The sequence below is a fragment of the Flavobacterium tiangeerense genome, assembly GCF_007830355.1.
GTDB lineage: Bacteria > Bacteroidota > Bacteroidia > Flavobacteriales > Flavobacteriaceae > Flavobacterium > Flavobacterium tiangeerense.
Window position 1 is genome coordinate 288,357 of record NZ_VLKO01000004.1, and the last position, 47,752, is coordinate 336,108.

The window sequence follows — 47,752 nt, forward strand, 5'->3', positions numbered from 1 at the left end:
TACGAATCGAGCTTTAATACAACCGCCACTATTAACAAGTGAAAAATCTTTAAAAACATTAGTAGAAAACAGAACTGTTTACTCACTAAATCACTGTGAATTAAATATTTTTGAAACCTATGAAACATCAACTTCAGTACCATTACAATTTAATGATTTTGTAGTTACTAGCATGTTGAGAGGTAAAAAAGTAATGCACCTTTTTGATGATCCAGGTTTTGTGTATTTACCAGGCGAAACTGTTGTTATTCCATCAAATGTGGCTATGAAAATTGATTTTCCAGAAGCTTCAAAAAACAACCCTACCCAATGTTTAGCATTGGCCATAGACCCAAAAAAAATAACAGATACTTTACATTTTTTAAACGAAAGGTATCCTAAAGAAGGTGATAATCAATTCTGGCAATTGAATTACCAAAATTATTTTTTTTACAACAATATTGAATTAGCCACAACAATCAACAAACTGATCAAAGAATGTATGAGTGTCTCTATAACCAAAGATGCACTTGCCGACCTAACTTTGCAAGAATTATTAATTAGGATTATACAAACTCAAACAGCAACAGCAGTTAGTGAAGGCTCGTTTTCACAGACTAATAATCCTATGAATCCTGTTATTGAATTTATAAGACAAAATTTAAAGGAGAAATTTAGCATGAAGCTACTTAGCGAAAAAGCGTGTATGAGTACAACGTCTTTTTATCGTTTTTTCAAAAGAGAATTAGGCATGACACCCGTTGAATTTATAATAAACGAAAAGATAAAATGTGCCAAACAACTTTTAAAAAACCCGAGTATGCAAATCAACGAAATATGCTATCTATCCGGTTTTGAAGACTGTAATTATTTTATAAGACTCTTTAAAAAACATGAAGGCATTACCCCAAAACAATACCAATTGTTGTATGTCAATTAATTCATTCGATATAAAATACCGGTTCTAAAGAAGCAGTTTCCTCGGGTGTAAAGAGTCGATATATAATTTTAAATGTTTTTTTCATAGGAGTTTCTAGTGAAAAACCACCTACACCAAAAGCATCAATAACATCTAAAGTAAAGTGGGCATGTTTCCAATATTCGAATAAATCTTTATCCACCCAAAATTCTGTATTTTCAATCGTACCAATGCATACATCCCCCATTCTTTGATAAAAACCTCCTTTTTCAAAACATTGTGGCTGTGTACCCTCGCAACATCCTCCTGCTTGATAAAACATCAAATCACCGTGTTTTTCTTTTAAAATTTTAATTAATTCAATTGCTTTTTCTGTGGCATCTATTCTTTTTTGCATCTTTATTATATTAATTTAAAAACCTGACAGAGAGAACTGCCAGGTTTGTTAATGAAATGAGGTTTATTAAAAATTTAAATTATTAAAAGAAACCCAACTTCTTTTTATCATAAGAAATAAGCATATTTTTAGTTTGACGGTAGTGACCTAACATCATTTTGTGGTTTTCTCTACCAATTCCAGATTGTTTGTAGCCTCCAAAAGGCGCACCAGCTGGATAAGAATGGTATTGGTTAATCCAAACTCTACCTGCTTGAATTGCCCTTGGAACCTGATAAATTTCATGCGCATCGCGAGTCCATAAACCAGCACCTAGACCATACATGGTATCATTTGCGATGGCAATAGCCTCCTCGGTAGTCTTAAATGTGGTAATTGCAAGTACAGGTCCAAAAATTTCTTCCTGAAAGATGCGCATTTTATTGTGTCCTTTAAATAAAGTAGGCTTGATATAATACCCTTCAGATAAATCATCACCCATTTCATTTGCCTCGCCACCTGCTAATAGTACGGCACCTTCCTCAATACCTAGTCTAATGTAAGCCATAATTTTCTCTTGTTGAACTAATGAAGTTTGTGCGCCCATCATAGTGTTTGTATCAAGAGGGTTACCTAATTTTATAGCATTGGTTCGCTCAATAACTCTTGCTATAAATTGATCATAAATATCTTCATGTACCAATAATCTGGATGGACAAGTACATATTTCACCTTGATTTAAAGCAAACATTACGGCACCTTCAACAGCTTTGTCAAAGAAATCATCATCGGCATCAGCCACAGACTTCATAAAAATATTAGGTGACTTCCCTCCTAGTTCTAATGTTACTGGTATAATATTTTCTGTAGCATATTGCATGACTAATCTTCCCGTAGGTGTTGACCCTGTAAATGCTGCTTTTGATACTTTTTTATTGGTTACCAAGGCACGACCTAATTCAGATCCAAAACCGTTTACAATGTTTACAACTCCAGCTGGTAATAAATCACCAATAAGTTCCATAAGGATTAGTATTGAAATTGGCGTACTTTCGGCTGGTTTCAAAACTACAGTATTTCCTGCGGCAAGTGCAGGAGCGAGTTTCCAAACAGCCATAAGAATAGGGAAATTCCATGGGATAATTTGTGCAATAACTCCAAGAGGTTCACTTAGTGCAATAGAAACCGTTTGAGAATCAAGCTCTGTAATAGTGCTTTCTTCAGCTCTAATTACACTTGCAAAATAACGAAAATGATCTATGGCAAGAGGTAAATCTGCTGCCATAGTTTCACGAATGGCTTTTCCGTTATCAATAGTTTCAACAATAGCAAGATATTCAAGATTGTCTTCAATAACTTGTGCTATTTTATTCAATAAATTACTTCGTTCTGTAACCGATGTTTTACCCCAATTTTGAAAGGCGTTATATGCATGATCTACAGCAAGTTCTAAATCTTCTTTACTGGAGTGTGCTGCTTGTGTATACACTTTACCATCTACAGGTGAAACAACATCAAAGTAGTTCCCATTTACAGGAGCAATAAATTTTCCTCCAATATAATTATCATATTTAGCCTTAAATTCAGGTCTTTGAAGTAATGTACTCATTTTATACTTTTTTTTAGTTTATCCAAAAATATTTAACTTTTAAGAAACTAAATAGCATAATTCATTCAATTTATAGCATAAAATTTTCAAATACATTTTTTTAAATATAATTTTATACGAATTAAATAATTTTATTTTTTTTTCAAAAGTTTTAAAAATCAGTAATTTAAAATGAATACAATTATAACTTAAAAAACAAAAAAAATAGTTTCTTACTACAAACTGCAATCCTTATATTTGTACGCGTCTTTGAAAACGGGACTTGTAAAGCAATATCATTAAAAAATACAAATGAAAATATCATACAACTGGTTAAAACAATTTATAAAAATAGACTGGAAATCCGAAGAAACAGCTGCATTGCTTACAGACTTAGGGCTTGAGGTAGAAGTGGTTGAAAAGTACCAATCTATTAAAGGAGGATTAGAAGGAGTAGTTATAGGTCATGTATTAACATGTGTACAACATCCAGATGCTGACAGACTGAAAATAACAACTGTTGATATAGGAACCGGCACACCAATACAAGTAGTTTGTGGTGTTAGTAATGTAGGTGCAGGACAAAAAGTTCCTGTTGCTACTATTGGGACTGAATTGTATGATAAAGAGGGCAATGCTTTTACGATCAAGAAAGGAAAAATTAGAGGTCAAGAAAGCCACGGTATGATTTGTGCAGAAGACGAATTAGGTCTTGGTGAAAGCCACGATGGAATTATGATCTTAGACGACTCATTGGTACCTGGAACAGCCGCTGCAACTGTGTTTAAAATAGAAAATGATGAAGTTTTTGAAATAGGATTAACACCAAATCGTGCTGATGCTATGAGCCATCTAGGTACAGCTAGAGATTTGAGAGCAGGACTTTTACAAAATGGAGTTAGCGTAGAGCTTATTACACCTTCAGTTAGTAATTTTAGAGTAGATAAAAGAACTTTAAAGATTGATATTGATGTTAAAGAACCAAAATTAGCACCTAGATATTGTGGCGTTACAATCTCTGGTATTGAAGTAAAACCTTCTCCTGCTTGGTTACAAAACAGATTAAAATCTATTGGGTTAAACCCAAAAAATAACATTGTTGATGTTACGAATTACGTTTTACACGAATTGGGTCAGCCCCTTCATGCCTTTGATGCTGCTAAAATAAACGGAAAAGTAGTCGTTCAAACTCTTGCGACGGGGACAAAATTTACCACTCTTGATGATGTTGAAAGAGAATTGCATGAGGAAGACTTAATGATTTGTGATGAAAAAGGACCACTTTGTATTGCTGGTGTTTTTGGCGGAAAAAAATCAGGAGTTTCAGAAAGTACTAGTACTATTTTCTTGGAAAGTGCCTATTTCAATCCTGTAAGTATTAGAAAAACAGCGAAGAGACACCAACTTAATACCGATGCCTCTTTTAGATTTGAAAGAGGAATTGACCCTAACATCACTGAATATGCCTTAAAGCGTGCCGCATTATTAATTCAAGAAGTTGCCGGTGGTGAAATTACATCAGATGTAGTGAATGTCTATCCAAAGAAAATTGAAGATTTTAATGTTTTTCTGAACTTTAAAAATGTTAATAAAATAATTGGACAGGAAATTCCAAAAGATACTATTAAAAAAATACTGGTTTCATTAGACATTAAGGTAAATAGTGTATCGGATGCTGGACTTGGATTGACTATTCCTGCGTACCGTGTAGATGTTCAAAGAGAAATTGATGTTATTGAAGAACTTTTAAGAGTTTACGGTTATAACAATATTGCTTTTTCGAATAAATTGAATGCTACGGTTTTCAACGCTCCAAGAAACGAAGATTATAAAATTCAAAATGTTATTTCCTCTCAATTGAACTCTCAAGGATTTCATGAAATGATGGCTAACTCATTGACAACGGCAAACTACGTTACACTTTCTGATCAACTAAATCCTACGAATAATGTAACCATGTTAAATCCTTTGAGTGCTGATTTATCAACCATGAGACAATCATTACTATTCTCTGGACTTGAAGCAGTATCGTATAACATTAATCGTAAAAACGCTGATTTAAAATTATTTGAGTTTGGTAAAACTTACCACAATTACCTTGCTGGTTATGAAGAAAAAAAACATTTAAGTTTATTACTTACTGGTAATAGAAACCAAGAAAACTGGACTGGAACACTAAAAACTTCAGATTTCTTTTTGTTTAAAGGATATGTTTTAGGAATTTTATCTCGATTGGGTATTGATAAATTACAAACTAAACCAGTTGAACTAGATGTTTTTGCTGAAGGAATTTCACTAGTTGTTGGGAATGACACAATCGTTTCATTAGGAGTAGTTAAAAAAGTAATATTAAAACATTTTGGAATCAAACAAGAAGTGTTTTATGCAGACTTTAATTGGGATTTAATCCTTAAAAAAATAAGTACTAAAATTAAATATACAGAGATTCCAAAATATCCTGAGGTACGCAGAGACTTAGCTTTATTGCTAGATCAAACAGTTAGTTATGAAAGCTTATACAACTTGGCTAGACAAACTGAAAAAGGACTTTTGAAAAACATTGATCTATTTGATGTTTACGAAGGTCAAAACTTACCCGAAGGCAAAAAATCATATGCCTTGAGTTTTACCATTCAAGACAATGCAAAAACACTTACTGATGCTCAAATCGATAAAATTATGAGTAAGTTGCAAAAGAACTTTGAAACAGAAGTTGGTGCCGTTTTAAGATAATACATATTGTGGAAATTAAAAAAGCGGTTGCTTTAAATTGTAGTCGACCGCTTTTTTTAATATTTTGAAACACTAAAAATAATTTACAGTTTTCTTTTTAGCAATAATCTTCTAAGTTTATTTCTTCGGCAATAAGCATTTGGATATCAGACATAATCAACATTGTTTTCAATTTGATTGCTCCAGCTTGTAATTGTTCATTTGACGTCGTAAATTTCCAGATAGCATCTACAAAATTTTCAAACGGCAAATCAGGATCATACTTTACAACTTTTGCCTGGCTAATGATCAATAAGATTTGCTTTACCAGTTCTCTACACTCTTCAACTTTTAATTCAAAGGGTTTCAAAACTGTCAATATCAAGCTTTGTAAATCATTTAATATCTCCGAGGCAGCTTTTAATTGTGCTTTCTTTAAAGAGATACTTTTATTATCAGAAAACCTTGGAATCAATAATTTACTTTGTAAACCGGACAATTCAGCTACTTCACTGATAGTATATGTGCTTAAAATTTCTTCATTTTTAGCAATCCAAGCTGTTAATTTTTCGATAAACAAAGGATCTTTTGTTTGAAGACTTCTCGTTATTTTTGGAAATTCTAACAAGTTATTTTTCAAAACGCTAACTAGGTTTAATGTTGATTTTCTCATCTTTATTCAGGTAATAATTTTGATTCTATTTCTCCTTTAGCATTTTCAGATCTACTCCACTCCATTCCGTTTTCAGAAATTTTTAATTTAATGAAGATTAAATTTTCAGACTTAAGTTCTCTTAATTTATTAGCTTCAACAACTATATTAAGATTAGCTAAAGCCTCCACCTCTTTACTAATTGTAATTTCTCGCATTAAAACTGTTATTAAATCTCTAACAATCAAATCAATGTTCATTTTGGCTAATACCTCCTTGTTTACCAAAGCATATTTTTCAATTATCTTTAAATAATACACTACGATTTCTTTTGAAAAACCCAAAATAGAATCATGACTGTTAGTTATTTTAATTTGTTTTTCCAAAATACTTACTTGTCTGGCTGTCTCCGTTTGTAGCAATTTAGTAGGTTCTTTTGTAATTTTTAAGACTCCAAATTTTTCTAATAGGAAACTATAAACTAAAGTGTTAATCTTGATACTATCAAAACCAATTACTGGAGGTTTTGAGATGTTTTCAATTTCATCTAAAGCAATGGGAATTGTCATTTCAACATCATCAATACGCATTCTTGGAATTGAAAAATGTTTCAAATAATCATGTTTTGCATATTCTTCGGCCAATTTTACAGTTTGAAGGTCAGACATTATTTTAGCATTGGTAAAACTAGCCACAATACTTCCTAGGTAATCATTCAATTTTATCATAGTTTCTTATTTTTTAAATAGATTGGCCACCCCAACAAGACAGCCAATCTATTTTAATATTATTACGCGTTTACACTAGCTATACTGTCTTCTAGCATTGTTAATATACGATCTAATCCAGCTGGTAATTCATCATTAACAGCACGAACGTGTACGCCTAGATTATAGGTTTTCTCAACATTTGAACCCGTAACTGAAGTCCTCTTGTACGAAGCAGAAGCTTTGAAATTGACAATTTTGTAATTAATACCAAGTTCAGCACTTGCGACAAACTCACTAGAAACACTTTTGGTCTCTGTAGAAGTAAGCTTTGCATTGAAATCAATGGTCATTTCTTCTATTCTGATACTTGGAATAGACAACATCGTTAAGAATGGAACTCTAATTTCCACCTCTTTATCATCAAATTTTGTATTTCCTGGAACGGATGCTTTTGTAGGATCTGGATCATAATTTGGATTAGGAATAGATTTTTTGTAGTTGAAATCTACATAACGTAACTTTTTTGGATCAGTAGCAGAAGCTCCATCTTCAAAACCAACTGATTGTATAAAATTAACTTGTGCCATAGAGGCTGCATTTTGAGCTTGAACAGCTGCTTGTAATGGTCCACCGATGTAAACACTAAAATCTAAACTATTTAATTCTGCGACTAAATTTGACATAACTATTATTATTAAAATTTAATTCTTACTCTCTTATTAAGGTTTTTCAGATTCCACCTCTCCATTTTGTGCACCAAATGGATTGATACAAAGTTGTGACATAACTAGTTTTCACAAAAGAGTAAAGACACCCTATTTTATTTTTAGATATACCCTAAAAAAAAGGGGATATTTCCCCTTGTGGTATCTGCTGAATTGAAATATTTTTGTCCTGTTACCTTTTAATAATATAACCTTAACTAAAAAACATTATGGAACAAAAACCAATTAAGCCAAAACAACTTATTACTAAAGAATTTGCTAAATTGCTAAATGAAAATTATAATAAAACCAGATATCCTTTGATCAAGGAAGCTATAAAAAAAGAAGATGCTAATGCGATTTGGTTTTCTATTGTGGAATTAGAAAATTATATTGCTTACATAAAAGCTGAAGCAAAAAGGCAAAAAGGTGAAATTGATGGTATTCGCTTTCATTTTGGCGCATATCCTGAAGATAAAGCATATGCCGAAAAAGCCGGTTTAACAACTATTTTTTTAGCTCCAACAGGGACAAAGAAAATTAAAAAAACTACAGAAGTGTCCAAAATGGAAAAATCTATAGAAAATGATGATTCCTTGAATATTGCACCATTAAACTATGGCTCTATTGGTAATCCACCTCCAATCCCTTATATTTATTAAATGTTTGAAGATTTAAGATTTTATATAATTTATTTAGCTTTATTATCAAGCATAATAGGATTTCGATTCTATTATAAATTGCCTAATAATAAAGCTAAATTTATATTGTTTATAATAGTATTTTCTTTTTTGACAGAATTTGTAGGCAAATATTTTACATTATGGACTGGATTAATTAATTTTTCAGTCTATAATTTTTATATGTTAGCTAGTTTCAGTGCCTATATCGTATTGCTGTATGCGCTCTTTCTTAAATTAGAATTTAAAAGAATTGCAATTTGCTTCTTAATAATATTCTATTTATTTTACTTTTGTAACCTTTATTACTTTCAATATCATAACGATACCGTATTCACCAATAGTTTTGCACTTGGAGTAGTTTTTGTATTACTCCTATCATGTTGCTATTTCATAGAAATTTTTAATTCTAAAAAAATACTTAATTTCAAGAAATCAATTTACTTTTGGTTTATACTTGGAATTTTGCTTTTTCACGTACCTTTTTTACCTTTTATGTTGGCTATAAAATGGTTTTTAATAAAAAATGATGAATCAATATTTAGTTTAGTGCTTTTTATATTGAATCTATTAATGAACGGCTGTTTTATCATCGGATTTTTATGGAGCGAAAAGAGATACAACTATTAATAATTTCACTTAGTATAATTTTCTTTACACTAATTGTAATACTACTGACTTTGTTCTTTTATTTTTCAAAGAAAAAGAATTCTTTTTTAATTGAACAAATGAAATCCAAGCACTACTTTCAATCTGAACTAGTAAAAACAAGGATAGAAATAAAAGATCAAACCTTATCCGAAATTAGTAAAGAACTTCATGATAATATTGGCCAAATACTATCTGTGGCCATAATGCAATTGAACTTATTCCTGCAGGATGAAAATAAAATTGTTAAACCCAAAGAACTTAATAATCTAAAAGATATCATTGCAAACGCGCTGGATGAAATTAGAATTTTATCGCGAATAATTAATAAAGAAAATACCTTGCAATGCAATTTCATTGAAGCTATACAGATAGACTTAGATAAAATTAAAAAATTAAAGAAAATCAAATGTATTTTAAATTGGGATGGCATTTCACCACAAATACATTTTGAACATGAATTGTTTATTTACCGAATTTTTCAAGAAGCCATTCACAATAGTTTAAAACATTCCCATAGTGAAACCTTTGAAATCACAATTCAAACTTCAAAAGATCATTTCCTATTAACTTTAACTGATTTCGGAATTGGATACAATACCAATGAATTATCTACCGGTTCTGGATTGAACAACATGAAACTAAGAGCTCAACTTATTGGAGCATCAGTAGATATACATTCTAACAATAATGGCACCTCAATTAAGTTAATTTATCCTTTAACCACAAATCATGAAGACTATCAATAAAATAATTATTGTAGATGATCATCTACTCTTTTCACAATCCTTAAAACTCTTAATAAATAGTTTTGATGATTTTGAAGTGGTTAATAGCTTCGAGAATGGCAAAGAATTTATCAATCATCTTCAAGAAAACCCTGACACCATTGTTGATCTTGTACTTTTGGATGTTAATATGCCCATTTTAGATGGACTAAGCACCATTAAATGGATAAAGGAAAACCAACCCAACTTGAACGTTATAGCCCTCTCAGTAAACAATGACGATGAAACCATCATAAAAATGATTACTAATGGCGCCAAAGGATATTTACTAAAAGATACTAGTCCAAAAATTTTTCAAGAAGCAATTATTGCGGTAATTGAAAAAGACTATTATTTTACTGAGTTAGTTTCATCTATTTTGATTAATCGAATTGATAGTGATAGTAAAAAAATTATTTTAAAAGAAAAAGAACTCATTTTTCTAAAACTAGCCTGTACCGAAAAAACATACAAGGAAATTGCAGATGAAATGTGTCTAAGTCCAAAAACAATCGATGGTTATAGAGAAGTCCTATTTGAAAAACTTGAAATTAAAACTAGAATTGGTCTTGTACTTTATGCTATAAAAAACAAAATCGTTATTATTTAAAATTCTATTTTTACACAATAAATTTCATAAAAAATGCCCCAAAAAGCGAATCACTTTTTGGGGCATTTTCATATGTATACTTTTTTTATAAACTCTTAATCACAAATTCACTTCTTCTGTTGAGCTCGTGCTCTTCTTCGGTACAGCTCTCTTCAGGAATACATTTTATAATTTGAACTGATTCACCATATCCTTTTGCAAAAATTTGTTTGGGTGAAATTCCTTGCTCTAAAAAGTAATCTCTTGTAGCCTGTGCTCTTTTTTGAGATAAGTCTTTATTAAATTTTTCATTTCCTCTATTATCCGTGTGGGAACCTATTTCTAAGATCATTTCTGGATATTTTTTCATTAAAGCAACAACTTTATTCAAGATAGTTTTTGAGTCTTTTCTAATGTACCATAAATTATAATCAAAATAAATAGGATCGGTCTTGATAATTAAGCGGTCTTTGTCTTTTACAACATCTTTTTCATTTGCTAAAATAGTAGCAACTTTTTCAATTTTTTTGGCTTCAGCTAATTCTTGATTTCTTTTTGCAGTTATTGCAATGCTTTTAATTTTCTCAGCCTGAGCTACTTTTTCTTTTTCTTGTTGCAAAGCTAGAGCAGTGAGCTTATTTCTCTCTTCTTCCTCTAAAACAAGTTGCTGCTCTCGTTTAATTGCCTCATTTGATTTAATTTGCATGGAAGCATCATTATTTTTTTTGCGCTCAGCATTAACTACTATTGTTTTGAATGCTGAAGTATAATTGTCTTTTTCTGCCGTAATTTTATAGGTGGATTTACATAATACTTCAAAAATTAATTTACCTTCGGTAGTTGTTATGCTACTTTGTACTATTTCACCATCAGCGTTTTGTAATTGTACCAAAACATTATCTAATGGTAATTTAGTATCAATATCTGTAATAATTCCAGTTATATATTGCTTACAATCTTCAATAATCAATGGTTTCTCTTCTGTGAACGAATAAATATCATCACTGCCTTTACCTCCTGAGCGGTTTGAAGAGAAAAAACCCTCCTTTGTATCGGAATTAATAAAAAAAGCAAAGTCATCATATCCTGAGTTTATGGGTAACCCAACATTTTCAGCTTGCGTAGGAACTCCATTTTGTAAATTCGAAACAAATACGTCTAATGCACCATACCCTTCATGTCCATTTGATGAAAAATACAATTTGTTGTCTTTTGAAACAAATGGAAATTGCTCTTTTCTAGCAGTATTAATTGTATTGCCAAGATTAACAGGTACTCCAAAAGTATCTCCGTAAATTTCTACTGAAAAAATATCAAATGAACCCAATGTTCCTGGCATATCCGAAGCAAAATACAATGTTTTTTCATCCATGCTTAATGCTGGATGTTCTGTTGAATAATTATCATTGTTAAAAGGTAACGAAATGATATTTGTCCATTTTCCGTTATGCCATGAAGCTCTAAACAACTGTAAATTGGAAACTTTATCTTTATTTTTTCCGCGTCTGCCTTTTTTATAATTATTTCTGGTGAAAAACATGGTTTTGCCATCTTTTGTAAACACTGCATTAGATTCATGCATAGCTGTGTTTATTTTGTTGTCAAAACCAGTGGCTACTGAGTCAACTGCATTTACATTGCTTAACGGAATTGCCATCAAATCAAGATAAGATTCGCCATTCCATTTAAAACGTTTATCAAACATACCCATTTTAGATTTGACACCTGCAAATACAAAAGAATTACCTGTAATAAAGCCTCCAAAATCCGTATTGGGTGTATTTATTTTCAAATTTTTAATTTGGTATCTATCCCCAATAGCAGTAACGTTTTCAAGAACTTGAAGGCCTTTTTGATACTTTATCAAAACATCTTTATCTGATAAGGAAGCATAATATTTTTGTAAAACAGTATAAGCTTCATCATATTTTCCAGATGCTTTTAAAGTTTGTGAATATTTAAAATAATATTCTTCTCCAACTTCATTTCCAAAATTTGTAATTAAAAGTTTGTAGTAATACTGAGAAGTATTAAAATCATTGGTATAATAGTAGCAGTCAGCAAGGTTTTGAATTACAATTTGCGAATTATTATCTTGTATTATTGATTTATACAATGGAATTGCTTTATTGTAAAAAGTGCGTTCAAAAAGTTGGTTAGCTCTTTTTAGATTGTCGTCTTGTGCATGAAGTAATTGGATAGAAAATACCAATAGTAGCAAGTATATTTTTTTCATAATTTATGTCTTAGAAAAATCGTGGTGATTTATCATATCCTCTGCTGGATAAATCTAAATTAAACAATACAAAAATTTCATGTGTTCCAGAGTTAAATTGACCTAAATTAGAAGTATTGTAATCATAGGCGTATCCAACACGAATGCTCGGTGTTACTTTCACATTTGTCATTGCACTTATAGCATCTCCAAAACGATATGCCGCTCCAAACTCAAACTTTTCATTGTACAAAACATTTGCAGTTACATCAAGAGATATTGGTGCACCCGAAACGTATTTTGACATAACAGCTGGCTTAAATTTGAATTGTTCAGATACTTGAAATACATATCCAGCTGTTAGGAAAACATGGGTATTTTCTCTGCTAAATGAATTGGTTCCTGACCTATTTTCAAATTGTTTTGTTGCTAATAAATTTGGGGCAGATAAACCTACATAATAGTTGTCTGTAAAATAGAAGGCACCAACACCTACATTTGGCATGATGTCATTTCTGTTTTCTGAAAAAGCATCATCTGTTCCTGGATTACCACTTTCAAATACAAAACCATCAAAATTTGTTTGCAAATTTGTAAATCCAGCTTTTACACCAAAGGATACTTTATGATTGTTATTAAACTCTAGTAAATAAGCAAAATCTGCAAAAAAATTATTTTCTTTTTTTGCTCCGCCGCCTATATCATCTGATATTAATGAAAACCCTACTTCTATTTTTTCATTTACAGGCATGTGTGCAAATAATGTCAATGTTTTTGGTGCACCCACAGCACCCACCCACTGGGATCTATATAAGGCACCCAAATTCAAATTAGATTCTATACCTGTGGCATATGCAGGATTTAAAACACTCATATTATACATATATTGGGTATATTGAGGGTCTTGTTGTGCCGTTAATTTTGTTATTATCAAGAAAAGACTTGATAGTATTATAAACTTTTTCATGTTTTATTTTTTAAAAAATAAAGATTGTTATCTGTTTAAATAAAGACGTCCTTGTTTAGGGGAAATGCCTCCTTTATTGAAGTGAATAACATAAAAATAAACTCCTTCAGGCGCTTTTCCGTTGCTACTTGTTTTAGAGTCTGATGAAGTACCATCCCATTTTGACTTGTTTTTATTAGCTGTATACAAGAGACTTCCGTATCTGTTGAATATTTCTAATACATAATTAGGATAGATAAAATCAATATCCGGAATAGAAAAAGTATCATTTACACCATCACCATTGGGTGAAAATCCATCTGGAATAAAAAATTCAGGAGTTGCATCACAATTGGTAAGCGAAACTATAACTTGTAAAGGAGTTGTTGATAAACAATTGTTTGTATTTATTGAATCAAAACCATAATATATTCCATTATCTATCAGTAATGCTGTGTTAGGTAATAAATTTCCTCCTATAGCAGCATTATACCACACCACAGTTCCATTTGAAGTTACATTACTGGATAAACTTTGAATAGTAGGCAAATCTAAACCACAAAATTTTTCTCCATTTTGAAGTAGTACAGGAGTTTGCAATTCATTTATGACAACTTGAGCAAGAGCTAAACCAGATTCACACCCTGTAGTTGCGTTAACCTCCTTTACGTAATAATTCGCTGATTGCAATACCGTTGCCGCAGGTAAGGCAGTTGTACTTGTGAGCGAATTAAACCATCTATACTGAAGGCCATTAGGTACTAGACTAGCTACGGTAGCATTTTGGACTTTACAAAATTCTTGATTGCTTGTAATGGGTGTATTAGGTAAGGCGTTAATCACAAAATCTTTGCTAATAGTATTCATTAAAGCAAGACAGCTCGTATTTGAATCTGTAAGAGATTGTAAATTAAATAATGTTGTTCCAGTATTAGTTAATAATGAATTAGGAATGGTATAAGTGGCTCTACCAGCATTTACAAGCAAAGGAACCATTTGAACTCCGCTAGTATTAGCACCAGACAAAGAGTAACTAATTGTTATAGCGGTTAAATTCCCTAATCCAGAAAGTTCAACAACTATGGGCTGATCTTTACAAACCGCTCTAATAGCAACTGATAAATTGCGCGCATCTGGTAGCGCTTTTATCAAAAACGAGCTAACTATTGATGCGGTATTGGTACAATTAGTAGCCAAGTTTGTAATTCTGCTAATAATAAAATTAGTATTTCCCACATTAGGAATTTGCGAAGCAGGAATCTGGAATGATGCAACTCCTGCACGAACCGTAATGCTCATGCTTTGATTAGCAAGACTATTACTTCCAGATAAAGAATACACAATACTATAATCCCCATCTGTTAGATTACTAATTCCTGATAAAGTAACTTCTGCATTTGTTGATTGACAAATAGAATTTATAAGTAAGGAGGCATTATTTGTTTGTGGAATTGGGTTTATTACAATATTAGCGGCAATAGCAGGAATTATATTAGTACAAATTCCTAGAGTGGTTGCGCTTTCTATATTTAGTATAGTTATGGTATAATTTCCAACAGCATTAAAATTACTAGATGGCAAAGGAAAAGTAAAAACGTTATTGGTAAAATTTTGCGTTGTCGAAAAAACAGTAGAATTACCAGAAATGGTATATGTAACCGTATATACTCCATTGGGAATAGCAACTACATTTCTTATCGAAGCCGAAAAATCTGTTGTAACGCGCTCATTTTCACAAATTGGTGCATTTACCTGCAAAGTGGCACCTGTATAATCCAGCTGTTTTTCTAAAGTAATAAACAATACTGATGTTTGGTCTACACACACGTTGTTATCTGATAAAACAGTATACGTAAAACGGTAAAATCCGGGTCCGCGTGTGTTGTATATATTTTGAATGTTTACAACAGAGTCTGTATCATCAGTATCATCTAACTCGTTAGTGCCACTTTCTCGCCATACACCTCCAGCATCCTCGCCTACTAAACCATCAAATAGATTATAGTTAGTATAAGAGTTTAACTCATTAGAACATAATTTGACTTCGTCAGGTGTTCCAGCACGAGGCGAACGATATATGGTTACAAATATTTTTACGTCTGGTGGAGCAGGACAAGAACCTATAGCAGGAATTGAATAGGTGTATTCATATGTACTACCGGGATTTAGATTGATGGTATTAAGAGTATTATTGTTCAAACCAAGACTAGTGGTATTTCCTACCCAAGTACCGCCTATTTGTGGAGGAAGAAAATCTCCATTAAAGGCTTCAAATAAATTATATGCAGATTCTGTATTACAAATAGAGGTATTCGCACCAGGAACTCCTGTATATCCTCCTACTCTAACCGTAACTATAGCAGTATCAATGCATCCTGAACTTGTTGTAACGGTATAAGAATAATGATATGTTCCGCTACGACGAATTAATTGAGCATTTAAAATTCCTGTGGTTCTATTGAGACCGCCTGATCTATCTTCATCTCTCCACGTACCACCAGCAGAATGCGAACCAAGTTGCGTTTTAAGATCTATGTTTCTACTGGAAATGTTTGTTATATCACAAATATCAAGCGCTACGTTATCAGTACCAGCAATTCCTTCACATTGACTGTAAGCAGAATGCGAAAGAAAAGCGAAAGAAAAAACAACAAAACAAACAACCTTAGTCGAAAAAAAAGGTGATTTTATAGTCATAGTATTAAAATTTAAACAAAACTACACTTTTTTTTAACATTTATTTAAAAATCGTTTATTTATAAGAAAAATAAGTAAAGAAAAGTTTCCGTATTTACGATGTTACAAATTGATTATAATAAAATAGCCCCACACAAAAAGTGTAGGGCTACAAAAACTAACCAAAAATCAACCTCATTCTTACATTTATTTTTTAGGTAACACAACAGTATCTACAACATGAATGACACCATTTGATTGGTTAACATCAGCAATCGTTACTTTTGATTGGCCACCATTTTCATCTGTAATGTAAAGATCTTTACCTTTCATCCAAGCTGTTAATGTTCCGCCACTTACTGTTTTTAGTATAGCTTTTCCATTTCCTGCTTTAATTGCTTTTGCAATATCTACAGCATTCATTTTCCCTGCAACTACGTGATAAGTTAAGATAGTTTGCAATGTTTTTAAATTTTCTGGTTTTAATAAAGTATCAACTGTACCTGCTGGCAACTTATCAAACGCTGCATTTGTTGGGGCAAAAACGGTGAATGGTCCTTTACTTTGTAATGTTTCTACTAGTCCAGCTGCTTGTACTGCTGCAACTAGTGTGGTGTGATCTTTTGAGTTTACAGCATTTTCAACAATGTTTTTTGAAGGATACATGGCAGCTCCACCAACCATTACTGTTTTTTGTGCAAAAGAGGTTGCTCCAAATACTAATGCCATAAAAGCAACTGATAAAATTTTTCTAGTTTTCATAAAATTTAATTGTTTAAGTTATATAAAGTCATTTACGCTCCTTTTATGAATATGGTTTTACTTAAAAAATAAAGAAAAGTAAATTAAAATCATAAATATCTATATATCAACATATTGACAAATAAACATATAAATAAATTAGCACTTTTTTAACAACCGTAAACTATTTTTACTACCTTAGAATATAAACTTTAAGCTATGAAAAACCTACCTGAAAAAATTAGAAGCAAAAAATTAGAGTCTAGAGTTGATTTAACCGCTATGGTTAGTGTGTCTTTTCTTTTGATCGTGTTTTTCATGGTCACTATTGATTTGGCAAAGCCGAAAATGATCGAATATTATTCTGGAGAAAGAGATGGTTGTGGTCCTGAACCAATATGCAATATGCAAGATGAAATTCGAACTTATACAATTTTACTCGATGATAATGATAAACTCATAACATATCATGGTTTGTTATTTGCACCACTGCAAGGTCCAAAAGTATCGCTCTATGGTAAAGAAGGTATTCGAAGCGAACTTTCAGTAATAAATTCTAAAGTGCATGCGTACACATCGGCAATAGGTAAACCTAACAGAGGACCAGTTGTAATCATAAAACCAAGTAAAAAATGCAACTATAAAAATCTAGTTGATATTTTAGATGAAATGGCTATTGCCAAAATTGATAGCTACGCGATCGTTAATGAGTTTACTCCAGAAGAATCTCAATTATTGGCAGCTAATTAAAAAAAGTTGAAAGTCAATCTATGATCCAGGATTGCTATATGTATTAAACACGAATTACACAGATTTACACGAATGTAAATTGCTAAATATCTGAGTAAATTAAAGTTGAATCAAATATAAAATAGGCTGAAATTAATTAAAAATTTACCTACTGCAAAAAAACTCCCTAGCCCTGATAGCAGCGTAAATCCTTTTTTATAGGATACAGCCATTTAAGGGCTGTTTCCTATAAAAAAGATTGAAGCGAATAGCAGGAAAAAGCTCCTATAAATTAGAACTACAAAAAAAGTCCCACATTGCTGTGGGACTTTCTATTTATAAAAAACGGAGAATTATTTTTTCTCTGATTTTTCCATTTTAGCTTTCAATGCAGCTAACATATCATTGTTATCTCCTAAAGTTGCAGCTGGTGCATTTGTAGAAGAGTTAGATGATGTGTTTTCTGAAGCTGATTTCACATTTTTCTCTTCTTCTTCACGGAAGATAGCAGTGTGAGAGGCAACTACTCTTTTGAATTCTTTGTTGAATTCGATTACTTTGAAATCAGCAGTATCGCCTTTTTTCAATTTCTTTCCGTCTTCTTTTTCAAGGTGACGAGTTGGAATGAAAGCAACGATATCATCTCCGAATTCTACAGTAGCTCCTTTGTCAACAATCTCAGAAATTTCACCATTGTGGATAGTTCCTACAGCGAATGAATCTTCGTACTGATCCCAAGGATTAGCAGTTGTTTGTTTGTGACCTAAAGATAATTTACGTCCGTCAACATCCAATTCTAATACTACAACGTCAAGTTTTTCACCAACGTTTACGAATTCAGATGGGTGTTTGATTTTCTTAGTCCAAGATAAGTCAGAGATGTAGATTAACCCATCAATTCCTTCTTCAAGTTCTACGAAAATTCCAAAGTTTGTAAAGTTTCTAACAATACCTGTATGCTTAGAACCTACTGGGTATTTAGCAGTGATATCAGTCCAAGGATCTTGAGACAATTGTTTGATACCTAATGACATTTTACGGTCATCTCTATCTAAAGTTAAGATAACAGCTTCAACAACATCACCAACTTTTACGAAATCTTGAGCAGAACGCAAGTGCGTAGACCAAGACATTTCAGAAACGTGGATTAAACCTTCAACACCTTCAGCAACTTCGATAAATGCACCGTAATCAGCGATTACAACTACTTTACCGTTTACTTTATCACCAATTTTTAAATCAGCATTTAAAGCGTCCCATGGGTGAGCGTTTAATTGTTTCAATCCTAATTGAATTCTTGTTTTCTCATCATCGAAATCAAGGATTACAACGTTCAATTTTTGATCTAATTCAAGAACTTCAGATGGGTGGTTGATTCTAGACCAAGAAAGGTCAGTAATGTGAATCAATCCATCAACTCCACCTAAGTCAATAAACACACCATAAGAAGTAATGTTTTTAACAACACCTTCTAATACTTGTCCTTTTTGTAATTGACCGATAATTTCTTTTTTCTGGATTTCAATATCCGCTTCGATAAGCGCTTTGTGAGAAACAACTACGTTTTTAAATTCGTGGTTAATTTTCACAACTTTGAACTCCATCATTTTGTTTACGTATACATCGTAATCTCTAATTGGCTTAACATCAATTTGAGATCCTGGTAAGAACGCTTCAATTCCGAAAACGTCAACGATCATACCACCTTTAGTTCTGCATTTAACAAAACCATTAACGATTTCACCTGTTTCGTTAGCCGAAATAACTCTATCCCAAGATTTGATAGTACGTGCTTTACGGTGAGATAATACTAACTGACCTGTTTTATCCTCACGGATGTCAATTAATACCTCAACAGTATCACCTACTTTTAATGCTGGGTTGTAACGGAATTCATTCAATGAAATTACACCTTCAGATTTAGCGTTGATATCAACGATAACGTCTCTATCTGTAATTCTTACAACTGTTCCTTCTACAACTTCCTCTTGATCAGTTGCAATAAAAGTTTTAGAAACTAATTCCTCAAACTCTAATAAGTTTTTTTCATCAACAGCATCAATACCTTCTTCGAAATTGTGCCAGTTAAAATTTGCTAAAAACTCTTCTTGTGATTTTACTTGTTCAGACATGCTGATTAAAAATTTGTATTCTGTATTTTCTCGAGTTTCATGATGTGATCGAAAACAGCAGAAGTTGTTTGTATAAATGATTGAACCCCAAAGGAAACTCTAATTCACCTTAAGGACTGCAAAAGTAATACATTAATTTTGATTACCAAAATTTTAAACTCTAGATAATCAATTGATAATTAGGAGCAGAAGATACAGTCTTTTTCAAGAAGCCCGTTCCCGCTTTTCGCTGTATCTTTTATAAGGCTTCTAGTTCGTCGCGGCGAACTAGAAGCCTTATAAAAGGATGCCGCTTCACTCGGGGCTATTTTACTAGAATTCGTACTTTCAAGAACAAAAAAAAACCCGATCATGCAGTTGCTATCGGGTTCAATCTATTTTTATGTTTCTCTTTAATGACTAATTTGCTCTACATCCAAAGGATTGTGTTTGTGCTTGAATAAAACAGCAAATGCAACTGCTATTATCAACGCATAAATGGCAAAAGCAAGCCAGATGGTATGCCAATCTTTCATCAATATAACCGAATCGAAAAGTCCGTCTGCTCCTATTTTTTTACCTTGACTGGTCACAAAATCAGTCATTTTAGCATTAGTAGGCTCTGTTTGCAAGAAACCTGCTAAATCGGTAGTGCCAGTAAATGACTTTGTGAAATATTTATCTATTGCCCAACCTGAGGTGAAACTACCCAAAACAGCTCCAAAACCATTGGTCATCATCATAAACAATCCTTGCGCTGAAGATCTGTTTTTAGCATCTGTATTCGTTTCAACAAATAAGGATCCCGAGATATTAAAGAAGTCAAACGCCATTCCGTACACTATACATGACATAATAATCATCCATAAACCGCTTGTAGGGTTTCCATAAGCAAACAACCCAAAACGTAATACCCACGCTAACATACTTATTAACATGACTTGCTTAATTCCAAAACGTTTCAAGAAAAACGGAATTGCCAAAATAAACAAGGTCTCTGAAATTTGGGAAATCGACATGATAATTGTAGAATATTCTACTACAAATGAATCGGCGTATTTAGGAAAATGCTTGAACTCATCCAAGAAAACATCTCCATAAGCATTTGTTAATTGCAGTGCTCCTCCTAAAAACATGGAGAAAACAAAGAACAATGCCATTTTATAATCAGCAAACAATTTAAAGGACTCCAATCCTAAAGTCTCCATCAAAGAAGCATTTTCTTTTGACAATCGTTGCGGTTTACACGGTGGCAATGTAAAGGCATACAAACCAAGTGCTACAGCTGCCAATCCCGCAATATAAAATTGATATTCAGTTGCTTTATTACCTGTTAAATTAGTTATCCACATAGCTGCAATAAAGCCAACTGTTCCCCAAACTCTAATAGGTGGAAAATTTTTGATGACATCTTTATTGTTTAATTTTAACGCATTATAGGAAATTGAATTACTCAATGCAATAGTTGGCATATAAAAACACATAGCCAAAAGCATAATGTAAATAAAATTTTCAGGTGTTGTAACTTGAGGAATGTAAAACAATACTCCTGCATACAACACATGTAGCGCTCCATACAACTTTTCAGCATTGATCCATCGGTCTGCCATAATACCAGTTAGGGTTGGCATAAACAATGACGCTATCCCCATGGTACTAAAAACCAATCCAAACTGGGTTCCTTCCCAACTTTTTGTACCAAACCAATAATTTGCAATTGTAATCAACCAAGCTCCCCACACAAAAAACTGGAGAAAACTCATTATGATCAATCTATTTTTAATTCCCATGAGATGAATTGTTTTTTTTTACTTTAAAAAATTTACAAGGCGTAAATCTACCATTAAAAATGATATCTGCAAATATTTATATCGTTTTAGTGATATCGTTGACCATTTCTAAAACTTGAGCAAATTGTTCCTCACGATTCAAATGTGAATTATCAATTTCAATTGCATCTACTGCCATCACTAAGGGTGAATCTTCGCGATGGGTATCTATGTAATCTCTTTCTTCTACATTTTTGAGGACTTCCTCATAGGTTACCGCATCACCTTTAGCTACTAACTCATCATATCGCCTTTGTGCTCTGGTGCTAGCACTTGCCGTCATGAATATTTTAAGCTCGGCATCAGGAAATACCACAGTACCAATGTCTCGTCCATCCATAACAATAGCCTTGTTCTTGCCCATTTCTTTTTGTTGTTCCACTAATTTAGCCCGAACCTGAGAAACCTCAGCAACCTTGCTCACAAAACGCGATACTTCAATGGTTCGAATTTCAGTTTCAACATTGACATCGTTCAAAAAAACCTCTGCAAATCCTAACTCTGCATTAAATTCAAAATGCAGTCTAATTGAAGGCAAACTTGCAATTAAAGTTGTACTATCAAAAGCATCTGCATTGATGTACCCTTGTTTCATAGCAAAAAAAGTTACGGCACGATACATTGCTCCTGTGTCTACATAAATATATCCTAAATGTTTTGCTAATTGTTTTGCTAGCGTACTTTTTCCAGTTGATGAAAATCCATCTATTGCAATTGTAATTTTTTTTGTCAAAATATAAAATTTAAGGTAATTAAAATGAATAAACTATTCTTGAAAATTTATGGTTAGCCCAAAGAGACTTGTGTTTCCAGCAAGCGTATATCTGGAATAGGAATAATTGAACTTAAGTTTGTTTAATTTGAGTCCAAAGCCAAAAGAAAGTCCAGAAAAATTACGTTGTTCCAGAATGCGTAATTCCTCGGCTCGCCTAAAATTGTATCCCAAACGCAAGTTAAATCCTCTTTTTGGGAACAACTCTACTCCTGCAATTACATGCCTCAAAGCATTATTTACAAAAGATACTTTTTCAGGAGTTGCTGCTCCATTAAAAGATTGTTCTGATCGTGCTGGATTAGCAAAAGCAATATTCCATTGTTGTAAATTCTCCAAAGTTAAATACCATCGAATGGGAACATTTTCTAACTCTTGCGAAACTCCTACTAAAACCTCCAGAGGTAACTTTTCTCGAACACCATTGTAAGTTGAAAATTGAGTCCCTAGATTTCGTATGGCCAACGCCCAATTGACATCGTTCCGTTCATCAATATACAAAGCACCAATGTCTAATGCTCCTCCAAAAGAATGATAGGTTTCTAGACTAGACGAAATCAACTTAGCACTAGCACCAACATGTAAATCGGTATAAGGAACATTGTACGCATACCCCATAGATAAGGCTACTTCGCTTCCTGAAAAGGCAGTTGTGGCTTGACCATTTTCGTCATAGCCCTCAAAACTACCATAATTGATGTAATTTACACCTGCTTGAAACGTTTGCAGGTGTCTGTCATAGGTGTACGCATAAGAAGCGGTTCCGTAGGTAAGCGCACCATAGTAATTTCCATAATTCAGTGCTAAATGATTGTCCATCTCTGCATTGATTGTGGCCGGATTAAAATGAGCTTGATTCACATCATCATCATATATAGTCAACACTTTTCCTCCTAAAGCCGCTTGTCTTGGAGAGGCAACGAGATTTAAAAATTGATATATTGTTTTACCGCCTATCTGACCGATTGATGCGGTACCGTAGAGTAACAAACTGAATATTACTATTTTTTTAAACATGTTGCAAAAGCGCCAAAAGTATACAATGATAACGCCAGTGCGAAGATATTATTTTTTAGAAAAAGAAAAGTTTAAAAAGGGACAATTCAGTCCTTAAAATCAACAGTTCAGTATAAAACCTTTTTGAAACGTTTGGTTTACACCTAGTTTTGACAAAGAATTCAAAACTAAAACTAAAAACTATGAAAAATTTACTTTTTACTACGCTTCTATTATTATGTTTATGCAATGTTCAAGCTCAGATGGACGATAAATTTTATTATCCAAAAAAAGCAAAAACCATCACAATAGATTCTTTACAATTCAAAGAGCACAATTATTATATTGAAAAAGATACTATCAATAGTGTGGTATTATCACCAAAACAAAAACAACCCAAGGCAACTATACTTTATTTTCATGGTGCCGGTGGTAATTGTATGAGTTATGTACCTTTTGTAAAACCTTTGGTTAAAAATGGTTACGAAGTAATTATGATTGACATGAGAGGCTACGGAAAATCAAGTGGTAAACCCACTCACCTCAACATTGCAGCTGACGCTCAAACTGTTTTTAATGAAATTCAAAAAAATCCCGACTTTAAAAACAAAAAAATCATCATTTACGGGGCATCAATGGGAACACAAGTTGCGGTTAATTTAACCAAAAACAATCAAGATAAAATAAGCGGATTAATTGTAGACGGCGTTATTAGTTCCTTTACAGAAATAGCAGTTAGTAAAACTCCCGAAGCGCAACATCAAATGATTCGTATGTATGTCACTTCGCCTTATTCTGCTGCAGAAGATATCAAAAACATTCAATCAGTACCTGTTTTATTCATTCATTCTAAAACCGACAAAGACGTGCCTTTTAGCCAATGTGAAACGGTGTATAACAATACCAAAACTAAAAAAGAACTTTGGATATATGAAGGCGACCACTTGAAAGCGCCACAATTATTCCCAGCAATTTTCATACAAAAAGTCAACGCACTATTGCAATAACAATACCTTTTTTATAAAAAAAAAATCCAAATTCTTGAACTGAAAAAACAGTTTAGGAATTTGGATTTTTATTGATTTCGAAAACGACTTATTTACAAAGTTTTTGCATTTTTAACTTTTTGATCAGTAAGTGCAAATTGCAATACTTCGCTCATTTCCTTTACATAATGAAAAGTAAGTCCTTCTAAATATTCTGGTTTAATCTCGTCGATATCATTTTTATTTTCGTGACACAAGATAATTTCTTTAATATTTGCTCGCTTAGCAGCAAGAATTTTTTCTTTGATTCCGCCTACAGGCAATACTTTACCACGCAAAGTAATCTCACCAGTCATGGCAAGGTTTTTCTTAACACGTTTTTGAGTAAACAAAGAAACTAATGACGTCAACATAGCAATACCTGCACTTGGTCCATCCTTTGGCGTTGCTCCTTCAGGAACGTGCAAATGAATGTTGTATTTAGAAAGCATATCCGATTCTAATCCTAAAAGCTTGGTATTGGCCTTGATGTATTCCAAAGCAATTGTAGCCGATTCTTTCATTACAGTACCTAGATTACCCGTAATACTCATGGTGCCTTTCCCTGGAGAAAGCAGCGATTCGATAAACAAAATATCACCACCAACTGAAGTCCACGCTAATCCAGTAACTACTCCCGCTACATCATTATTTTCGTATTTATCACGCTCTAAACGCGCAACACCAAGTGTTTTTACAAGATCTTCATCTGTTACTTTTTTATTATACTCTTCCTCCATTGCAACTGACTTGGCTGCGTTTCGAATCACTTGCGCAATTTTACCCTCAAGTCCACGTACGCCTGATTCTCTGGTATAGCCTTCCACAATTTTTTCCAATTGTTTTTTACCAATAGTCAAATCCTTAGTCGTTAAACCATGCTCTTTTAATTGTCTAGGAAACAAATGCTGACGCGCAATTTCGACTTTTTCTTCAATGGTATAGCCTGACATTTTGATGATTTCCATACGGTCACGCAATGCGGGTTGAATGGCTGCCATATTATTTGAAGTTGCAATAAACATTACTTTTGAAAGATCATATCCCATTTCTAGGAAATTATCATAAAAAGAATTGTTTTGCTCCGGGTCTAAAACTTCTAGCAATGCTGATGATGGATCCCCTTGATGGCTATTTGACAATTTATCAATCTCATCTAAAACAAAAACCGGATTTGATGTACCTGCTTTTTTCAAACTTTGAATAATTCGACCTGGCATAGCGCCAATATACGTTTTTCTGTGACCACGAATTTCAGATTCATCACGCAAACCACCCAATGAAATTCGCACATACTCTCTACCCAACGCTTCAGCTATAGAACGGCCAATAGAGGTTTTACCAACACCTGGAGGTCCTGTCAAGCAAATGATTGGCGATTTCATATCGTTACGCAATTTTAAAACAGCTAGATGTTCTATCATTCGTTTTTTAACTTCTTCTAAACCAAAATGGTCTCTATCTAAGATTTTTTGAGCGCGTTTTAAATCAAAAATATCTTTGGAGTATTCGTTCCAAGGCAAATCAAGAAACAACTCTAAGTAATTTCTTTGAATACCAAAATCAGGTGCCTGCGGATTCATTCGGCGCATTTTAGAAAGTTCTTTTTCAAAATGCTTTTTGGTTTTATCGTCCCACTTTTTGGTTAAGGATTTTTGCAACATCTCGTCCATTTCTTCCTCTTGCGAAACGCCACCCAATTCTTCTTGAATGGTTTTCATTTGTTGGTGCAAGAAATATTCTCGTTGTTGCTGATCTAAATCAAAACGAACTTTAGACTGGATGTCATTTTTTAATTCAAGTTTTTGCAACTCGATATTCATATAACGCAAAGTCTCTAATGCTCTTCCTTTCAGTTCATTGATAGCCAATAAATCTTGCTTTTCTTTAACCAATAAATTCATGTTTGAAGTCACGAAATTGATTAAAAAAGATTGACTTTCAATGTTCTTTATTGCAAAAGTTGCTTCGCTAGGAATGTTAGGACTTTCTTTGATAATTTGAATTGCTAGTTCTTTTATAGAATCAAGAATAGCTAAGAATTCCGTGTCATTTTTCTTCGGACGTTTTTCTGGAACTTCTTTTATTTTTGCAGTAAGATAGGGATCCTCAGAGACTACAGAGTCAATTTCGAAACGTTTTTTACCCTGAAGAATTACCGTTACATTGCCATCTGGCATTTTTAAAACGCGTAAAATACGAGCAACAGTACCTATTTTATGAATATCTTCTTTGGTTGGATCTTCGTCTTCTTCATTTATTTGAGCCACTACTCCTATTGTTTTCCCTGCTGCATTGGCATCATTTATCAATTTTATAGATTTATCTCTACCGGCTGTAATGGGAATTACAACTCCTGGAAATAAAACCATGTTTCGCAAAGGTAAAATGGCAAGCAATTCAGGTAAAGCTTCATTATTCATTTCTTCTTCGTCCTCTGGAGTCAATAATGGAATTAAATCTGCTTCTGAATCAAATTCTTGAAGTGACAAATTGTCAATGGTAAGTATTTTATGATTTGACATATATTTAATTAAGTCTTTTTGTCATTAAAAAAAGTTTTTGGATCACAAATATAGGATTTCAGAATCGTCTTTATTGAAAAAAACAAGGATTAATCTTTATTAAATGACCATCAAGTAAAAGTCTCAATCTTTATGCCAAAAGAAATGAATCAAATGCTAATTATCTTATAAATAAGATTCATAAAAACAAATGATTTGCAGTAAATCAATATCTTTAAAACTTATTTTTACATAAAGTGTAACATTAATTCCGAACCCAAGTCTTTATTAAAACGAAACCACTACTTGAACATTAACCAATGTAATATCGAAGAGCTGATTGTATTGTGTAAGCAAAACAATCAAAAAGCACAATACGAAGTATACAACCGTTATGCTTCCGCTATGTATAATGTTGCTTTTAGAATTGTAAAAGACAGCCATTATGCTGAGGATGTAATGCAAGAAAGTTTTTTGAAAGCATTTTCAAAACTAGAACATTACAAACAAGAAGTTTCATTTGGCGCTTGGTTAAAAAGAATTGTGGTCAACCAAAGCATTGATTTTTATAAAAAAAACAATCAGTTTAAGCGGGAAGATTTTGAGATGACTTTGCATAAAATTGAAGATATAGATTCGGATTTATCAATGAATAGTGACTTTACTAATTTGAAAGTCAAACAAATTTTAGAAACCATAGCAACTTTAAAATATAACTATCAGATGGTTTTGACATTATTTTACATTGAAGGATATGACCAAGAAGAGATCAGTGAAATTTTAAATATAAGTTATGCCAATTGCAGAACAACCTTGAGCAGAGCCAAAGACAGTTTGAGAAAAAAATTAGAAGAAATATGAAAAGGAACGAAGACCCAATAGACGAACTCTTTATTAAACACCAATTTCAATGGGACATTGAGAATTTAGAAGCAAATCATGAAGTGCGTTTTAAAGAAAAATTAAATCAAAAGAAATTTAATTGGAAACTCTTTACAAGTATCGGTATAGCTGCGTCAATTATAATATTCATGGGGATTACACTATGCAAACCTTCTTATGAAAAACCTTCTGAACTGCAATACGCATCAAGAGAAACCATACAAACCGATTCTATTTTTACAGTTTTAATTGAAAGAGAATTAGAAAAAATTGAAGAAAAGAAATCACCCGAAAACAAGAAAATTATAACTGATGCTCTAAAACAAATGAATCAGCTAGATGCTGACTATGAAAAAATAATTCAGGAATTAGAGGTTAATGGCGAAAGTAAACAGATTATTTATGCCATGATTAGTAACTTACAAACACGCATTTCTTTTTTGCAAAAGGTACTCGAACACCTTGAAAACAACGAAAACAAAAACGTATTTCCAGATGAAAAAACAATATAACTATATACTATTATTGCTTTTAGTACCATTTTTAGTGCAGGCAGCTACAAATGATTTTATTCATTCTAAACAAAAAAACATCAAAAAAGCATACTATGTTAATTCAAACGCTATTCTAGCGGTAGATAATTCATACGGATTTCTTGTAGTAACTACATGGGACGAAGATAAAATAGAACTAGATGTTCAAATAAGAGTTAGCGGTGACAACGAAAATTGGGTCAATCAAAAAATAGACGCTATAACAATTGATATCCAAGCTCTAAAAGGATTAGTAACCGCAAAAACAATATTTGAAAATTCGAATATTAAAAGTTCTGGAAAAAAAAATAGTTTTGAAATAAATTATATTCTCAAAATACCTAGAAATGGAAGTATTAAATTGAACAACAAATATGGTAATATTACCACTACTGATATTGTATCAAATGCTGAAATAAAATGCAAATACGGTAAGATTACCACTGGAAAATTGCAAGGAATTAGCGACATCAATATAGAATATTGCAACAATTCCAGCATAGAGCTTATCAAAAACGGACAAATAAACGCCCGATATTCAAGTATTAAGATTGAGGAGACCTCCAAACTTCAATTAACATCTGATTATACAGATATAGAAATCTTAAATAGTGATTCTGTTGCTTACACTAGCGATTATGGTAAAATTAAAATCTCAAAAATAAGAAACCTAGAAGCTAGTGGAGACTATCTTACTATTCAAATCGGAGAAATTACAGGAAGCTTATCTCTTCAAACAAAATATAGTTCACTTGCTATTCAATCTGTTCATGCTAAAGCTAAGTCTCAAATGATATCAGCAGCTTATACAGGAATAACTATTGGGTTTCAACCCAATTATTATTTTGACTTGAATGCCATTTTAAAATATGCAAATCTAAAATACGATAGCGCTCTTGAAATGGACAGTAAAGAAGAAACCTCACAAACAAAAAAATACACAGGCTTTCATAAAAGAAAAGGAATAAATAGCATGACTATTACATCTAATTATGGGAACGTAGTGCTCACACAAAACCAATAACCTAAACTAAATTAATTATGAAAAAATCACTTTTATTACTTGCAGGTTGCGCTTTATTATCCACTAATTTAACCTTTGCTCAGTGGTCTAGCAAAAATAAAATTCAAGGAAATGGAAACATAGTTTCTGAAAAAAGAACTACAACAGATTATGATGCTATTGCTGTATCTGGTTTCTTTGATGTAGAACTGGTTTCAGGAAAAGAAGGAGACATTACTGTTAAAGGAGAGGGAAATTTAATTCCTTTCATAAAAATTGAAGTTATAAACAATATACTTAAAATTAGTTCTGAAAAAAATAAGTACTTGAGCACGAGTAAAGGCAAGCAAATTTTAATTTCGGTTCCCTTCGAGGAAATCAACAAATTAAGTTTGACTGGATCAGGAGATATTAATACAAAAAAAACAATCAATAGCAATTCATTCTTAGTTCAGTTAACTGGTTCTGGTGATATTAATTTAGAAGTAGCATCAAATTCAGTTGCAATAGATGTAACAGGATCCGGAGATGTCACTATTTCAGGAACTACAGACGAATTAAATACAGCTCTAAACGGTTCTGGAGATATCGATACTTCAAAACTGAAGGCTAAAAACGTTCATGCTGCCGTATCAGGTTCAGGAGATACTACTGTTTTTTGTTCTGATAACTTACACGCTAGAGTTTCGGGTTCGGGTGACATTCAATACAAAGGTGATCCAAAGAAAAAAGACACCAAAGTAAGTGGATCAGGAAGTATATCGAAATCCTAAAAAAACTATTTTAAAAGATATTGAAAAGGTGTTTTACGATTGTAAAACACCTTTTTTTGGTACTTTATTCAACAGAATTACAGCAATTATAAAGAAAAGGGCTAATATAGCAATAGCTAATCTAGGACTTCCAGTAATTTGATCTACGATTCCATAAACCACCATTCCTATTACAATACCTATTTTTTCGGCTACGTCATAAAAACTAAAAAACGATGCCGTATCCGTAGTTTGAGGCAACAACTTTGAATAAGTTGACCTTGATAACGACTGAATGCCCCCCATAACAAGTCCTACACAACTCGCCATTATATAAAACTCTAAAGGTTGAGTAATGAAGTATGCCGCAACACAAAGTAAAACCCAAAAGCAATTGATAAAAATTAACGTTGGAATATTACCAAATTTACTAGAAGCTCTTGACGTTAAGAAAGCGCCTAAAACTGCGACTAATTGAATGAGCAAAATACAAATTATCAAACCTACTGTTCCTTCTTCTTTAGTAGGCCATTGAATTTCTTGTGCACCAAAATAAGTAGCTACCAGCATCACGGTTTGTACAGCCATACTCGACACAAAAAAACTTCTTAAATATGCTTTTAAAGCTTTATTTTCTTGCAATAAAAGCCATACTTTTTTAAGTTCATTAAAACCATTAAACACTACTTGACGGGTAACTTTGTGACCGCTATTTTTGTTGCCGTTGGGTAAATAATAATATGAATATTGGCTAAAAAGAATCCACCAAACACCTACCATAACAAAAGAGTAGCGCATTGCTTTCATGGCTGCTTCTCCATCTGTTCCTGAAATTCCAAAAAGCTTAGGTTTCATAATCATCAATAAATTAATAATTAATAAAATTACACTCCCTATATATCCCATGGAATAGCCCTTAGCACTTATTTGATCTTGCTGCTCTTCATGTGCAATATCTGGTAAATAAGAGTTATAAAAAACCAAACTCCCCCAATACCCTATTAATCCTAATAAATAAAATAATAAACCAACATATATATTTTCAAGGTCAAACCAATACAAACCCATACAGGATAAGGCCCCTAAATAACAAAAGAATTTCATAAACGCCTTTTTATTTCCAACATAATCAGCTATTCCAGATAATAATGGAGATAAGAATGAAACTATTAAGAAAGCAAAAGCAGTAATAAAACTTATTAACGCTGAATTCTTAAGGTGCATCCCAAAAACATCAATATAATGACTGCGGTCTGAAAATAAAGCATCATAAAAAATAGGAAAAACAGCTGATGCAATAGTTAAAGTATAGACAGAGTTTGCCCAATCATAAAAAGCCCACGCATTTAATAATTTTTTACTTCCTTTTTCTAATTCAGCCATGTGATTTTTTTTGGTTACGAATGTATTTATTTTTTTTCAAGAACAATGCAAAACCTTATTTTTTTACACATTAAGAAATCATTATTCATAAAATCATCTTATGTAAACAAAAAAAGCTATCCATAACGGATAGCTTTCTACATAATAAAAAACAATATTATCTTATCAATCCTACTTTAGCAGCAATTGCTTTTGCTTCGGGTATGTACGCTTGTAAATTAGCAATTCGGGTAGCATCAGATGGGTGTGTACTCATAAATTCTGGTGGTGCTTGACCATTAGATTGAGCCGACATGCGCTGCCAAAAAGCAATAGACGTTTCAGGATTATATCCTGCAATGGTCATTAAAACCAATCCTATTTTATCAGCTTCTGTTTCGTGAGCTCTACTAAATGGAAGTATTCCTAAACCTTGAGAGCCTAATCCATAAACTTGACTCCATACTTGTTGTGTTTTTTCACTTTTACCTCCAGTCGCAACTGCTACTCCTACGGCTCCTAATTGTTGCAATTGAGAGGCACTCATACGTTGCGCACCATGATCTGCAAGAGCGTGCGAAACCTCATGTCCCATAACTGTTGCTAGGCCTGCGTCATCTTTAGTAATTGGTAAAATCCCAGAATACACTACGATTTTTCCACCTGGCATACACCATGCGTTAACTTCTTTGTTGTCGACTAATTTATATTCCCATCGATAATCTACTAAATACTGTCCTTGACCTAAATATGTTAAATATTTCTCAGCAGCAGCCTTAATTCGGAAACCTATAGCCTCCACTTTCTTTGCATCGGCAGTTCCTGTAATTACTTTATTCTCTTTCAAAAACGTATCGTATTGTTGAAAGGCTGTTGGAAATAACTGATTATTTGGCACAAAATTGAGTGTTTTTTTTCCTGTAATGGGATTGGTAGCGCAAGAATAAACAATTCCTAATGTAACCAAACTAACTAATACATATTTTTTCATAACTGTAATTTTATAAGAATCAAAAATACAAAAAATGTGTCTGCATTACTTATATAATTAATGTAAATAGTTTCAATATTAATCCAAGTTACCCATAATATGAAAAGATATAAATCCTTTTTCAACAAGAATATATCCTTCTTTTTCTAAGGTATCACTATCAAATACAACTGCTACATTGTCAATTTCTAAAGTTTCAACCTTAAAAGGCAACCCTATTAAATTCATCTTATATTTAGAATAATTAGTTACGTACTTCCCCTCTTGATGAGCCTGGATAATTAATTCGTTTTCTTTACCAGTAGCTTGAAAAGACATAAAACTATAGCGTCCTTTTTTGTAATCATAACCATCTTGAGCATCCTCATAGACTACAGATAATTCTTTACCGTCTTTGTAATAAACATCTAGTATCAACTCATCAAACTCGAGTTCGCCTACATATTGTTGAACTGGATATTTAGGAATAATAGATCCTGCTTTTATAAAAATTGGAATTTGATCAAACTTGGTATCCACCCAAAGTTCTTTTCCACCTTTACACAACTCGTTTGTCCAGTAATTATACCATTCGCCACGAGGTAAATACATTCTTCTACCTAAAGCATTAGGTTCTAATATGGGACAGACTACTATTTGATTTCCAAAAACAAATTCGTCATTACGATAGTGGGTTTGAGTATCTTCTTGGTCAAAATATACTAATGGTTTCAACATTGGTACACCTTCTTCGATGTACTGCCAAAACATGGTATACAAGTAAGGCAACAATTGGTATCTTAAATTTACAAACTTTCTTGTAATATCAATCACTTCGTCATCAAAAGCCCAAGGTTCTTGATCGCCATGATCTCCAGAAGAATGCGTTCTACAAAAGGGGTGAAACACTCCTAATTGTATCCATCTAGCATACAATTCCCCTGAAGGCTGCTCTGCAAAACCACCAATATCTGAGCCCGTAAAACCCATTCCTGAAATGGACATGCGCTGTACTTGAATATTTGCAATCCACAAATGCTCCCACGTAGCTACATTGTCACCTGTCCATGAAGAAGTGTAACGTTGTGCACCAGCATAAGCTGATCGTGTAATAACAAATGGCCTCTTAGGGTAGGCAAAACGCTTTACACCATGATAGGTAGCTCTAGCCATTTGGGTACCATAAATATTGTGTGCTTTCCTGTGGCTACATGGATTTCCATCGTAATGATGACGCACGTCCATTGGAAATGTTTTATTAGGAACCTCCATAACGGCAGGCTCGTTCATATCATTCCAAACTCCTTTTACACCTATATCCGATATTAATTCTTTAAATAAGCCCGCCCACCATTCTCTTACTGTGGGATTTGTAAAATCAGGAAAATTACATTCTCCTGGCCAAACTTTTCCTTTCATGTAAGGACCATCGGCACGTTTACAAAAATAATCGTTTGCCAATGCTTCTTTATAAACCGAATATTCTTTATCAATTTTTATCCCAGGATCAATTATAACAACCGTTTTAAAACCATCTTCGGCTAACTCGGCTACCATTCGTTTAGGATCTGGAAAATAGTTTTTATTCCATGTAAAACATCTAAAACCGTCCATGTAATCAATGTCAAGATACAAAGCATCACAAGGTATTTTTAACGCTCTAAACTTTGCAGCAATTTCTTTTAAATTACTTTCAGGGTAATAACTCCATTTGCATTGGTGATAGCCTAATGCCCACAAAGGTGGTAACTCTGGTTTTCCTGTTAAATCTGTGTAAGTTGTTACCACATCTTGCATTTGCGGACCGTAAATAAAATAATAATTCATCTCTCCACCTTCGGCCCAATAACTTGTTACGTTGCGGCGTTCATGGCAAAAATCAAAAAATGTTCTAAAAGTATTATCAAAGAAAATTCCGTATGATTTTTTGTTGTGTAAACCAATGTAAAATGGAACTACTTTATACAGTGGTTCTTGATCTTTTTGAAAAGCATATTGATCTGTTGCAAAATTTTCAATACGTTTTCCTTTAAGATTCATTTGAGTGGCTTTATCACCTAAACCGTAAAAACATTCCCCGTCTTTTGAGGACTTACTCATTTTTACAATGTTCCCACCATATTCATAACTTTCTTCCCAGTGAAATCCTAGTTCATCCTCTAATATAATGGTATCTTCTAAGTCATAAATAGAAAGTCTCATGTCTGATTTTTGAATCTTACACTTAACTTTACTTGTTTTTATTTGGTAAAATACTTCGTGCTCACTTACCTCAAGAAAATTATACCCATGCGAATGGCTTTTATCTACTGCATACGAAAAATCATTGCTAAAATACCCTTTGGTAGTAAATCTAAAACGTATTAAACTATCTCTTAATACCGTTACTTTTAAAATAACACTGTTGTCTGTGTGAAAATAAACAGAATCAACATCATGTTCAAACGATACTATTTTTGTAGGATACAAGTCTCCTTTATATTCTAGTTCTGTATTTGTAATCATGTGGTATGGTATTTATTTGGACTGGTTTTCAAAAATCAAACATACAAAAAACGAACGTAATCTCTTTAAAACATGCTATTTATTAACGAAAACGTTATATATAATTATTGATATGCACCATCCATTTTTTTAAATAAAAATTAAAGTTTGAACACAAATTTTATACAATCTGGAAAGCAATTACACTCAATGGAGGAAGAATCAAAGCAACCGAATAATCTCTACCATCGTAAGGAATACTTTGAATTAACATTCTCTTAGAGTTTTGAACACCGCTTCCTCCATAAATAGTCTCGTCACTATTAAATATAGATTGTAAATTACCCGATCTTGGAATACCAATGGTATAGTTTTCTCTAACCACTGGCGTGAAATTACACACAACAACTAAATCATCTTCTTGATTATTTCCTTTTCTGATAAATGAAAAAACTGCATTTTGATGATCCGAATAATTAATCCATTCAAAACCATCAGGAGTAAATTGTTTTTCATACAATGCAGGTTGCGATTTATACAATGTATTCAAATCTGTAATGATCTTTTTAATTCCTTTGTGAAAAGAAAATTCTAATAAATACCAATCTAAGCTTTTTTCAAAATTCCATTCGCTACTTTGACCAAATTCTCCGCCCATAAACAAAAGCTTGGTACCTGGATGCATGAACATATAGGCATATAAAAGTCTAAGATTTGCAAATTGTTGCCACTCATCACCGGGCATTCTTCCTAAAATAGATTTTTTGCCATAAACCACTTCATCATGTGATAGTGGTAACATAAAATTTTCTGTAAAGGCATATGTCATGGAGAATGTTAACTCATTTTGATGGTATTTTCTATAAATAGTATCTTTTTTAAAATAATCCAAAGTATCATGCATCCAACCCATCATCCATTTCATCCCAAAACCTAAACCACCTATAAAGGTAGGTCTTGAAACCATTGGGAATGATGTACTTTCCTCTGCAATGGTTTGAACACCCTCGTAATTAAGATAAACTGCTTCATTAAACTCTTTAAGAAAACTGATTGTATCCAGATTTTCTCGACCTCCGTAAATGTTGGGCTCCCACTCTCCTTTTTTTCGAGAATAATCTAAATACAACATGGAAGCGACTGCATCTACACGCAATCCATCTGCATGGTAATGCTGTAACCAAAACAAGGCATTACTGATCAAAAAAGAACGAACTTCATTGCGTCCATAATTAAATACCAAACTTTTCCAATCTGGATGGTATCCTTTTCTTCGATCTGGATGTTCAAAAAGATTAGAACCATCAAAAAATCCTAAACCATGTGCATCATCTGGAAAATGAGATGGCACCCAATCCAGAATCACTCCTATTCCCTCTTGATGTAATTTATCTATCAAATACATGAGATCTTGAGGATTTCCAAATCTAGATGTTGGCGCAAAATATCCTACTAATTGATATCCCCAAGATGGATCGTATGGATACTCCATTATAGGCATAAACTCTACATGAGTAAACCCCGTTTCTTTGAGATATTGAACTAAATCAAGTGCTAATTCTTGATACGACAGAAAACTATTATCCTCAACATGACGTTTCCACGACCCCAAGTGCATCTCATAAACAGAAAAAGGTTTGTCTAAAGCATTATTTTCTTTTCTGTTTTGCATCCATTTTGCGTCGTTCCAATCGTAATCAAGATCCCATACAACAGAGGCTGTTTTTGGCGGTTGCTCACAAAAAAAAGCAAATGGATCTGCTTTTTCAGTGACAACTCCATCAATGCTAGATTGAATTTTGTACTTGTAAATAGCTCCTTTTTCAATATTTGGAATAAAACCTTCCCAAATTCCTGATGAATCCCACCGTACGTTTAATGAATGCGAATGTTGCTGCCAAAAATTAAAATCCCCTACAACAGATACTGAATGAGCCGATGGTGCCCAAACTGCAAAGTAAACCCCTTGCACTCCATTCAAAGACATCATGTGCGCTCCTAATTTTTCATAAAGACGAAAATGCTTGCCAGCTTTAAACAAATCAATATCAAAATCAGTAAAAATGGAGTGTGTGATAACAGTATTCATATAGGTATTGTATACATGTAAATGATGTGGAATTTAAACTATTTAATACTAAAATTATCTGGTATTACAGCTCCTTTTTTTATAACAACAATACCGTCTTTAATAGCATATAAATCCGTAGAAAAATCAGAGAGATGGTTGCCACCGTTTATGTGGACATCATTTCCTATTCGGCAATTTTTATCTACTAATGCATTATTGATATAACACCTTTCACCAATTCCTACTAATAGTTTGCCATTAGTAACATCAGCATCCATCTCATCAATGTTTTGATAAAAATCATTTCCCATAATGTAACAATTCTGAATAACTGTTCCAGTGCCTAATCTTGAACGAATTCCTATCACAGAATTGTTTATTTCTTTGGCATTCAAAATACAGCCTTCAGATATCAAAGAACGTTCAACCATGGTCTTTTGAAATTTAGAAGGTGGTAAAAGTCTCGGTCTAGTATAAATTTTATTGGTATCATCAAACAAATTAAACTTTGGTAAATCTTCTGTAAGACCAATGTTAGCTTTAAAGAAAGAATCTATGTTTCCAATATCGGTCCAGTATCCTTCATATTGATAACTTAGTATTTTTTTATGACCCACTGCTTGGGGAATAATTTCTTTTCCAAAGTCTTTTGTTTCCTTATTTGACATGATGTCTACTAACAAATCTTTGTTAAAGATGTAAATCCCCATTGAAGCGAGGTAATGCTTACCCTCTTCTTTCATTTGGTCACTCACATCAGATTCCCAATCTGGCAATAATTCTTTAGCCGGTTTTTCAATAAAAGATTCAATACAACTTTCGGCATTCGTTTTTAAAATCCCAAATTCAGGTGCATCTTTTGCATTAACGGGTAAAGTTGCAATGGTAATATCGGCTTGTCGCTTGATATGTTCTTCAACCATCTCATTAAAGTCCATTTGATACAATTGATCCCCAGATAAAATCAATGCATAATCAAACTCATGGTTTAAAAAATGGGGCATACATTGTCTTACAGCATCTGCAGTGCCTTGAAACCAAGTTGGGTTATCTGGAGTTTGCTCCGCAGCCAATATATCAACAAAAGAATGACTAAAAATACTAAAGTTATAGGTGTTTTTTATGTGAGCATTTAAGGAAGCCGAATTGAATTGAGTCAATACAAATATTCTATAAATATCTGAATTCATACAATTTGAAATAGGAATATCTACCAATCTATACTTCCCTCCAATGGGCACAGCAGGTTTAGATCTCGACTCTGTTAAAGGATATAATCTGGAACCTTGTCCACCACCTAAAATAATTGCAATAACATTTTTCTTTTTAGCGTTCATTTTTTGTCAATTATAGTATTGTACATTTCTAAATATTCTTGACAGACACGTTCCCATGAATTGTCTGTGTTCATTCCTCTCTCAATAACTTCATTAATTGCTTCTTTGTTTTCAAAAAGCTGTTTTGCACGCCTTATCGAATAACAAATATCCACAACAGATGCCTGATCATGACAAATACCGTTTCCATCATCACCAAAATCAATTACAGTATCTCTTAATCCTCCTGTTCTTCTCACAATTGGAATTGTCCCGTAACGCATAGCATACATTTGATTTAGTCCACAAGGCTCCACTCTTGATGGCATTAACATAAAATCAGAACCTGCATAAACTAAATGCGCTAAAGCTTCATTGTAACCAATACTGGCATTAAAATTACCTTTAAATTCCGGAATAAGATTTTTTAATCTGTCCTCAATGGTTGCATTTCCAGACCCTAAAACAAAAATGTTGATTTCATTGGCATGTTCTTTCAAGGCAAAGAATGCTGCGTCTGGTAGCAAATCACCTCCTTTTTCATCAAATAATCTTCCTATAAAACTAAAAAGTGGTTTTGTTGCATCTAGATTAAAAAGTGAACAAAGCTTTTCTTTATTGGCCTTTTTTCCAGTTTCAAAGTCAGCTATAGAATAATTTTTCTCCAGCATAGCATCCGTCATCGAATTCCAAATCTCTACATCTATTCCGTTCAAAATACCTTTAGATTTGTATCTAACATTTTGAAAAAGTGATTCTAAACCATTAGCAAAACCATTTATTTCGTCTAAATAACTAGGAGAAACAGTAGTAACTCCACCTGCACATTTTACGGCTACAGCCAATGAATTAATGCAATGATCCCATTCCAAAACATTTTTATGAATTAAATCAAACTCTGGAATGTAATTCATTTTTTCAAACCCAAATTGTCCTTGGTACAAACCATTATGAATTGTAATCACGGTGGGAACTGCTCGGAGTTTTTCATATTTAAAGCTGTACAACATCATAAACGGAATTAAACCTGTATGATGGTCATGGCAATTGATAATATCTGGAATTGTATCTCTATTTGAAATAAAATCTAAAGCAGCGATCTGAAAAGCCAAAAAGCGTTCTATATCATCCGGAAACCCGTACACTTGCTTCCTATCAAATAATTCAGGGATAGCAACCAAATACAATTCAAATCCTAATTTATTTGTTGACTCTTTATGAACACTAAAAGGAAAATTTAAATTCCCTAAAGATACATTGCCTTTAAAAACAGTTTCAAATGCATTTTCATTCATAAAAACCACATCATATTCTGGAATAATAACCCGAACTTCATGACCTGCTTTAGTTTGATATTTTGGTAAGGCTCCTACAACATCGGCAAGACCACCAACTTTTGCAACGGGAAAACATTCAGCGCTAATATGAAATAACTCCATGAATAAAATTTGTGTTAAAAATACTTTATGTTAAAAAAACATTTAATTTTCATTTAAAAATTGAAAAAAAAGTACTTTTATGTTTTACTAAATTTAGTAAAAAAATTACAAAAAAATAATCCTATCGAAAATTTAGTATAATGACAAAAAAGAGTACCGTTCATACACAATCCTTAAAAATTCCCACGATAATTTTACACACTTGCAAATTAATCGCTTTTTTTTCTCCAAAACTAGTTACACTATTTGCTGCAAAATTGTTCACTACACCTACAAAATATAAAGTTCCCAAAAGAGAACTCACAATGGAAAGTAAAAGTTTAAAAAGTAGTTTACACATTCCTGCAATCAACAAAGAAATTGTGCTCTATGAATATGGAAAAAGTGATAGGAAAATACTACTAGTTCACGGTTGGTCAGGTCGTGGCACGCAATTATTTAAAATAGCAGATGCCCTTTTGCAAAAAAATTATAAAACAATAAGTTTTGATGCGCCTGCACATGGAAAATCTAACGGCTCATCTGGTGTTATGACTGATTTTATAGCTTCTATACTTGAAATTGATAAAATACATGGTCCGTTTGATGGTATTGTTGGTCATTCATTAGGAGGAATGTCAGTATTAAATGCTATAAAAAATGGAATCAAAGTCAACAAAGGAATTATTATAGGTAGCGGAGATGTTGTCTCTGACATAATAAATGATTTTATAGCAAAACTAAAACTAGACCCAAAAATAGGTCTGTCTTTACGAGCTCACTTCGAAGAAAAATACAAGGATGATATGAATAATTATTCGGCATCTCATGCAGCAAAGGAAGTACATATCCCTGTTCTAGTCATTCATGATGAAGATGATCCTGAAGTTCCAGTAAGCGCTGCCCATAATATTCACAATCATTTAAAAAAAGGGGAATTATTAATAACAAACGGACTTGGTCATCGAAAAATATTAGGGAATTCGAAAGTAATTGAAGTAACAATAGCATTTTTAGAAAAATAAGAACATTAAAATATATCATTATGAAATATCCAATAGAAAAAACAGAAGAAGAATGGAAAGCACTTTTAGGAGAAGAAAGATACAGAATTTTACGTCTCAAAGGCACCGAATATCCACATACAGGAACGTTCAATTTGCACTTTGAAAAAGGAACCTATACCTGTGGAGCTTGCAATGAAAGTTTATTTGAAAGCAATGCAAAATTTGATGCGCATTGCGGATGGCCTTCTTTTGACGAATCAATACCCGGAAAAGTACAGTATATTGATGATGTATCTCACGGAATGAAACGTACTGAAATTTTATGTGCCACTTGCGGTAGCCATTTAGGACATGTTTTTAATGATGGCCCTACAAAAACAGGTCAAAGATATTGTGTAAATTCGCTCTCTATCAACTTTAAGTAAATGATAAAAAGGGATTAAGTACGAATGACTTAATCCCTTTTTCAATTTAACTCAAGAAAGAGGCCTTGTATTTTGGTACTGCTCTTTTTTTGGTGGCTTGCTCATACGCATATCCTAAAGAAATTAACAAGCCTTCGGTATACGGTTTACCAAAAAAGGAAAGCCCAACAGGTAATTCATATACCTGCCCACAGGGAACTGTGATATGAGGATAACCGCTCATTGCAGCTGGTGAAGTTAAGGAATAAGTTCCCCAACGGTCACCATAAATAGTGTCAATACTGCATGAAGGCCCCATTGTAATTCCGCAAATGGCATCAAGACTATTTTGAGCCATGACTTCATTCAATATTTTTTTACTTCTATTAAAACTCTTTTCTAGACTATCTTTATATTCAGAAGCATTTAAATCTTTTTTCAAATTAGAACTCAATAAAGTTTCTTGCTTAAAATAAGGCATCGCTTTATCTTCGTTTGCACTATTAAAATCAATGACGTCTTTTAAAGTTTTTATTTTAGCATTTGCGGTAGCTAAATACTGATTGAGTCCATCCTTGAATTCATATTGCAAAACTTCAAACTCAGCTTGTCCTAATGCATTAATTTTATCTATATAATCAATTTTTACAACCGTAGCCCCTTGCTTCTCTAATAATTTAATAGCGTCATCAAAAAGAGCATTTATATATTGATTCTCTCCTTGCGGTTTATTTTCAATACCAATTCTCTTTCCTTTTAATCCGTCTAATTTTAAGAAAGAACTATAATCAGTTACAGATTTTCCTTTACTTTCAAGAGTTACAAGATCTTTTTGATCTAAAGAAGCTAATACACCTAATAAGATAGCAGCATCAGATACTGTTCTAGCCATAGGTCCAGCTGTATCTTGCGTTTTAGAAATAGGAATAATCCCAGAACGACTCACTAAACCTACAGTGGGCTTAATACCTACAATTCCATTAACCGAAGCCGGACAAACAATAGAGCCATCTGTTTCTGTACCTACCGCCACTACACACAAATTTGCCGAAACTGCTGTTCCTGAACCCGCACTTGAACCGCAAGGGTTATGATCCAGAAAATAAGGATTTTTAGTTTGACCGCCTCTACTACTCCATCCTGATGAAGATTGTGTTGATCTAAAGTTGGCCCATTCACTTAAATTGGTTTTACCAATGATTACTGCGCCTGCATCTCTTAACTTTTTCACAACAGTTGCATCGTTAGAAGCTATGTTCCCAGCCATTGCCAAAGATCCAGCCGTTGTTTGCATTTTATCAGCCGTGTCAATATTGTCTTTAATCAAAACGGGGATTCCATGCATTGCACCACGGCTTTTTCCAGCTTTATGTTCTTCGTCAAGTTGTTTTGCAATGGTTAAAGCATCTGGATTAACCTCTATTACTGAATTGAGTTTAGGACCCTTTTTATCTATTTCTTCAATTCGATTCAAATACAAACGCACCAATTGCTCCGATGTAAATGTCCCTGATTTCAATTTAGATTGCAAAGAAGTAATTGATTCTTCATCAAGATCAAAACTCAAATTAAACTCCTCTCCAGAAGCTGATGTATTTTTATCATTAGATTTAGACTCGCAACCAGTAACCAAAAAAGTATTTATTCCAATGGCAGCAATAGCCGATGAAGCCAAAAAAGATCTTCTTTTCATAAAAATATATATTTTTTATTTTTTATCTAATGTAGTAAAATATTAATCAAGAGCGTAAACAATTTAAAATGATTTTATGACACTAAAAAAACTAAACTATTAGTATTTTAAAGATTAGTTGTACTAATACATAACAATATTATAATTTTACATCAAAAAAGTAATATATTCGATATTCTAATAATTCGTTTTATAATACAATTCAAAATATAAAAAAATAGAATAGCAAACACCTCGTTTAATTTATTTAAAATTTAATATTTCTTCATGAAAAAAATAGGTATCCTTTTCATCTTTCTTAATTTTTTAAATGTTGTAACGGCACAGTATAAGATTGAATATGATTATGTAATTACCAATCAATTACCCGGTAATGTCAGTATTGTAAGAGCCAATACTTTTTTAGTTACTGATGGTATCTATTCAAGATTTGTAAAAAACCGTGTTTTTAATGGCGTAGTAGATGTGAAATTTGAAAATTCAATGACTGATTTAGAGGAAAGTGCTAATAAAAGTAATAAATATGCAAAAGGAGATAGTTTAGGGTACGTGATTGCCAAAAACTTTAGTAAAGATTCTATCTATATGAGACTTTTAAATGACAAGTCTGAATATGTAAAAATACCACGAAAAATGGTGAAATTTCAATATGAGATAATAGAGGAATATAAATCAATTTGCAATTATAAATGTCAAAAAGCATTAGTGAATTTTGAAAATAGGCAATTTGAACTTTGGTTTACAAATGAAATTCCTATCAGTGACGGCCCATGGCTATTTCAAGGATTACCAGGGCTTATATTAGAAATTAAATCTACCGATAACCTTCATTTATATCTTGCCAGAAGTATCAACAAAACAAAACCTTTAGACAGTTCTACTACAACTTTTCCATTCAAGAAAAAGATTGACTTAGAAACCTATCAAAAAAGGTATTTAGAAATTGAAGAAAATAAATTTAAGTTTAATAAGGCGCAAGGGGATCCCAATGTAAAATTTACAGTTACTCTAAACAACCTTGATATTCCTAGAACGGTATTTGAATAAAAAATGAAAAAACTACTGATACTATTATTATTAACTTGTAATTGTTACAGCCAATATAAAATTGAATACGATTACACAAGTGAAACAAATGACAGTTTTGGCAATGCTAAAACCATTTCTAAATGTTATTTATATACAGACAATTCTAGATCTAAATTTATCAAGGACAGAGTAATAAATGGTGGTTATGAACAAGAGTTGCAATATCCTAATAAAGATTTAGAAGAAAAATTTAAATCAGAGGATAAAGGGATGGTATATGGTGACAGCATAGGATATGTGGTTACAAAATTCATGGAATCAGATTCTATTTACTTACGAACCTCAGGAGCCATTCTTGTTAAAGAAAAATTAGAAAAAATAGATTTTAAAATTCAAGACGAATTTAAAACTATAAGTACCTACAATTGTCAAAAAGCAATTGCATCAGTTTATGGTCGTGAGTTCGAAATTTGGTTTACTAGTGAAATAGCAATTCATGATGGCCCATGGAAATTATCAGGTTTACCGGGTTTAATTATTGAAGTACACAGCACAGATAGAAATCATAATTTTTATTTTACATCTATAAAAAAAATGTCTAGTAGCACATATCTATACAGTTTACCAACATTCAAAAAAATAGAAGATCGTGCTGAAAGAATTAAAGCTAGAATAAAAAGTGTGGAAACTCAATTTAAATATAAAAAATCTAAAAATCCAGATTCTGATTTAAAAATGACCATCAACGATTTAGATTTACCCATAATAGAATTTAAATAAATGAGGATAACAGGAACATTATTAGTTTTTGTAATCTTTACAATAAGTTTAAAAGCACAAATTCTTAAAGGCAAAATTACATCATCGGACCAAATAGACCTTATAACTGCAAGTGTTATAATTAAAGATTCAGCTAATGCCAGAGGCATTAAAGAATTTACAGTAGCCAGAAACGGTGCATATGAAATTAAACTTACCAAAGCATATAAAAACCTATATATTGAAGTAACCGCAAATAATTATGCTAAAGTAGGTCATACCATATTGAACCCTCAACAAGGTACAACCTATACACATGACTTTACATTAAACCACGAGACCACAATACTGCTAAAAGATGTAAAAATTTTTGCAAAAAAAAAGGCTTATACCGAGGTGAAAGATACTGTCAATTTTAATGTGGCGTCTTATAAAGATGGATCTGATAGAAAAATACAAGACATCATTAGGAAACTACCCGGAATGGAAGTAAATGACAATACAGGTGAAATTAAATACAAAGGTAAAGCTGTAGAGACAGTACAGCTAGACGGCGATGATCTTTTTAGTGGCAATTACACAATTGGCACCAAAAATATTAATGTAGACATGATTGATAAAGTTCAAGCACTTGAGAATTTTTCGAGCAACAAACTTTTAAAAGGTCTAGAAGGCGATGGAAAAGTAGCATTAAATCTTAAACTTAAAAAAAATATCAGAGACATCTCAGGAAGTTTGAATTCATCTTTAGGAACTTTTAAAGAAATGAAAACTGCTATAGACACTGACATTAATTTCTTAACACTATCCTCAAAAATTAAATCCTTTGGCACTATTAGTTTTAATAATGTTGCTGTCAACTATTCGCCATTTGATTATTTTGGCAATTTTAGAACACAAAATGAAAATATCAACACTGCTTTTAAAAATAGCAAAATTATATCTGAATTTAGCTATATAAATATGCTGGATAATAAAAGAACTATACTTAATAATTCCATATTTGCCAACTACAATATCTCTTTAAAAACAGGACTAAACACTACTTATAAATCAAATTTTTATTTTGTTAAGGATCTTATCAATTCTTTAAGTCTAAACGAGACTAACAACTTGATAAACAATCAAAAATTTACAACAAGTGATAAAATAAATGCAGATAAAAAACCAATATTGTTTCGAATGGATTTTGATGTTAAGCATTCTATTTCAAACACATCAACTATTGATTACTACTTTATCATCAATAATGAAAAAATCAATACTTCTTCTTCATTATTTCAAAATGAAAAAGACTTTTTTAATACTGAATTACAAACCGAAAATTTATTTTTAAAATCTAAAGTTCAGTTTACAAAGAGAATATCAGATAAAAAAGCAATTCAAATTACATCACATCAAACATTTGATAATCTATATCAGAATTTCAAAACACAATCGCAAACATCCGATGTAAGTGCCATCCAAGGCATTCAAAAAAGAAAAGCGTTTTTTGATCTTCAAGCTAGTTACCTTGGCAAAATAAAAAGAGCTAAATACAATTCAATTCTCGGAACTGAATTGATATCAAATCCGCTCTACTCAGACCTAAAGACAGAAGAAAATCCATTAGAAAATCCAAATATAAATGATATTGATTTCATTAAAACTAAAGTTTTTTTTAATAACAAGTTAGATTATGACTGGGGAAACATACTAATTATTTCTAATTTTAATAACACTATACTTCATCAGGCTATTAAAAATAAAGTCTCAAACACCGAAATCAAAAGCACCGCGATTTTAATTGAGCCAGACATTAGTTTAAGCTATAAATTCAGTAGAGTATCTAGTTTTAATGTAAGTTTAAGTTCAAAAGTAAATCCTTTGATTGACAATTACAACTATTCAAATGACATTCTTGTTAGCAACAGAACCACAATAAAAAACAATCTTGATTTACAGCTACAAAGAACAGCTTACTATGCAATCGGTTACAATTTATATGACCTGTCAAAACAATTTTTAATGAATGTAAGTATAAATTATTCTGAAAACAAAGGTAATTTTTTCTCCAATCTAAATATTGATCAAAACAATTCACAAATAGCCTTTTTGTTCTTAGAAGAAAAATTCAGTACTGTAGATTTAAATTTTAAAATAGAAAAGTATTTACCATTTCTACAATCCACGATAAGATTTAGAACTCAATACAATATATATGATTATAAAAATCTCATCAATAATTCTGAATTACGAAATAATATAAGTAAAAGCAGTAGGAATGAACTATTTTTGAAGTCAGCTTTTGATGGCCAACTTAATTTTCAAAATATTCTTCAATTCAATTTGACTAAAAATAAAACGAATGCTAATGCTAGTTTTGAAAACCAAGATTTGAATAATGCATTCAAACTATTTTATACTCCTAATAAAAAATGGTTTTCCAGTTTAACATATGATTTTTATAAAATAAACAAGAAAGCCAATTATTCTTTTCTCGATTTGTTAGTTAAATATATTCCTAAAAACAAACAATTCAGCTACAGTTTCAATGCAAAAAACATTTTAAATAACGAGCGCTTTATTGAAATTCGCACATCAGATTATTATACAAGTAATTATACAACTAATATTGTTCCAAGAAGTTTAATTATCACTTGTAATTATAGCTTCTAATTTAGAAAGGCCATCAAGTATGATAACTAATACTAAATAATTTTTGCATTATGATTAATACAAAATTTCACGAAAATTAAAAATACTTACAAGTTAAAGTTTAATAATGAAATATTTCCTCAACTGAATAAAAACTAGGCTCCAGTCATGTAAGTAAATACTAAAAAAAGTATATCCAGACATCATTGAATTTAAATTTAACCCTTTGACAGAATGTTAAGAGTCAATTTGACTTTTTTTTGATACTTACCAAACTAATTATAGGAAAATTTTTCTATTATAATTGAACAAATTTTAAATTAGCAGATCAAATACAGGAGCAGAAAAAAAAGCATCCTTAAAATAACAAAATAAAACACTTCCTCTAAACAAAAAAACTCCAACACGACTGTGTTGGAGTTTTTAAAGTACTCAGAGCGGGACTTGAACCCGCACGAACATTGCTGTTCACTGGATTTTAAGTCCAGCGTGTCTACCAATTTCACCATCCGAGCGATGTTGTGGTACCTCCAGGGATCGAACCAGGGACACATGGATTTTCAG

Annotated in this window: 37 protein-coding genes and 1 tRNA gene (1 of these 38 running past the window's edge); 16 read left to right on the plus strand and 22 right to left on the minus strand. The window is 32.4% G+C overall.

The annotated features are described in order from the left end of the window. On the plus strand, positions 1 to 919 hold the 3' portion of the coding sequence (locus IQ05_RS06065; protein ID WP_144891040.1) for an AraC family transcriptional regulator. 5 nt of this gene lie to the left of the window's left edge; only the last 919 of its 924 coding nucleotides appear in the window; the start codon falls outside the window, past its left edge; its stop codon occupies positions 917 to 919. A gap of 1 nt (position 920) precedes the next feature. Here IQ05_RS06065 and IQ05_RS06070 read toward each other — a convergent pair whose 3' ends face one another. Together IQ05_RS06070 and IQ05_RS06075 are read right to left on the minus strand one after the other, a co-directional pair. Further along, positions 921 to 1,295: a DUF779 domain-containing protein gene (locus tag IQ05_RS06070; RefSeq protein WP_144891042.1), complete on the minus strand. Its 375-nt coding sequence runs from the start codon at positions 1,293 to 1,295 to the stop codon at positions 921 to 923. Positions 1,296 to 1,377: 82 nt separating this feature from the next. Continuing rightward, positions 1,378 to 2,883: an aldehyde dehydrogenase family protein gene (locus tag IQ05_RS06075; RefSeq protein WP_144891044.1), complete on the minus strand. Its 1,506-nt coding sequence runs from the start codon at positions 2,881 to 2,883 to the stop codon at positions 1,378 to 1,380. Positions 2,884 to 3,174: 291 nt separating this feature from the next. Here IQ05_RS06075 and pheT point away from each other — a divergent pair, with 291 nt between their 5' ends. Next, a complete protein-coding gene (gene pheT, locus IQ05_RS06080) occupies positions 3,175 to 5,595 on the plus strand; it encodes a phenylalanine--tRNA ligase subunit beta (protein WP_144891046.1) in 2,421 nt (806 codons plus the stop codon). A 97-nt stretch (positions 5,596 to 5,692) separates the two neighbouring features. On the opposite strand, the gene IQ05_RS06085 is transcribed toward pheT, so the two are convergent. From IQ05_RS06085 to IQ05_RS06095, 3 genes are all read right to left on the minus strand, one after another. Continuing rightward, positions 5,693 to 6,247, minus strand: a complete 555-nt coding sequence (locus tag IQ05_RS06085) for a hypothetical protein (protein WP_144891048.1) — start codon at positions 6,245 to 6,247, stop codon at positions 5,693 to 5,695. 2 nt (positions 6,248 to 6,249) lie between these two features. After that, positions 6,250 to 6,954 (minus strand): hypothetical protein, encoded by a 705-nt coding sequence (locus IQ05_RS06090; protein ID WP_144891050.1) that lies wholly within the window; start codon positions 6,952 to 6,954, stop codon positions 6,250 to 6,252. Positions 6,955 to 7,016: 62 nt separating this feature from the next. Beyond that, on the minus strand, positions 7,017 to 7,619 hold the full coding sequence (locus IQ05_RS06095; RefSeq protein ID WP_144891052.1) for a DUF2589 domain-containing protein: 603 nt from the start codon (positions 7,617 to 7,619) through the stop codon (positions 7,017 to 7,019). A gap of 251 nt (positions 7,620 to 7,870) precedes the next feature. Here IQ05_RS06095 and IQ05_RS06100 point away from each other — a divergent pair, with 251 nt between their 5' ends. The 3 genes from IQ05_RS06100 (at position 7,871) to IQ05_RS06115 (ending at position 10,345) form a co-directional block, all read left to right on the plus strand. Next, entirely contained in the window at positions 7,871 to 8,302 is a 432-nt protein-coding gene (locus IQ05_RS06100) for a hypothetical protein (protein ID WP_144891054.1), read from the plus strand. Positions 8,303 to 9,048: 746 nt separating this feature from the next. Continuing rightward, positions 9,049 to 9,717: a sensor histidine kinase gene (locus IQ05_RS06110; RefSeq protein WP_244289532.1), complete on the plus strand. Its 669-nt coding sequence runs from the start codon at positions 9,049 to 9,051 to the stop codon at positions 9,715 to 9,717. Next, positions 9,701 to 10,345 (plus strand): response regulator transcription factor, encoded by a 645-nt coding sequence (locus IQ05_RS06115; protein ID WP_144891060.1) that lies wholly within the window; start codon positions 9,701 to 9,703, stop codon positions 10,343 to 10,345. Before IQ05_RS06110 ends, IQ05_RS06115 begins: the two co-directional genes overlap by 17 nt. Before the next feature lie 85 nt (positions 10,346 to 10,430). On the opposite strand, the gene IQ05_RS06120 is transcribed toward IQ05_RS06115, so the two are convergent. From IQ05_RS06120 to IQ05_RS06135, 4 genes are all read right to left on the minus strand, one after another. Next, on the minus strand, positions 10,431 to 12,560 hold the full coding sequence (locus tag IQ05_RS06120; RefSeq protein WP_144891063.1) for an OmpA family protein: 2,130 nt from the start codon (positions 12,558 to 12,560) through the stop codon (positions 10,431 to 10,433). Positions 12,561 to 12,570: 10 nt separating this feature from the next. Next, complete coding sequence (locus IQ05_RS06125; protein ID WP_144891065.1) at positions 12,571 to 13,506, minus strand: PorP/SprF family type IX secretion system membrane protein; 936 nt, start codon at positions 13,504 to 13,506, stop codon at positions 12,571 to 12,573. A gap of 27 nt (positions 13,507 to 13,533) precedes the next feature. After that, positions 13,534 to 16,182: a gliding motility-associated C-terminal domain-containing protein gene (locus IQ05_RS06130; RefSeq protein ID WP_144891067.1), complete on the minus strand. Its 2,649-nt coding sequence runs from the start codon at positions 16,180 to 16,182 to the stop codon at positions 13,534 to 13,536. A gap of 186 nt (positions 16,183 to 16,368) precedes the next feature. Next, positions 16,369 to 16,923: a fasciclin domain-containing protein gene (locus tag IQ05_RS06135; RefSeq protein WP_144891069.1), complete on the minus strand. Its 555-nt coding sequence runs from the start codon at positions 16,921 to 16,923 to the stop codon at positions 16,369 to 16,371. Positions 16,924 to 17,121: 198 nt separating this feature from the next. Between IQ05_RS06135 and IQ05_RS06140 the strand changes: the two genes are divergently transcribed. Continuing rightward, on the plus strand, positions 17,122 to 17,652 hold the full coding sequence (locus tag IQ05_RS06140; protein WP_144891071.1) for an ExbD/TolR family protein: 531 nt from the start codon (positions 17,122 to 17,124) through the stop codon (positions 17,650 to 17,652). 332 nt (positions 17,653 to 17,984) lie between these two features. On the opposite strand, the gene rpsA is transcribed toward IQ05_RS06140, so the two are convergent. The 4 genes from rpsA to porQ all read right to left on the minus strand — a co-directional run bounded on the left by rpsA (position 17,985) and on the right by porQ (position 23,360). After that, positions 17,985 to 19,763, minus strand: coding sequence for a 30S ribosomal protein S1 (gene rpsA, locus IQ05_RS06145; RefSeq protein ID WP_144891072.1), 1,779 nt, complete (start codon positions 19,761 to 19,763; stop codon positions 17,985 to 17,987). Positions 19,764 to 20,155: 392 nt separating this feature from the next. Next, positions 20,156 to 21,532, minus strand: a complete 1,377-nt coding sequence (locus IQ05_RS06150) for a nucleoside permease (protein ID WP_144891074.1) — start codon at positions 21,530 to 21,532, stop codon at positions 20,156 to 20,158. 76 nt (positions 21,533 to 21,608) lie between these two features. Then, positions 21,609 to 22,304: a (d)CMP kinase gene (cmk, locus tag IQ05_RS06155; protein ID WP_144891076.1), complete on the minus strand. Its 696-nt coding sequence runs from the start codon at positions 22,302 to 22,304 to the stop codon at positions 21,609 to 21,611. Between the two features lie 33 nt (positions 22,305 to 22,337). Further along, positions 22,338 to 23,360 carry a type IX secretion system protein PorQ gene (gene porQ / locus IQ05_RS06160; RefSeq protein ID WP_144891078.1) on the minus strand — a complete coding sequence of 341 codons (1,023 nt, stop codon included), beginning with the start codon at positions 23,358 to 23,360 and terminating at the stop codon, positions 22,338 to 22,340. A gap of 182 nt (positions 23,361 to 23,542) precedes the next feature. Here porQ and IQ05_RS06165 point away from each other — a divergent pair, with 182 nt between their 5' ends. Then, on the plus strand, positions 23,543 to 24,346 hold the full coding sequence (locus tag IQ05_RS06165; protein WP_144891080.1) for an alpha/beta hydrolase: 804 nt from the start codon (positions 23,543 to 23,545) through the stop codon (positions 24,344 to 24,346). Between the two features lie 92 nt (positions 24,347 to 24,438). Here IQ05_RS06165 and lon read toward each other — a convergent pair whose 3' ends face one another. Next, complete coding sequence (lon, locus tag IQ05_RS06170) at positions 24,439 to 26,889, minus strand: endopeptidase La (RefSeq protein WP_144891082.1); 2,451 nt, start codon at positions 26,887 to 26,889, stop codon at positions 24,439 to 24,441. A 285-nt stretch (positions 26,890 to 27,174) separates the two neighbouring features. Between lon and IQ05_RS06175 the strand changes: the two genes are divergently transcribed. From IQ05_RS06175 to IQ05_RS06190, 4 genes are read left to right on the plus strand one after another with little or no spacing between them, the layout of a single operon-like run. Further along, the gene (locus IQ05_RS06175; RefSeq protein WP_144891084.1) at positions 27,175 to 27,729 is read left to right on the plus strand and encodes an RNA polymerase sigma factor; all 555 of its coding nucleotides are present in this window, start codon (positions 27,175 to 27,177) and stop codon (positions 27,727 to 27,729) included. Continuing rightward, complete coding sequence (locus IQ05_RS06180; RefSeq protein ID WP_144891086.1) at positions 27,726 to 28,262, plus strand: anti-sigma factor; 537 nt, start codon at positions 27,726 to 27,728, stop codon at positions 28,260 to 28,262. The genes IQ05_RS06175 and IQ05_RS06180 overlap by 4 nt, the downstream gene beginning before the upstream one ends. Continuing rightward, positions 28,246 to 29,307: a hypothetical protein gene (locus IQ05_RS06185; protein WP_244289533.1), complete on the plus strand. Its 1,062-nt coding sequence runs from the start codon at positions 28,246 to 28,248 to the stop codon at positions 29,305 to 29,307. Before IQ05_RS06180 ends, IQ05_RS06185 begins: the two co-directional genes overlap by 17 nt. 17 nt (positions 29,308 to 29,324) lie before the next feature. Then, positions 29,325 to 30,059: a head GIN domain-containing protein gene (locus IQ05_RS06190; RefSeq protein ID WP_144891088.1), complete on the plus strand. Its 735-nt coding sequence runs from the start codon at positions 29,325 to 29,327 to the stop codon at positions 30,057 to 30,059. A gap of 33 nt (positions 30,060 to 30,092) precedes the next feature. On the opposite strand, the gene IQ05_RS06195 is transcribed toward IQ05_RS06190, so the two are convergent. The 6 genes from IQ05_RS06195 to IQ05_RS06220 form a co-directional block, all read right to left on the minus strand. Beyond that, a complete protein-coding gene (locus tag IQ05_RS06195) occupies positions 30,093 to 31,421 on the minus strand; it encodes an MFS transporter (protein ID WP_144891090.1) in 1,329 nt (442 codons plus the stop codon). Between the two features lie 157 nt (positions 31,422 to 31,578). Continuing rightward, positions 31,579 to 32,391, minus strand: a complete 813-nt coding sequence (locus tag IQ05_RS06200) for a M48 family metallopeptidase (RefSeq protein ID WP_144891092.1) — start codon at positions 32,389 to 32,391, stop codon at positions 31,579 to 31,581. Between the two features lie 78 nt (positions 32,392 to 32,469). Next, a complete protein-coding gene (locus tag IQ05_RS06205) occupies positions 32,470 to 34,875 on the minus strand; it encodes a glycoside hydrolase family 31 protein (RefSeq protein WP_144891094.1) in 2,406 nt (801 codons plus the stop codon). A gap of 160 nt (positions 34,876 to 35,035) precedes the next feature. Further along, positions 35,036 to 36,943: a 1,4-alpha-glucan branching protein GlgB gene (gene glgB, locus IQ05_RS06210; protein ID WP_144891096.1), complete on the minus strand. Its 1,908-nt coding sequence runs from the start codon at positions 36,941 to 36,943 to the stop codon at positions 35,036 to 35,038. 38 nt (positions 36,944 to 36,981) lie between these two features. Then, positions 36,982 to 38,262: a glucose-1-phosphate adenylyltransferase gene (locus IQ05_RS06215; RefSeq protein WP_144891098.1), complete on the minus strand. Its 1,281-nt coding sequence runs from the start codon at positions 38,260 to 38,262 to the stop codon at positions 36,982 to 36,984. Continuing rightward, positions 38,259 to 39,680, minus strand: a complete 1,422-nt coding sequence (locus tag IQ05_RS06220) for a glycogen synthase (protein WP_144891100.1) — start codon at positions 39,678 to 39,680, stop codon at positions 38,259 to 38,261. Before IQ05_RS06220 ends, IQ05_RS06215 begins: the two co-directional genes overlap by 4 nt. 140 nt (positions 39,681 to 39,820) lie before the next feature. Here IQ05_RS06220 and IQ05_RS06225 point away from each other — a divergent pair, with 140 nt between their 5' ends. Then, positions 39,821 to 40,684: an alpha/beta fold hydrolase gene (locus tag IQ05_RS06225; RefSeq protein WP_144891102.1), complete on the plus strand. Its 864-nt coding sequence runs from the start codon at positions 39,821 to 39,823 to the stop codon at positions 40,682 to 40,684. Positions 40,685 to 40,704: 20 nt separating this feature from the next. Next, positions 40,705 to 41,091 carry a peptide-methionine (R)-S-oxide reductase MsrB gene (gene msrB, locus IQ05_RS06230; RefSeq protein WP_144891104.1) on the plus strand — a complete coding sequence of 129 codons (387 nt, stop codon included), beginning with the start codon at positions 40,705 to 40,707 and terminating at the stop codon, positions 41,089 to 41,091. Positions 41,092 to 41,137: 46 nt separating this feature from the next. Here the strand turns inward: msrB and IQ05_RS06235 are convergent, their stop codons facing one another. Then, entirely contained in the window at positions 41,138 to 42,763 is a 1,626-nt protein-coding gene (locus IQ05_RS06235; RefSeq protein ID WP_144891106.1) for an amidase, read from the minus strand. A 267-nt stretch (positions 42,764 to 43,030) separates the two neighbouring features. Here IQ05_RS06235 and IQ05_RS06240 point away from each other — a divergent pair, with 267 nt between their 5' ends. The 3 genes from IQ05_RS06240 to IQ05_RS06250 are packed head-to-tail and all read left to right on the plus strand — an operon-like array spanning position 43,031 to position 47,209. After that, a complete protein-coding gene (locus tag IQ05_RS06240) occupies positions 43,031 to 43,810 on the plus strand; it encodes a GLPGLI family protein (protein ID WP_144891108.1) in 780 nt (259 codons plus the stop codon). A 3-nt stretch (positions 43,811 to 43,813) separates the two neighbouring features. Continuing rightward, positions 43,814 to 44,572 carry a GLPGLI family protein gene (locus IQ05_RS06245; protein ID WP_144891110.1) on the plus strand — a complete coding sequence of 253 codons (759 nt, stop codon included), beginning with the start codon at positions 43,814 to 43,816 and terminating at the stop codon, positions 44,570 to 44,572. Continuing rightward, on the plus strand, positions 44,573 to 47,209 hold the full coding sequence (locus IQ05_RS06250; RefSeq protein WP_144891112.1) for a hypothetical protein: 2,637 nt from the start codon (positions 44,573 to 44,575) through the stop codon (positions 47,207 to 47,209). A gap of 408 nt (positions 47,210 to 47,617) precedes the next feature. On the opposite strand, the gene IQ05_RS06255 is transcribed toward IQ05_RS06250, so the two are convergent. After that, positions 47,618 to 47,703, minus strand: a tRNA-Leu gene (locus IQ05_RS06255). Positions 47,704 to 47,752 lie beyond the last annotated feature (49 nt).

Bases quoted from the DNA above. Each gene is read 5' to 3' on its own strand.
- IQ05_RS06070 (WP_144891042.1), bottom strand. From the start codon at position 1,295: ATGCAAAAAAGAATAGATGCCACAGAAAAAGCAATTGAATTAATTAAA.
- IQ05_RS06075 (WP_144891044.1), bottom strand. From the start codon at position 2,883: ATGAGTACATTACTTCAAAGACCTGAATTTAAGGCTAAATATGATAAT.
- pheT (WP_144891046.1), top strand. From the start codon at position 3,175: ATGAAAATATCATACAACTGGTTAAAACAATTTATAAAAATAGACTGG.
- IQ05_RS06085 (WP_144891048.1), bottom strand. From the start codon at position 6,247: ATGAGAAAATCAACATTAAACCTAGTTAGCGTTTTGAAAAATAACTTG.
- IQ05_RS06090 (WP_144891050.1), bottom strand. From the start codon at position 6,954: ATGATAAAATTGAATGATTACCTAGGAAGTATTGTGGCTAGTTTTACC.
- IQ05_RS06095 (WP_144891052.1), bottom strand. From the start codon at position 7,619: ATGTCAAATTTAGTCGCAGAATTAAATAGTTTAGATTTTAGTGTTTAC.
- IQ05_RS06100 (WP_144891054.1), top strand. From the start codon at position 7,871: ATGGAACAAAAACCAATTAAGCCAAAACAACTTATTACTAAAGAATTT.
- IQ05_RS06110 (WP_244289532.1), top strand. From the start codon at position 9,049: ATGAAATCCAAGCACTACTTTCAATCTGAACTAGTAAAAACAAGGATA.
- IQ05_RS06115 (WP_144891060.1), top strand. From the start codon at position 9,701: ATGAAGACTATCAATAAAATAATTATTGTAGATGATCATCTACTCTTT.
- IQ05_RS06120 (WP_144891063.1), bottom strand. From the start codon at position 12,560: ATGAAAAAAATATACTTGCTACTATTGGTATTTTCTATCCAATTACTT.
- IQ05_RS06125 (WP_144891065.1), bottom strand. From the start codon at position 13,506: ATGAAAAAGTTTATAATACTATCAAGTCTTTTCTTGATAATAACAAAA.
- IQ05_RS06130 (WP_144891067.1), bottom strand. From the start codon at position 16,182: ATGACTATAAAATCACCTTTTTTTTCGACTAAGGTTGTTTGTTTTGTT.
- IQ05_RS06135 (WP_144891069.1), bottom strand. From the start codon at position 16,923: ATGAAAACTAGAAAAATTTTATCAGTTGCTTTTATGGCATTAGTATTT.
- IQ05_RS06140 (WP_144891071.1), top strand. From the start codon at position 17,122: ATGAAAAACCTACCTGAAAAAATTAGAAGCAAAAAATTAGAGTCTAGA.
- rpsA (WP_144891072.1), bottom strand. From the start codon at position 19,763: ATGTCTGAACAAGTAAAATCACAAGAAGAGTTTTTAGCAAATTTTAAC.
- IQ05_RS06150 (WP_144891074.1), bottom strand. From the start codon at position 21,532: ATGGGAATTAAAAATAGATTGATCATAATGAGTTTTCTCCAGTTTTTT.
- porQ (WP_144891078.1), bottom strand. From the start codon at position 23,360: ATGTTTAAAAAAATAGTAATATTCAGTTTGTTACTCTACGGTACCGCA.
- IQ05_RS06165 (WP_144891080.1), top strand. From the start codon at position 23,543: ATGAAAAATTTACTTTTTACTACGCTTCTATTATTATGTTTATGCAAT.
- lon (WP_144891082.1), bottom strand. From the start codon at position 26,889: ATGTCAAATCATAAAATACTTACCATTGACAATTTGTCACTTCAAGAA.
- IQ05_RS06180 (WP_144891086.1), top strand. From the start codon at position 27,726: ATGAAAAGGAACGAAGACCCAATAGACGAACTCTTTATTAAACACCAA.
- IQ05_RS06185 (WP_244289533.1), top strand. From the start codon at position 28,246: ATGAAAAAACAATATAACTATATACTATTATTGCTTTTAGTACCATTT.
- IQ05_RS06190 (WP_144891088.1), top strand. From the start codon at position 29,325: ATGAAAAAATCACTTTTATTACTTGCAGGTTGCGCTTTATTATCCACT.
- IQ05_RS06195 (WP_144891090.1), bottom strand. From the start codon at position 31,421: ATGGCTGAATTAGAAAAAGGAAGTAAAAAATTATTAAATGCGTGGGCT.
- IQ05_RS06200 (WP_144891092.1), bottom strand. From the start codon at position 32,391: ATGAAAAAATATGTATTAGTTAGTTTGGTTACATTAGGAATTGTTTAT.
- IQ05_RS06205 (WP_144891094.1), bottom strand. From the start codon at position 34,875: ATGATTACAAATACAGAACTAGAATATAAAGGAGACTTGTATCCTACA.
- glgB (WP_144891096.1), bottom strand. From the start codon at position 36,943: ATGAATACTGTTATCACACACTCCATTTTTACTGATTTTGATATTGAT.
- IQ05_RS06215 (WP_144891098.1), bottom strand. From the start codon at position 38,262: ATGAACGCTAAAAAGAAAAATGTTATTGCAATTATTTTAGGTGGTGGA.
- IQ05_RS06220 (WP_144891100.1), bottom strand. From the start codon at position 39,680: ATGGAGTTATTTCATATTAGCGCTGAATGTTTTCCCGTTGCAAAAGTT.
- IQ05_RS06225 (WP_144891102.1), top strand. From the start codon at position 39,821: ATGACAAAAAAGAGTACCGTTCATACACAATCCTTAAAAATTCCCACG.
- msrB (WP_144891104.1), top strand. From the start codon at position 40,705: ATGAAATATCCAATAGAAAAAACAGAAGAAGAATGGAAAGCACTTTTA.
- IQ05_RS06235 (WP_144891106.1), bottom strand. From the start codon at position 42,763: ATGAAAAGAAGATCTTTTTTGGCTTCATCGGCTATTGCTGCCATTGGA.
- IQ05_RS06240 (WP_144891108.1), top strand. From the start codon at position 43,031: ATGAAAAAAATAGGTATCCTTTTCATCTTTCTTAATTTTTTAAATGTT.
- IQ05_RS06245 (WP_144891110.1), top strand. From the start codon at position 43,814: ATGAAAAAACTACTGATACTATTATTATTAACTTGTAATTGTTACAGC.
- IQ05_RS06250 (WP_144891112.1), top strand. From the start codon at position 44,573: ATGAGGATAACAGGAACATTATTAGTTTTTGTAATCTTTACAATAAGT.